Here is a 56438-nt window from a genome sequence, read left to right on the forward strand (position 1 = left end):
ATACCGCAAGGCATGACTATCGATCACATTGATAGAAATCCAGGAAACAATGAAATATCAAACTTGCGACTTGCTGACAAATACTTGCAAGCAAGGAACAGGAAGCCATACAAAAGAGTTGGTATGGCTGGAAAAAGCAAGGGGAATATTCACCTGAGAAAAAGCGGTCGATATGATGCCACGGTAGGCATCAACGGGAAGATATTTTATTCGAGCGGCAGAGATAAGTCAGTCCTGCAAGCGTGGATAAAAGAAATGCTTGATAAGCATCAGGCGCAGCCTGGTAAATAGATTTCAATGATTTGCCTGTAGCTCAGAGGAAAGAGCAACCGCCTTCTAAGCGGTTGGTCGCTGGTTCGAATCCAGCCAGGCGAGCCATCAGCAAAACAAGTCGTCATCTCGGCGGCTTTATCTTGCATCAGGTGCATAACCGAATTCGCGAATACGTTATGCCGTCCGCTCCACGAAACGGAGTGCACAACAGGAAATAGCATTTGTAGGGTTCGGCTCCCTGCCGTGGGGTTGCGCCACATGATGCGAGTCATGAGTGCTCTGTCCGTTGTGGTGAATGCGCAGGCTGATGCGATGGCCGCCAAGGTGTACCTTCTGTAACGCAACCTGATGAGAGTGAAACTAGCAATACGCCGAAGTGTTTCTCATCGAAATGAAGGAAAGCCGGAGATCAGCGCCGGCCACCACAAACAAAACCCACTACCTGGGACCCTTCGGCCATCGAGCCGACATTGCCTTACCCCCATATTGCCCGCCTGTCGCGGGCTTTTTTATTTCAGGCCGCAGACAATCAATTCCAGATGCCCCGTAGCTATCGTGTCTGACGGCCTTTCCCCACTACACAAACAGCACCCCGTTCTTTCTGAGGTGATATGGCTAAACGTATGCAAGATAAAGAAAGCATTGCCGGAGTGTCATGGCTGATAGTCCTTGCTCTGTCATGCTGGGGCGGCCTTGTCCGATACCTTATTGACGTTAAGCAGAACAAAGCCACATGGAGCTGGATCAATGCGCTGGCGCAAATTGCAGTGTCCGGCTTTACCGGTCTCATTGGTGGACTGATCAGCGTTGAGAGCGGGCTGAGCCTTTACATGATTCTGGTTACGTCTGGTATCAGCGGGGCGATGGGCTCTGTAGCGCTGACGTACTTCTGGGAACGCCTGACGGGGATGAAGAATGCAAACCAGTGATAAAGGCATTGCCCTGATCAAGCAGTTCGAAGGCTGCAAACTCACCGCCTACCAGGACAGCGTCGGCGTCTGGACGATAGGCTATGGCTGGACTCTGCCTGTCGACGGGAAACCAATCCGCGCCGGGATGACTATCAAGCAGGAAACGGCAGAGCGATTGCTGAAGACTGGGCTGGTCAGCTACGAAAGCGACGTTTCCCGCCTGGTTAAAGTCGGCCTGACTCAGGGGCAATTTGATGCCCTGGTGTCGTTCACGTACAACCTCGGCGCCCGTTCATTGTCGACATCGACTCTTCTGCGAAAACTTAACGCCGGTGATTACGCTGGCGCTGCCGATGAGTTCCTGCGCTGGAATAAAGCTGGTGGCAAAGTCCTGAATGGGCTGACCCGTCGGCGTGAGGCGGATCGCGCTCTGTTCCTGTCGTGATTGGTGCACTGGTTAAGCGTTACTGGCTGCAACTGATTGTGGTGGCTGTAATAGGCGTGCTGGCGTTCTTCGTCAACCACTACCGCGACAACGCCATCACCTACAAAGACCAGCGCGACAAAGCCACTGAGAAACTCAGCCTGGCTCACGCTACCATCAAAGACATGCAGGTGCGCCAGCGAGATGTCGCTGCACTGGATGCCAAATACACGAAGGAGTTAGCTGATGCGAAAGCTGAAAATGACAGGCTTCGTGCTGATGTTGTCGCTGGTAAGCGTCGGCTGCAAATCGCCGCCACCTGCCCTGGAGTGCCAAAAGCCACCTCCGCCACCGGCGTGGATGATGCAGGAACCCCCGAACTTACTCCAGACGCTCGACGGAATTATTTCGATCACAGAGACGGAATCGCAACCGCTGACAAAATGATTCGCGGCATGCAGGACTACATCAAAGAGCAGTGTCTTAATTAAAGAGGATTTATGAGCGAAGCAAAACCGCAAGATGGTAGCACCGTAAAGGGCTATCGCACGTTAACTCCGGGTGATATTGAACGAATGAACCGCTTCAAAGGTGTCAGTCGTCATTTTTGCAGCCTGCTAGATACAGAGCGTGAAGTTGCATCTGCTGAGGTTGTAGAGCGCGGCAGTCAGGCTGAAACTGAACGTGCAGAATCTCTGCGCTGTCTCGCCATTGCACGCACCAAAATGCAGGAAGCCTGCATGTGGGCCTGTCGTGCTGTAGCGCGTCCAGATGCCGATTGCTAGCCATTACAGAAGCTCTTCACTGAGGGGCTTCGATAATGGATATCACCTACAGCGGATAAATAAAAAATAACCCCTGCAACGGATAATGACGGAGCGAGATATGGCAAAGGCCAAATGGCACAGACTTCCGGCATTCACCATTCCGCTGTTTCAAAGTGCGCATGTCTACCTCGCAACAACCAGAGAACAGTTTCAGCACGCTGATAAATTCCTTGGCGGCAGCGGAGATGAGAGGCCGTTTAACTCTGGAATGGCAAGCAACTATGAAAACACCGATACGGGAGAGCGTTGCTACCTGATTGGAGTATTCGATAACCAGATATCCACGCTCGTTCATGAATGCGCTCACGTATGCTTTTACGTTTGCTCTGATGTCGGCGTGACAACAAGGCCGGAAGATGCCAACGAAACGTACTGCTACATGCTGGATCGCATGTTCAGCCACTTCCTGCCATACCTCAAACAGGAATAAACAATATGGCAAAACCGGACTGGGGCGAGCTTCAGCAACGGTTCCTGTCCGAACATGCCGCAACCGGCGTATCACCAAAAGAATGGTGTGAAGCGCAGGGACTGAACTACGCTACCGCCCGTCGATATATCAAAAAACCTTCTGCGCAAACTGCGCAAAAACCTGCGCAGAAAAAAATGCGCACTGCGCAGAAAGAACAAAGCGCAGAAGAGTTGGTGGACATACAGCTAAGCGCGAAGGTAAAGCGCTTTATTGCTGAATACCTTAAGGACAACAACGCCACCGCCGCCGCTTCACGCGCTGGTTATAGTGACCCAAATTACGGTCGTCAGCTTATAACGAATCCTAACGTTGCGCAGGCCATTGCGCAGCAGCAGAAAGCCTCCATTGCGCGCACGCTTGGCAGTGCCGATGAAGTCCTCGCGCAGATGTGGCAGCTCGCCACCTTCGATGCAAATCAGCTTTCACAGTACCGTCGCGGAGCTTGTCGCTATTGCTGGGGCTTTGGCCACCATTATCAGTGGCGTGATGCCGTGGAGTTTGACGAGGCAGTCGCGAAAATCGAGGGCAAGGAAGGTGCTAAGCAACCGGAAGACCCCGGCGGGTATGGCTATGACCACAACCGAGAGCCTAACCCTGAATGCCCGCGCTGCAATGGCGACGGAGTAGGGCAGCCTTACTTCGCAGACACCCGGAAACTTTCCCCTGATGCTGCTTTGGCTTATTCCGGCGTCAAGCTTGGGAAGAATGGCGTTGAGATAACGGCAATCAGCCGCGAGCGCATGTATGAAGCCGTTATGAAGCGGCTTGGCCTGGCAGATAGCGAATTCGCGCAGCGCCTCCAGCAGATCGAAATCGACCGCCGGCAGCTGGAGGTTGAGAAACTCCGCAAAGAGCTGGCCGGTGATGGTGATGATGACGAACCAACGCCAGTTGCAATCAATATCAACGTAGTGGACGCGAGGGCAGAAGATGGGGATCAGCCCGACACTTAACATTCCTCAGGCGCGTTTCCTCGCGATGCAGCACAAATTCAAAGCCTACGTTGCCGGGTTCGGTTCCGGCAAGACGTGGGTAGGTTGTGGCGGCATCTGTAAGGGGATGTGGGAACACCCGAAAATCAACCAGGGTTATTTCGCGCCGACGTACCCGCAGATTCGTGACATCTTCTACCCCACGATCGAAGAGGTGGCCTTTGACTGGGGGCTGAGCGTCAAAATCAATGAGGGGAACAAAGAGGTTCACTTCTATGAGGGGCGTCGGTATCGCGGGACCACAATCTGCCGCTCGATGGAGAAGCCCGGATCGATAGTCGGTTTTAAAATCGGTAACGCGATGGTGGATGAGCTGGACGTCATGGCGGCTGCTAAAGCGCAGCAGGCCTGGCGAAAAATCATCGCTCGTATGCGTTACAAAGTTGATGGTCTGCGTAACGGTATCGACGTCACGACTACGCCGGAGGGCTTCAAGTTCGTTTACCAGCAATTCGTGAAAGCGGTGCGTGAAAAGCCTGAGCTTTCTGCTCTGTATGGGCTGATTCAGGCCAGTACGTTCGACAACGCGAAGAACCTGCCGCCGGATTACATCCCGTCGCTGATGAACTCCTACCCGCCGGAGCTAATTAAGGCGTACCTTAGGGGGCGTTTTACAAACCTGACCAGCGGCACTATCTATCACCAGTTCGATAGACGTCTGAATAACTGTACCGATGAAGAGCAGGCAGGCGAGCCGCTCTATATCGGCATGGACTTTAACGTTGGCAAAATGGCGGCCATCGTCCACGTGCTTCGCAATGGCGAGCCGCGCGCGGTACGAGAATTGATAAAAGTTTATGACACGCCAGCCATGATAAAGCGTATCCAGGAAGAGTTCTGGCGCTACGAGGACGGGCGCTATGTTGCCACCAGGCAGATTTACGTCTATCCGGATGCTTCCGGCGATTCACGTAAGTCCAATAACGCCAGCGCCACCGATATTGCGCAGCTCAAGCAGGCAGGATTCAGCGTGGTGGTGAACGCCGCCAACCCGCCGGTAAAGGATCGCATTAACTCCATGAATGCCATGTTCTGCAACGGCAACGGTGAGCGCCGCTACAAAGTTAACGTTGCTCGTTGCCCGGTCTATACAGACAGCCTTGAACAGCAGGTATGGGCGGCAAACGGCGAGCCGGATAAATCAGCCGACAACGATCACCCAAACGATGCTGGTGGCTATTTCATCGTGAAGCAATTCCCGATCATCAAGCCCACCGGAAAAGTCACTCAACTACGGATGTAACTCCATGCCTGACATCTCAACACCCAATCTGGACTATGGGAACATGGTCGAGGCGTGGGATATCAACGATGCCCTGATGGGCGGCACGCTCTATATGCGACAACTGGGCGAGGCATATCTCCCGCGCTGGCCGAAAGAAGACAAAGAGGACTACAAAAAACGCCTCGCCGTGGCCACGCTTCTGCCAGCCTACGAAGAGACCATTAAGCAAAACATCGGGCGTGTATTCGCCGAGCCCATTAAGCTTGCCGAGAATGTGCCTGATCAGCTGCGAGAGTATGCGAAAAACTTCGACCTTGAGGGGACGCGCCTGGACGTATGGGCGCAGGCATTCTTCGGTCTGGCGATGCAGTATGGCCTCTCCCACGCGCTGGTGGATTATCCCAGGGTGGACACCGAAAAGGTGAAAACCAAAGCTGAAGAGAAAGCTACCGGCGCGCGCCCCTATGTCACCATGCTCAATCCACGCCAGGTAATTGGCTGGAAGTCGAAAATGGTGGACGGCAAAGTGGTGCTGACTGCGCTGCGTATCAAAGAGGTTGTGGTCGAAGACGGCGACGACTTCGGTCAGACCAAGGTCGAGCAAATACGGTACCTGACACCTGGAAAGGTGGAAATTTACCGCAAGGCCAAAGATGCTGACGGTGCCGCGAACTGGGCGCTATTCGAGGAGTGGCAGACATCCCGCCAGGATATCACTCTGGTCACGCTCTACACCAAGCGCACCGGGTTTATGTGCGGATCACCGCCACTGCTCAACATGGCCCTGCTGAACATCAAGCATTGGCAGAGCCAGAGCGAGCAGGACAACATTCTGCACGTCGCCAGGGTGCCGTTGCTCACGGTGTTCGGTTTGGAAGAGGGGCAAGAGCTGATAATTGGCTCGTCTTCAGCTACGTCGTTCACTGATCGGCAAAAGCAGGGTCTGGAATACGTCGAGCATACAGGCTCCTCCATCGGTGCTGGTAAAGAGTCGCTGGCAGAACTTGTGGAGCAGATGCGCCAGGCTGGCGCGAAGTTGCTGCGTACGGAAAACACTTCTACCAAATCGGTAGACCAGACCTCCGAAGAGAAAATGCAGGAGCAGTCACCGCTCTACACCATGGCTACCAGCCTTGAAGATGCGATCGACAACATCCTGCAAATCATGGCTGAGTACATCGGCGAGAAGGAAGGCGGCAACGTAGATGTCCGCACCGAGCTGGATGTCGAGTCGAAAGAGTTTAACCCGCCTGCGGCGCTGGCTATTCAGTCACTTCGCCAGGGTGGCGACCTCCGCCGTATCGATGCCATTAAGGCGCTGCAAAAGCTCAGTCTGATTGATGCCGATGCAGACCCCGACAAGGTATTGAACGAGTTGCTGGCTGAATCGGCCTCGCTGACAGAGCTGCCGCCGGACGAGGTGTGATATGGCCCGTTCCGTCAATGACAGGCTTCAGGACGAAACCATAGCGCACGGGCTTTATGTGAACCGCTACGGTACTGGCGTCGCCCGGCGCATGGTGTCGTTGCTGAACAGGCTGGATGCTGACCTTGCTGCAAAACTGCTGGTGCTGCTGGACGGCAAGCGTGCCGACACCTACAGCGCTCGCCGCCTGACTTCGCTGCTGGCTGGTGTGCGTGAACTGAACCAACAGGCCTATGAGCCGGTAATTGATGCGCTGGCGCGTGAACTTACGCGCTACGCTGATTATGAGACCGGGTATCAGTTTGACCTGTTCAGCAGCCTCATTCCCGGCCAGGTGCTTAAGCACGTCCCGCTGCAAAGCATTGCTCCAGAGCAGGTCTACGCCTCTGCGGTGGCGCAACCTTTTCAGGGGAGATTGCTGAAAGAGTGGGGCCAGAAGCTTGAAACGGATCGGCTGGATAAAATCACCAACGCTGTGCGCACCGGTTTCCTTCAGGGTGAAACGGTAGATCAGATCGTTAAACGCGTTGCCGGAACGCCGAAACTCAATCGTGAAGATGGGGTGATCAACGCCTCCAGGCGCGACCTGGCGGTGGTGACCCGCACGGCTGTAAATCACATGGCCGCTACTGCGCGTCAGGAGTTCGCACAGGGCAACAGCGATATCGTAAAGGCCAAACAGTGGTCCTCAACGCTGGACACTCATACCAGCCAGTGGTGCATTATCCGCGACCGCAAGCTTTACTCTCTGGACGGCAAACCGCTGGGGCATGAAATTCCCTACCTACGCGGGCCGGGAAAAATCCATTTTCTATGCAGGTCCTGCGAAATCCTGCTCACGAAGTCGTGGGAAGAGATGCAGATAGCCTCTGGCGAGCTGAGCATCGCAACTAGGGCGAGCATGGACGGCCAAATCCCAGCGCATACCAGTTATGCCGACTGGCTTACGCGGCAGTCATACGCGCGACAGGAGCAGGTGCTGGGTGTTACCCGCGCCATGATGCTACGTGACGGCAAAATAACGGTGCCGGAAATGTTCACCGATAAAGGTGAGTTCATGACTCTGGACGAACTGCGCCGCGTGGATGCGTCGGCGTTCGAATAACTGATAAAGGTAAAAACCAATGACTCAACATATTGGCGTGAAGATTATCAATGCTTACCCGATGAACCGTCAGGCTTATAACGATTTTCGCGGCTGGCAGTTGCCAGGTGATGAAAATGGCAGCGATGAAGGCTATCTCGTCGAGTATCTGGATGGCGGAAAGCCAAATACCGAGCGCTTTAATGGGTATGTGAGCTGGAGTCCAAAAGAGGTGTTCGACAAAGCCTACCGACCAGTATCGGGCCTTAGCTTCGGATTGGCTGTCGAGGCTCTGAAATCAGGAAAGCGTGTCACCCGGGCAGGCTGGAACGGCAAGGGCCTGTGGCTTGAGCTGGTCCAGCAGTCGCCATCTGTGGACCTGCCGTACATTCGTTTAATTTATCCGGTGCCATGCAATGGTGCTATGCCATACCCAAATGGCGCTCGCGTGCCTTGGGCACCAAGCCAAACCGACGTCTTAGCTGATGACTGGCAGATTATCTAAACCAGTTACTTATCGTTTTAGCAGGTCGCCTCCGAGCGGCCTTTTTTATGCCTGCCGCTGAGCGGATGCGACGCGGTGACCGGGTCGGATGACCCATTACGTATGGCCGGAAGGCTGGAGCAAAAACAATGAAACTGAAACTTGATGCTAACGGAAATGTGGTCGTTGAAAACGGTATGCCTGTGTACATCCATGATGATGGCAAAGAAATCCCGTTCGATGCGGTCGCAGCGATGACCAAAATCACCTCCCTGAATGGTGAGGCGAAAACTCACCGTGAAGCTAAGGAAGCGGCGGAAGCCAATCTCGCGAAATTCTCTGGCATCACCGACCCGGCCAAGGCGCTCGAAGCCCTGGAAATGATGACCAAAATCGACCAGAAAAAACTGATCGATGCTGGTGCCGTTGACCAGGTAAAGGCGGAGATTACCAAGGTATTCCAACAGCAACTCGAAGAGGCGAACAGCAAGACCCAGCAACTGGAAACTCAACTCTACGACGAGATGATCGGCGGCCGCTTTGGTGGCTCCAAATTCATCTCCGAGAAGATGGCGATCCCGGCTGAGTTCGTGCGTTCGTACTTCGGGCAGAACTTCAAAATCGAAGACGGCAAGGTCGTGGCCTTCGACGGTCAGGGCAATAAGGTGTTCTCTCGCACCAAGCCTGGCGAGCTGGCTAGCTTCGAAGAAGCGCTGGAGTCACTGATCGAGTCGCATCCGCAGAAAGATTACATCCTCAAAGCGTCCGGTAACAGCGGCGGCGGTTCTCACCAGTCGCAGCACCAGACCGGGCAGAAAACCATGAAACGCGGTGCGTTTGATTCCCTGGATAACGCTGGCAAGCAAGCAGCGCTGAAAGACGGCGTCAGCATCGTCGATTAATCGAGCCACGCCCATGTTTTTCTGGTTTTTATGCTGTGAATAGCTCTGGTTGATACTGAGTACATATCAGCTAATTCTCGCAATGTGTGGGAGTCTATAAGTTTCCTGATCTCCCGCACTTGCTCAACAGTTAGCTTGTGATTCCATTGAGCCTCGCCTCTATTTGATGTGCCGTGCAGGACTCTGTCGCCCTGATTTTCCTCTGGGGTTGCCCAGTAAAGGTGTCGTGGATTAACACATCCTTCATGTCCTTTACCACAACTGTGAGCAGATTCATGGCGTTGGGTTGGTGGCTCACCATGGGCAGCGATACACATTGCCCTTGAGGCGGTTATTAGCCGCTCAGTTCCTGATTCATGAATGCGCCCGTAGCCGTCTTTTTTATCTCGGTGGAAAGGCCAGATTAAACATTCATCAGAATCATAATCTTTATGCGTTTCAATAAAGTCTTTTGCAGGTGATGGAGTCTGTTTAACAACCAAAGGGTCTCCAGATCGTTTAACTCGCAGATAGTGCATTGAGCAATATCCACGTTTACCGCCATTAGTACGGTTCGCGCTTCTTTCGCAGTCCTCAACCAAACATTTTTTAAATTCAAAAGGTTTTGCGATCTTTTTGTACGTCATCGCATCACCATAAATTCGGATGCGCTGGTAATGGGCCGAGCAATATCCTTTTTTACCATGCGCCTTTGAATCAGCATCGCGATCACAGCCATCAATCAGACATTTTTTCAATTTTGATTACCATTTATAACAGATGTAATACCTAGCTTATCCTTGGAAGAGGTGCGGCGCAAGCTCTGGATAGAGCAAATATCAATCCATTGAATCATAAGGACAATCTAGTGAATACTCTCACAAATTTAATCCCGACCATCTATACCGCGCTGGACGTAGTGTCCCGCGAGCAAACTGGTTTTATTCCTGCGGTGGCGCGTGACGCGAAAGCAGATGCTGCTGCAAAAGACCAGACCGTACGTGCGCCAGTCGCACCTGCAGCCACCACTGAAGATATTGTCCCTGGTCCTTCAGCGCCTAATTCTGGCGACCAGACCATCGGTGGTGTGGATGTCAAAATCACCAAATCCAAAATGGCCCCGGTGAAATGGAATGGTGAAGAGCAATTGGCTCTGGGCCCGGCTGGTACCTACAACACTATCCTGGCTGACCAGTTCAAGCAGGCTTTCCGTGCGCTGGCGAACGAAGTTGATGCAGACCTCGCTGCGCTGTACCTCAACTCCTCCAGAGCTGTTGGCGCGCCGAAGAATACCCCGTTCAGCATCAAAGACGATCTGACTGATGCTGCGTTGGCGCGTCAAATCCTGACCGATAACGGTGCGCCGACTACCGATTTGCGTATGGTGCTGGGTGGCGAAGCGATGGCATCCATCCGTGGTAAGCAGGCTGTCCTCTTCAAAGCGAACGAAGCGGGAACCGACCAGCTGCTGCGTGAAGGTGTTATCGGTCGCATCATGGGCTTCAACCTCCACGAATCCTTCAGCATCAAGCGTACCGCGAAAAGCGCTGCTGCTGGCTATAAGGTCAATGGCGCAAAGAAAGAGGGCGATATCATCATCGCTATCTCTGCCGGCACCGGAGGTATTGCTGCAGGGACTGCGGTGAAGTTTGCCGGTGATGACAATCAGTATCTGGTCGTTGCGGCTACGTCTTCCACTATCACTATTAGCGCGCCGGGCCTCCGTCAGGATCTGGCAGATCAGGCTGATGTCACCGTGTTGAGCGAATTCGTTCCGAACATGGCGTTTGACCGCGGGGCATTCCTGCTGGCCAGTCGTACCCCGGCGATGCCTGAAGGTGGCGATACTGCTGATGACGTCATGAATGTGACCGACCCGGTATCTGGCATCACCTTCCAGGTGGCGCTGTACCGCCAGTACCGTCAGGTGCGTTATGAAGTGGGTCTGGCGTGGGGTGTGGCTGCTGTGGCGCCACGTCATTCCGCCATCATCATGGGTTAACCCAGGGGCTTCGGCCCCTTTGTTTTTCAGGAGGCCCAATGGCCGGATTAACCAAAGAGCAGCGCGCTCAGCGTGAAGCGGAAAAGCTTGCCGCGCAGAACGGCGCTGAACAAACAGGTATTGAGCTGGTGGCTATGGTGCGAGATACCACGGAGTTCCCCGACGGCCCGCTGAGCGCTGAGGTTCACCCTGACGAAGTGGATAACTGGCTGGCGCTGGACTGGCGTCTGGAGGAGTAATCGTGAGCGACAAAGACATCGAGCAGGAAATTCAGGCCAAAGGGCTGACCGCGCCGCGTGTAACCCATCAGCACATCGAAAGCGTTATCGATGGTGAATATTACTTCACTGCAGAGGATGGTGTGTTGCATAACATCCGCCAACAAGACGAACTGACGCGCCTTACCGGCTACCACGACAGTCTTAAAACGTTGACCTTCTGTGTTCTGCATCTCAAAAACGGCTTCTCTGTTACTGGTGAAAGTGCTTGCGCCAGCCCGGATAATTTCGACGCTGAAATCGGCCGCAAGATTGCCCGCGAAAATGCGGTCAACAAAATCTGGATGCTGGAAGGCTACCTGCTGAAGCAGAAGCTTTCCGAAGCCTGAGCGGAGAGCTGAGATGATTAATGCGGATCCTCATGTTCCTAGCTTCAACAGTTACGCCAGCGTTGCTGACCTGCGTGCGTTCGCGGCGGGGCGCGGGTATACCGTTCCTGCCGATGACGGCGAGTGCGGCATGTTATTGATGCAGGCGATGGACTATCTGGAAGGGCAACAATGGCGAGGTCAGCGCTCCAGCACGTCGCAGCCGCTGTCATGGCCGCGCTCCGGCGTACGCTTCGATGGCGTGGACCTGCCGGATGATGCTATTCCACAGCGCCTGATTGATGCCCAATGCCGCCTGGCTATCGAGTCGCAGGAGATTGATCTCACGCCGTCGGTCTCCGGTGGCGGCGCGGTCATAGCTGAGAGCGTACAGGGGGCCGTCTCTGTGCAGTACGAGCCGGGAACGAATAAGGCCACTCCATCATTCCCCTGGTTCTATTCCTCGCTGCGCGGGCTGGTGGTGGGCGGCAATCAGATCCGTATCGAAAGGGGGTGATATGCCAATCGACTATCGCCGCATGCGCGCCACGGCAACGCGGCTGCTGACGGAGAACGGCAAAGCCTACCAACTGACTCGCGGAGGTACTACCACCCGCGATCAGTTCGGGAAAGAGGTCACCACCCCGGCAATTACCGCGACCGTCACCGGAGTTATCACCGAATACTCCTCCCGAGAAATCGACGGCTCCATGATCGCCACCGGCGATAAGAAGCTGGCGGCCACATTCGAAACGGAAGTGCGCATTGATGACCGCATTGAAATAGACGGCAAAAAGTGGCGTGTGGTGCAGCCGAATCCGGTTAAGCCCGCAGATGTGCTGATTTCCTACAACATCCAACTGAGGGCGTAACGATGGCCGAAACTGTTAATCAGCCGTTTCTGGCTGCTATTCAGCTGTTCGTTGATGGCTCAAAGCAGGATATTGACGAGGCGGTGCGCCGGACGGGCATTAAAATACTCGGGAGGCTGGTGGATATGTCGCCCGTCGGGCAGCCTGAGATCTGGCAAGTCAACCAGACTGCGACGGCGTACAACACTGCGGTGCGGGAACATAACGCAGCCCTGCGTGATGATCCGGCCAACCTGACCAAATCAGGACGGCTTAGACGCGGCCTGCGCGTAAACGACTCGATGGACATCAAAAAGCCAGACGGCTATGTCGGCGGGCGGTTCAAAAACAACTGGTATGTGGGTTTCGACAGCCAGCCGACTCAGTCAAACGATACACCAGATGCTTCCGGCCAGGGCTCAAATTCCCGTGGCATGGCGGTGCTTGAGGTATTCAGAGTGGGCCAGGTCAGCTCGATTTACTTCACCAATAACATGCCTTATGCGGTAGCGCTGGAGAACGGGCATTCAGGTCAGGCACCCGGCGGCATGGTCGGCATCACTGCGCTGGACGCCGCGCAGATGTTCCGCGAAGCAATGAGCGAGGTGCGCAATGGCCGGTGACCAGTCAATGCGTATCGCTGACCTGCTGGAAGGTCGCGTCGCGGTTATCTGCTCCTCGCTCGGGCTGCCAGTGGCCTGGCCGAACATCGCGTTCACTCCCCCCGATAATGCGCCTTACGGGCGTGTTTACGTTCTGCCGGCGCAAACTGTGGGGCAGGATCTGGAAGGCCAGTTGCGTACGTACCAGGGCATTCTTCAGCTCAACATCATCGCTCCTGCTGGTAGTGGCGTGAATCAGGCCAGAGGGTTGGCTAAGTCTGTCGCTGACGCCTTTCCGGAAGGACTGCCGCTGGTGGAAGGTGACCTGACGGTTTACATAAACGGACCGCCGCAGGTGCGCCAGCCGATTCAGGACCGAACGGCGAGCCATAACGGTTCTAGCGGCTCCATCACTTTCACAACTCCCGTCAGCATGCAGTACCGCGCTGATTACTGACCCGCCGTCTGGCGGGTTTTTTATTACCTAAATTCAGGAGAGTGCTATGGCATTCGCAATCCCTAACGGCTCGCGTGTGAACGTGGCCAAGGCCTATCAGGCCCCCATCACCTTTACCGCTGCCTCTAACGCTACTGAATGCGAACTGACTGTTGCATCTGCCGCTGGCATCCTGGCGGGCGACGTAGTGCAGGTGAGCTCCGGCTGGCTAAAACTCGATAATATGGTGCTGCGCGTTAAATCCGTAGCCGGTACCAAAATCGTGCTGGATTCGTTCGATACCTCTGACACCACCAAATTCCCGGCAGGCACTGGCGCGGGCACGCTGCGTAAAATCGACACGTGGATCACGATGCCGCAGGTGATGACACTATCAACTGAAGGTGGTGACCAGCAGACCATCAGCGTGCAGTTCCTGGAAGATGACAAAGCGCGAACCATCCCAACGTTTAAAAACGCGGTGGTTCAGGTTTACACCTTTGCGCATGACCCTCAACTGGCGATCTACAAACGCCTCATTTACCTGGATGACTCCAGCGATACCACCGCGGTCTGGTTCCATAACCCACGCGGCAAGGCGGATCGTTATTACTCTGCCAAGGTTTCCTTCCAGCGCGTGCCGCGTACCGAAATTAACGCCGTTGAGAGCAACGAAGCGCGTATGAACTTCGAATCGGACATGCAAATTTACCCGATCGCCGATTCATCCGTGACGCCGCTGGCGTTCCTGACCGACCTGCCGTCAACCAAGTCGGTTGCCACAGGTGCAGCGCTGGATCTGGCGGTGGTAATGAAGGGCGGCTCAGCACCTTACACCTACGTTTGGAAAAAAGGCAGCACCGCTATTCCGGGCAAAACCGCATCGACGTTCAACATTTCGTCTGTGGCATCCGGTGATGCTGGCGTTTACACCTGTGAAGTCACCGACGCCGCGGGCAAAACCATCACCTCGGCTGCGTGTACTGTCACGATCAGCTAACCAATCAGGCCCGGTACGCCGGGCTTTTTTATGCGCATCGCACGCGCAGCCTAACGATAACTTTCAGTCGTGAGCCTGGGGCATTCCGCTTTATCGGGCGGTCTTCCCGTGCGACAGGCTCACATCTAAAAGGAAACAACCATGAGCAAAGAGCTTTCCGGCGCTGCTGGCTATGTCCTGCATGCGCTTTTCTTCCGTGGCGCGCTGGTGGATGGCGATTTGCCATCAAAGTCTGGCGCTGCCGAATTGCGTGAACTGGGTTATGTGGTGACGCAAGATACGGTAACGCCGTTCGCTGGTGAGCATTATTTCAACTTTCTCACACCTGCAGGGCAAGAGTTCGCAATCAGTTACCTGGTGGAAAGTCGCTTCGGCAAGAAAGCGGATTTTCAGATTGGAGCGGGGGAGACGTTCATTAATAACACCACTCTACAAGGCAATATCCACTTAACTGCCGCCAGCGACCAATGCTTGATGGAACCACTATCAGAGGCTGCATGCGAAAGAATTAGAGCGTTGAACAACACTCATTTAGAGGGTTTCAATGTCGGTATCAATCCGTTATCACATTCGATCAAGCTCTCTGATGAGATGCGAGAAGCTGTTATTGCAGCCGTTCGTGAAAGCGGTCAGTTCGTTGAGAAACCAACTGGCGACGAGCAGCAGTCGGTGGAGTTCAGGGCTGACCGTTTCAAAGTGACAGATGGAGTTAGTGAAAGCAGTGAGCCCACCCACAGGGAGCAAGTCAAGCAGGTGGCTAACGCCACTATTGAAGCGGCGAAAGCATCACTTGCCAGGCAATACGCGGAGATGGCGCAACTGGCATCTACTCAGGCTGCTATTACGGAAAGCATTAACCAAGTGGTGAATGATGCCATTGCTAATGCACTCAGACCTGGTGGTGCTATTCACAATATGTTGCATCGCTGATAAATGCCTTCCACCACATATTAAAGACCAGCTACGGCGGGTTTTTCTTTTCTAAGGAAACGAAATGTCTAAATTTTCACTGATCCCCAACCCTACGTTTTCCGTGACCGCCAGCATCCCGCGCGCTGGCGCCGAAGACGGCAAGCTGACGTTCACTTTCCGCCATAAGACGCTGGAAGAGCTGCGCTCCATGGATGAGAAGCTGCAAAAGGCCGCCGAAGGTAAAAAGGATGCTATCGAGCCGCAGGCCGACTACCTCATGGAAATTGTCGAGGGGTGGGCGCTTCCCGATGATTTCAACCGCGAAAACGTTATTGTCCTTCTGCGAAACTATCCACGCGCGTTCGACAGCATCGGTCTGGCCTACACCAAAGAGCTGATGGGTATCCGCGAAAAAAACTGAGGCAGGTCGCCGCAGCGTTGTACACGCCGGGGCCGACTCTCGCGGAGCTGAGCGCTTTTGGTTTGACGCCTGAGGACGTGGAGGAAGAGGTGGGGATCCTGCCCTCTGTGTGGAAGTCTTTCACCATCTTCTCTTCCATGGCGACCCAGTGGCGAGTCGGCGCGAGCGGGGCGACCGGCCTTGATTACAACGTTCTCCCCTGGATGTTCGAGTTACACGGGGTTGAGGATGCGGCGGCCTGCATGGCTGACCTTCAAATTATGGAAAGCGAAGCTCTCAAGGTAATGCATAAGGAGACGAAATAATGACAGACCAGATCGCCTCGATTACTTTGCGGGCCGATGTTTCTGACCTGAAAACAGCCAGCAACGAACTGGATAAACTCGGCCAGGCGGCGGCCGGTGCCGTAGATAAAGCAGATGATCTGAATAGCGTGTTTCGCGCTGGCGCAGAATCTGCGAAGCAAGGCAGCGAAGGACTCAAGGAGCAGCAGAACGCGCTCAAAGGGCTGCTGGAGAATATCGACCCGGTTACCAAGGCCTTAAACCGCCTGGATGAGCAGCAAGAATCGCTGCGGAAATTCCAGGCCAAAGGTTTCCTGGATACCGATACCTTCCAGGCTTACAACAAAATCCTGGATGACACCCGCCTTAAGCTGACCGACACCGGAGAAGCCGCGGCGCGTGCTCAGGCCGAATTAGCCGCTACTCAGGCGGCAGAGAAGCAGTCCACAGCGTTAAAGAACCTTCTTGGATCCATCGACCCGACAATCCGTGCGTTCAACTCACTGGATGAACAGCACGCACAGCTGGTAGCCCATTTCGAAGCAGGGCGCATTAACGGCACCCAGTTCGAACATTTCAACACCATCCTCAACCAGACGCGTGAGCGCCTCTCTGGTGTCGCTGACGTGCTGCCTGATGCGCTATCCCGACAGGAAGCCGCCGCACGCCGTGCAGGTATTTCCGTGGGACAGTACAGCGCCGCGCTGCGCACTCTGCCGGCGCAGTTCACCGATATCGCGACACAGCTGGCTGGAGGCCAATCCCCTTTCCTGATCTTGCTCCAGCAAGGCGGGCAAATTAAGGATTCTTTTGGTGGATTAGGCCCAATGCTCCAGGCTTTGCGGGACGCATTGTTTGGGTTTGATGGTGATGTTAAGAAAGGTGCGGATGAATCGTCAGCCAGCCTAGATGATGTAACTGAAAGCATTAATGGGGTTGCTGAAGCATCGGAAAACATCAGTAAAGTGGGCGCTGTGGCGGGGTTCCTCAACCCGGTTACGCTTGGCATTGCAGCTCTGACCATTGGTGTGGGCGTGCTTGCAACAGCCTGGTACAAAGGTTCGCAGGAAGCTACTGAGTTTAATCGTCAGCTCATTCTCACGGGGAACTACTCGGCGCAGTATGCAGGTCAGTTGTCGGAAATGGCGCAAAAGATTGGCGGTGCTTCCGGAGAGGTAGGAGATGCGGCGCGAACCCTTGCACAGGTCGTTGGCGCAGGCACGTTTAAAACCAGTCAGCTTGAATCGGTTACTCGCGCTGCGATGGCGATGGAGGAGGCTACCGGGCAATCGGTCGATGCCACGATTAAGAACTTCCAGAAGCTTTATGCCAATCCCACAAAGGCATCGGAGGATCTTAACTCCACGCTGCATTACCTCACTTCCGCGCAGTACGATTACATTGCTTCGCTCGAGCGTCGCGGGGATAAAGAAGGTGCAGCAGAGGCCGCAGCCAAAGCATATAGCCAGGCAGAGCAGAGCCGCAGTCAGCAGATAATCAATAATCTTGGACTGGTCGAGCGTGCAGCCAATAGCGTCAGAAGTTCGCTTAAAGGCATGTGGGATGAACTGCTGAACATTGGCAGGCCAGAAGCACCAGACGACATGCTCAAGCGCATGCAGGCTGATTTGGCGACCAAAGAGAAAGCGCTTTTACCTGAGCGGCAGCGAATGGGTTATGGCTACAGCTACGATACGAGCAGTAGCGACCAGGAGTATGACTCACGACGCAAGGCTCAACTGGCGGCCATCGCAACGCTGAAGGAACAGATCAGCTTAAAGCAAAAAGAAGTCTCCACTCAAAAGGAAATTAATGAGTCTGAAAAGCAGGCAGCCGATGCTGATAATAAGCGTACAAATGCGCTGATTTATCGCAATCGCATCCTTGAACAATCTGCGACCTGGCAGGAAAAGCGAAGCAAGGCCCTGTCTGAACTTTGGAAAAATGTCGCGGCCTCGCCCGGCGACTGGAGTGCGGCGCAACGCCAGCAGGCTGTCGACGCGATTAACAAGCAGTTTCATCCGGATAAAACACCCAAAACTCCAGCTGTTAAGGTGTCTGCTGGTGATCGCTCAACCGACACTTACAATGCTGAGACTTTAGCTCTGCAAGCGCAGCTAAAAACGCTCCAGGAACATCGTGATATCAACGATGTGATTAGCCAGCAGCGTAAGCAACAGTGGGAGCTGGAATCCAAAATAACCATCCTCACACAAATCCAGAATGACCCTAAGGGGCGCGCCCTTACTCTGGATGAAAAGTCATTACTGGCTAATCAGGAAAAGCTGCGCACGCAGGCCCGCATTAATGCTGAGTTAGGCGATCAGGCCGCTCGGCAGCAAAAGCTGAATACACTCGACGATCAGGCAACAAAATTTGCTCAGCAGCAGGCAGCTAAGCAAGCGGAAATTGCTGCGGCAGCTAAAGGATTGTCCGCCCGGGAGGCAGAAAGAGAGGCGACGCGCCAGCGGTTGACTGAATCCTATGCCTTTAACCCTGACGCCCAGAAAAAGGTTCTCGCAGAGCAGGAGGAAACATACCGCAAAGAGGACGAACTCCGAAGTGACTGGCAGGCTGGTGCAAAACGCGGATGGGCTGATTATGTGGATACGGCCACAAACACATATGAGGCAATGCGCAATGCGGCTGGTTCAGCGTTTGGTGGCATTTCCGATATGCTGACAGACCTGGTGACAACCGGTACAGCCAGTTTTAAATCGTTTACCACATCAATGCTCAAAATGATTGCCCAGGTAGTTAATCAGCTACTTGTGGCTTATGCGATTCAGGCAGCGATGGGGTGGATAAGTGGTTCGGCAAAAACTAACCCTCAAGGCGGTGGTATCGGCAGTCCCGATTTTCAAGGTCCCATCCGTAATGCTAAAGGCGGAGTCTATGACTCTCCAGGTCTCAGTAAATATGTGAACGGTGTCTATGATTCCCCGCAATACTTCTCCTTCCAGGGCGCGTCGAAGTTTGCTAAAGGCGGTGTTTTTGCTGAGGCTGGCGCTGAGGCGATTATGCCCCTTACGCGTGACTCTGCTGGACGTCTTGGGGTCAGGGCACAGGGCGGTGGTGGTTCCGGACATCAAATCAACGTTGATATTTATGTCGATAACAAAGGTAATGCGACTGCAAATACCAGCGGGGGTGGTGACGCGGCTGCTCGCGCACTGGCTGAGCGTATGAAGCAATATGTTCAAGAAGGCATCGTCAGAGCAATCAGAGATGATGGAGCGATTGGTGGCCGCTTTGTGAAAAAGTAATATCATCGAGTTGCGTTACATTCTCACATCCCTCAATTATTATGCTAACACCATAATAATTGAGGGGGTGATAGTGGAGCTTTTCATTCTAGCGGCATTTTTGGGGCTGATACCTGCCGCCATTGCTAAGAGTAAGGGGCGTTCATTCGGCGCTTGGTGGCTGTATGGCTGCTTGTTATTTATAGTTGCCATCATACACGTTCTTTTAATAAGCGGTGACGCGCGGGATATTGAGGAAAGGCAGATCTCCGAAAATGACATGAGGAGATGCCCATACTGTGCCGAGCTTGTAAAGAAAGAGGCTATAAAATGCAAACACTGTGGTAGCGATTTGCACAAAACAAAATCGTTACCATCAGAATTTTTGATAGCCTCCCGTTATTATACTGTCGAGGATGGTGTGCCTGAATTAAATCGTGGAGCCGTAGCTGATTTAGCTTGCGAAATTTTGTCTTCCGCCAATGGGCTTGAGGGGGATGGGCTAATCAAAAAGCATGACAACCAGATTCAGTCAATTGCGAAAGGGCTGCCTCCCCAGATGAAGGGTGAGTTTTTGAATTATTACACCGATATTATTCGCGCGAGTTAAAAATCAGCCCCTCCTTGGAGGGGCTTTTTACATCCATAGCAGACATATAGCCCATTCAGGTGGGTTTAATTTATCGCATGATAAAAGTTTGTATCATAATTTTATTTTTTTTTATCTTTTTTATCATTCATGGTTACTGGCGAAGGATAATCAGCTTTCTGTACCACTTGTTGTGCTACCTGGCTTGTCGATATTTTTTTTAGATTCATTAATTCACGTAACTTTGCGCCATCACTATCAATTTTCCATACGAGTTGCTCAATTAACCAATCAATTCGTTGGTTGTTTTTATCAAAGTCATGCATGGTCTTAACTTCGCTTGTAATCAGTTCGTTGTAAACCTTTCCAAACTCGGTATCCATTTGAAGACTAAACCCGCCATCGAGGGCATCTTGCAGTATTTGAACTATTTCTGAGTTCATCGACCTGCCGTTAGCTTTAGCACGCTCTGCAATGGCATCACGCATCCCATCCGGGAATCGGAGCATAAATTTGTCGTAATCACGGACCTGTTTTTCTGTCATAAGCACCTCAAAGTTTTCCAGATGCTATCACATTGACATCATCCGTAAATTGAGTCACAGTGATATCATGTCACCGTGACATGACTAATGGGAATTGATATGGATACGTTATATACAGAGAGAAAAAGTTCCAGCTTTCAATTGCGTTTACCTGAAAACATGAAGGAAGAGATTCGCCGCATGGCGGAAATGGATGGAATTTCTATTAACTCTGCAATTGTGCAGCGCTTGGCTAAAAGCCTGCGTGAGGATCGCGCTAATGGTCAGTAAAAAAGACGAAACCCGGCAGTGTGGGGACACGAACCGGGCTTCTTTGCCAACATACCACCGTAGGAATGATGACATGAACAGTGTACAGAACAATGAATTAACTTTCCAGCAGACAGAGTTTCACCCGGTATCACACGCTGGTGAAACATGGCTCACTTCATCTGAGTTAGCAGCGGCGCTCGGTTACAAAAAGTCAGATGCCGTTACCCAAATATTCAGTAGGTATCACGATGAATTTACGGAACATATGTCAACGACCCTCAAAATGAGTGTCGTTAGAAAGACTGGTGCTGTTGATATTCCGGTTCGCGTTTTTTCGCTTCGTGGCGCTCATCTTGTCGCGATGTTCGCTACCACCCCGAAGGCCAAAGAATTCCGCCGCTGGGTTCTGGACATTCTTGACAGAGAAATTCAGCGCTCGCCAATCGCTAAGCAGTTTACGGACGATGAATTATGCACCCTCGCATATCTTTGGCGTTCAGCTGCGGTGATGTATGAGGCTTGCCGCGAAGTACATCCTCTACTGTTAGTTGCCGAGCATCGACTGGTTCCTCGATTTAGCTCTATTGGCACAAATTACAACCGGGGGATCAATAAGGCTCGCGCCATTCTTAAGCGCGAAACAGATCACATCAAAGAACAACCATGGGGAGATAGTGACTGGAAAAACGTCTTCTCATACGGGAAAGGAATTTTGCAGTGATGCAAATAGAAAAGCCGACAGTTACGAGCTGCCGGCTTCCATTGAAACTTGTCAGAAGGATCCAACTAATGACGTCATTAAATTTAGCAGTTCAAGAGCGAATTGTCGATCCCCAGCCGCTGCCGGTAATTAAATGGAAGGGGTTACGTGTTGTTACTACTGAAACTCTGGCTTCAGGTTATGGCACTGATACTATCCGTATCCAACAAAACCACATTCGAAATGAATCTCGTTTTATTGAGGGGGTCCACTTCTTTACCCTTAAGGGAGCCGATTTAAAGGAGCTTAAGAACAGACTATCTTCAAGCGAGTTAGTTGGTAAACGCGCAAGAATACTCACTCTCTGGACAGAGAAGGGCGCTGCCCGCATGTCTAAGATTGTCGACACTGACGAGGCTTGGTCTTTCTTCGAATGTCTTGAGGACTCGTATTTTCGTCCCGCTGCCTCTGCTGGCATCCCACTTACCTATGAAGCAGCACTGGAAGATCTGCTGTCAAAGGTAAAGGAAAATCGCATCATCACAGAGCAGCGTGACCGGGCGGTAAAAGAAAAACTTTGGATCTCTGAAAAACGAGAAGTTACCGCGATGGCTACTGCTTCAGCAGCTGTGAGAGCCAAAAACAAACTGGCTGAACGGGTAGGGGAAGGTAAGAACTTTGCTGCCATTATCCCGGTAGAGAAAAAACTCGGTCAGAAATTTAAATGGCAGCCGCTTCGTAAATGGTGCCGGGAGAATGATGCAACCCCTCACGACGTAGATGACCCGCGCTTCGGTAGCGTCAAGTCCTGGCCTCGCGCGGCATGGCTTGCAGTGTACGGCGTCGATCTTCGGAAGTTATTCTAAACGCAGTCAAATACAAACCCGCTTCGGCGGGTTTTTTATGGAGTAAATATGGCAGTTGAAACATACAGCTGGCGCTCGCAGCTAGGTGCTGGTGCGATTGAATATAGTCAGGCAGTACGCGCGGCGCAGTTCGGTGATGGCTATGAGCAGGTGGCCGATAACGGGATTAACTCCACGGCTATTCAGATCCCTATGAAGCACACGGGCAACGAGTCGGAAGTGGACAGGATTCGTGATTTTCTCCTCGCTCATACCGTGAAAGCTTTCATCATTACGCCGCCAGGCGAAGAGAAGGGGCTTTACCGCGTCGTAGCCGATTCGATTCGTAAAACGCAGATCAGCAGCAAAGTTGCTGAGTTGACGTTCACCATCAAACGGGCTTACGGAGTGTATGCATAATGGCATTAGTCGATCAGGCGGCGATGCTGGCACCGGGTGGCAGAGTACGCCTGGTTGAAGTTGACGCCTCAGAGTTCAGTGGCGGAATTCACCGTTTCCACTACGCACCTTTCCCCCATACACCGGAAGAGATCGACGCTGCCAATGGTGAAGAAGAAAAGCTTGGACCAAAGCCAATCGTATTCGGTGGCAATACCTACGATTTTTGGCCGTTTCAGGTAGCAGGCCTGGAGCTTTCAACAGACCAGGCGGCGGAGCCCACTCTCAGTGTCTCAAACCTTGACGGCCATATCACTGCGCTGTGCCTGCAATTTAAGGACATGGTTAACGCCAGGGTGAGCATTATCGATACCTATGCGGTTTATCTCGATGCCGTGAATTACCCTGGTAGGGTGAACCCGACCGCCGATTCGTCAATGTTCACACTTCAGACTTTCTGGCTTGACACGAAAACCTCCGAAGACGACGAAGTGGTTTCATGGTCACTCAGTAGCCCCGCTGACTTGCAGGGGCTTGTTATCCCAACCAGACAAATCACCTCGCTCTGCGAATGGGCGCTACGCGGGCAGTACCGGAGCGGCGATGGATGCACCTACAACGGTACTGCGTATTTCGATGCTAAGGGTAACGCGGTGGCTGATCCGGCGCTGGATGCGTGTGGGGGCTGCCTCAGTGATTGCCGTAAACGGTTCGGCGCTGGCCTGGCGGAGCCGAACGCGGCCATCCTCGACTACGGTGGATTTCCTGCTACCACTTTACTGAGCAGGTAATTATAATCTGTCAGCGCGGCTAGACTGGCCAGTCGAAGAGAGTGAACGTAGACACTCCTGCCGCGCACCATCATCTACGCAACCTGCTACGAGGTTTATATGTCACGCATTACTATTTTTCCGGGTGAAAAGTACGGCTATCTTACAATTATTAAAGAAACCAAAGCCCCTAGCCATATAAAAACAAAAGGTCTCAGATACTTTTTGTGCTCTTGTGAATGTGGTGTTGTTAAGAGCATTTCCATGGGGTCACTCCGTAGTGGCGCTGTTGTTTCTTGCGGCTGTTATCATAAGAAAAAAATAACAAAACTGCATAATGGCAAGCCAATCACAGCTTATTCAGGATATTCGTCTTGGACATCTATGCTTGATCGCTGTCGAAATCCTGCTTGCAAGGACTTTCCCCACTATGGCGGGCGGGGTATAACAGTCTGCGATGAATGGAGCAACCCCGTGAATTTTGCTCATGACATGGGTGAGAAGCCTAAAGGGTTCTCAATTGAACGCATAGATAACAATAAAGGCTATTCTCCAGACAATTGTCGATGGGCAAATGCTACAGAGCAAGGTCGCAACAAGCGCAATAATCATAAAGTTGTCGTGAGCGGAGAGTCGGTAACTATGAGCGCAGCATGGCAAACAAATGGCATGAAAGAGTCAACTTTTTACAACAGACTAAACGCCGGTATGAATGCCGAAGATGCGTTAGCGAAACCTGTACGAAACCGAATCCCTTACGTAATTTTGAATGGCGAAAAAATGCAACTTAAAGAGGCCGCGTTACGGACTGGCATTAGCAAATACATTCTCAGGAAAAAGGTTAGGCCCGACCTCTCCATAACCATCTAGATAACCAAACCCGCTTCGGCGGGTTTTTTTACGGACGTGCCAATGAATAAAACCATAATGGCAGCTATCCAGGCGCATGCACTGGATGAATCCCCGCGTGAGTGCTGTGGCTTCGTTATTCAGTCTGGCCGTCGCCAGCGCTACATTCCCGTGCCGAATACGCACGAAAATCCGACAGAGCATTTTCGCATCGACGGCGAGCACTGGGCTAACGCCGAAGATATCGGGACGATTATTCGCGTCATCCACTCCCACCCGGGCGACGGTGCCCGGCCTATTCCGTCCGATCTCGACCGCCAGCAGTGCAATAACTCCGGCGTGATCTGGGGTATTTACTCACCTGACAGCGATGAATACGCCGAGATAATGCCGGAGGCGGTGCCGCTTATCGGACGTCCGTTTATCCTGGGCTCGAATGACTGTTGGGGTCTGATTATGGACTGGCATGCCATCCAGGGCGTCACGCTGAACGATTTTCGCGTCGATTACCCATGGTGGGAAAGCCAGTACCCGGACAATCTCTATTTCGAAAACTGGGAGCGGGAAGGGTTTGTCGAATGCGACCCCGCGCCAGGCTGCATGGTAATCATGCAGGTTGAATCCGCTAAGTGGAACCACGCGGGGATCATCACTGAAGAAGGTGAGCTGCTCCACCACCTTTACGGCCAGCCTTCCTGCATTACCCCATATGCCCGAGGCTATTTCAAAGACCGCACGATGATCTGCGTACGTCACAAAGACCTGCCACAGGAGATTAAGCCATGGCGCGTTTAACCACTATTCGTCTGTATGGCGCACTGGGCGCCCGGTTTGGGCGCGTGCATAAACTGGCAGTGCAGACATCTGCCGAAGCGGTCAAAGCCCTGTGCATCAATTTCGACGGGCTGGAAGACTATCTGATGAATGCCAAAAAAGACGGCATGACCTTTGCGGTGTTTCGCGGTAAGCGCAACATAGGCGTGCAGGACTTCCAGGAGCTGGCAGGCGATAGCGATATTCGCATAGCGCCAGTTATGGAAGGGGCGAAGAAGGCCGGCATGTTCCAGACAATCCTCGGCGCCGTGATGGTTGTTGCTGGTGTTATTACTGGTGTGGCAACCGGCTGGACAGGCGTTGGCCTAACCTTTGGGGCCGGACTTATCATGTCGGGCGCGTCAATGATGGCCGGCGGTATTTACCAGATGCTTTCGCCCCAGCCAAAAGGGTTACAGGGGCGAGACGATCCTGACAATAAACCCTCTTATGCCTTCGGTGGTTCAGTGAATACCCTTGCGATGGGAAACCCGGTCGCGCTTCTCTATGGCGTCCGTGAGATTGGCGGCGCCATCATCAGCGCTGGCATAGTCGCCGAAGACATCTGATAACTCCTTTCTGAATATCAAGCACCCAGTCGGGTGCTTTTTTTATGGATGTAATATGGAAGCGATCACTGGTGCAAAGGGTGGCAGCCAGAAGCAGCACACACCTGTAGAACAGCCTGATTCGGCGCAGTCAATGGCGCGCTGCCGCATGCTGCTGGCGCTCGGGGAAGGTGAGTTTGCTGGTGGTCTGGATGCGACCAGCATTTTCCTGGACGGTACGCCGCTGGGAAACTCAGACGGAACGATGAATTTTGAAAATGTGTCATGGGATTTCCGGCCTGGCACGCAGACCCAGACACCAATACCGGGATTCCCAGCAGTCGAGAATGAAACTACGGTTGGCGTATCGCTGACAAAGGCCACACCATGGACCCGCGCACTGAGTAACACCCAGATTGACGCTGTGCTCGTTCGCATTGGTATTCCTGGTTTGCAGCAGCAGGAAAACGACGGGGATATTGTCGGCACTACCGTAAAGTACCATATCGATCTTGCTGTAGATGGTGGTGCGTTCTCTACGGTCATGACAAGAACCGTGACAGAGAAACTCAGTTCTCTCTATGAACTGACCCATCGCATTAATCTTCCGAAAGCCAGTACAGGCTGGCAGATTCGCGTGGTACGCGACACCGACGACAGCACAAGCCAGATGTTGCAGAATAAAACGCAGGTACAGGCAATCACTGAGGTGATTGATGCGCGCCTGCGTTATCCCCATACGGCGCTGCTGTACGTGTCGTTCAACGCCAAATCGTTCAACAATATCCCGAAGGTTTCCTGTAAACCTAAGGGGCGCATTATCCGCATCCCTTCGAATTACGATCCGATAGCCCGAACTTATAGCGGCACATGGGACGGGACGTTTAAGTGGGGCTGGACGAATAACCCAGCATGGATCTGGTTCGATGTGCTCACTGAGCCGCGTTTCGGACTTGGCCGACGCGTCACGGCGCAGATGCTGGATAAGTGGGAGCTTTACCGTATTGCCCAGCGTTGCGATCAGAAAGTACCTGACGGGAAGGGTGGCGACGGTACCGAGCCGCGTTTCATGTTTGATGTCTACATCCAGTCGCAGGCTGATGCGTGGCAGGTAATTAAAGACATCGCCGCAGGTTTCAATGGCATGACGTTCTGGGGCAACAACATGTTCAATGTTGTCTCTGACATGCCGGCGGACACGTCGAAGCTGCAAATCCTTACCCGCGCTTCGGTGGTGGGCAAGCCGGTTTACTCGAGCGGCAGTGAAAAGACCCGCTTCTCCAGCGCGCTGATTAACTTCAGTGACCCTGACAATCACTATCAGGACCGCACAACAGCGGTGATGTTCCCGGACCTGGTTAAGCAGTTCAAGTTTAAGCAAACGCAGATCACTGCAATCGGCTGTACGCGCGAGAGCGAAGCACAGCGCCGTGGCGGGTGGGCTGTGTACTCCAACTCACTTGACCGGATTATCACGCTACAGACCGGGCTTGATGGCTATGTCTACGTGCCGGGTACCGTGTTTGCATTTGCCGATGAGCGCCTTTCAGGGCGTGTTTACGGCGGGCGTATCACCGGGTACAACGCCGGGCTTAAGTCTGTGACAACCGACAGGGGTACCAGCGCAGTTGCGGGCGATACGCTGATGATCCGCACGCAGGGCGGTACCGTTGAAAGCAGGGTGATCCAGGCCGTAAACGGCACGCAGCTGGTGGTGGCCACGCCTTTCACGGCAGAGCCGTTACCGAACGCCATATTCGTTATTGATGCCGGGCAGTTGCGCCTGCAATACTTCCGCGTTACGAACCTGAGATTTGATGATGAAGAAAACACCTTCACAATCACCGGGGCCGAATATAACGCATCAAAATATGATGCGGTCGATAACAATGCCCGCCTGGACACGCCGCCAATCAGTCTGATACCAACCGGCCTCGTAAACCAGCCGACCAATATCGCGGTAGCGAGCTATGACGCAGTGCACCAGGGGCAGCGAGTGGCTACCCTGACGGCATCCTGGGATGCGCCGGTCGACAAGAACGGCAAACCACAGGCGGATGTCATAGCCTATCGGGTGCAGTGGAAGCGCGGCGACAATGAGTGGGTTAACGTACCGGAGACCGGTCTTCGCAATATCGAAGTTCCTGGCATTTTCGAGGGTGATTATCTGGTCCGTGTACGCGCGATCAACTCCGGCGGTGCGTCGAGTCTCTGGGCAACTTCCGCGCTTACACACCTGAAGGGACGCGCGGGTGATGTACCCAAACCTGTCGGGCTTAAAGCCTCCGAAGACGTCGTATTCGGAATCAACGTCACCTGGGGATTCCCGGCGAATACCGGCGACACCCTGAGCACTGAGCTGCAATACAGCATTGCCGCTGACGGTTCGAATCCGATGCTTTTGGCATCTGTACCGTATCCGCAGAAACTTTATCAGCAGATGGGGCTGAAAGCAGGCCAAGAATTCTGGTATCGCGCCAGGCTGGTTGACCGCATCGGGAATCAGAGCGACTGGACCGACTGGGTGCGCGGGCAGGCCAGCATAGATGTTTCCGATATCACCGATGCAATCCTGGAGGACATCAAAGGCTCTGAAGTATTCAAGGATCTGATCGAGGATGCCGTGGCCAGTAGTGACAAACTTGCTGAACTGACTGATGCGATTAAGGAGAACGCGGATGGTCTGGCAGCTGCGGTAGGCTCGAACAAGCAGACCGCGGAAGCCATTATCGGCAACGCGCTGGCCATCGCTGATGTCGTTGTCCGTCAGACGGCGCAGCAGGGGGTCAACACTGCAACCTTTGAGCAGCTCCGGGAAGTGATTGCCACGGAAACGGAAGCGCGCGTTACTGACGTCACCCGGCTGGAGGCGGAGACAGCAGACAATGCCGCCGGCATTACTGAGGTCAGGCAGGCACTGTCCGATGAAACGCAGGCCAGGGCCTCAGCGGTAGACCAGCTCACAGCCACCACCCAGGTGATTTCTGACAAGGCTGATGCTGCCGGGCAGGCAAGTTCACAGAACAGCGCTGACATCACCAGTTTGCAGCAGGTTGTAACGGACACCACTTCATCAATGGCATCCCGCCTGGATGAGCTGGGGGCCAGGACCGATACAGCAAACGGCGGCATCCAGAACAACGCGATTGCGCTTATCACCAGCACGCTCGCACAGGTTAACCAGCGCAACCTTCTGAGCGTTCAGTATGGTGATAATAAAGCCGGTATTGAGCGAGTCGACAATGTCATGGCAGATGCAAGTAAAGCTGTCGCTGAGTCGCTGCGCACACTGGATTCCAGTACTGGTGGGAACACGGCGAATGTCACTGACTTGTCGAAGACACTTGCTGATTTTACCCAGGCGTCTGCTACGCAAATCAATTCGCTAAAGGTCACGGTTAACGGTCAGTCTGCAGCGATTGTCCAGAACAGCCAGGTATCAGCGGACATCAATAACAACCTGAATGCGATGTACAGCATCAAGGTCGCTGTTGATTCTAATGGTAATCAGTATGCAGCAGGGATGGGGATTGGTGTTCAGAATACGCCATCTGGAATGCAGACGCAGGTTCTCTTCCTGGCTGACCGCTTCGCGGTTATGACCCAGGCAGGCGGCGCCGTGACTCTTCCTTTTGTTATCCAGAACGGACAAGCCATCATCCGTGACACAGTAATTGGTGACGGGACGATCGGTAACGCCAAAATCGGCAGCTATATTCAGTCTTCAACCTGGGACGGAACCGGGAACGTTGGCTGGCACATCAACAAATCTGGCTACGCGACGTTTAACAACGTGACCGTTCGCGGCTCGATTTACGCCACAAACGGTAATTTTTCTTTCAATGGCTCCGGCAACACAACGGTGATTAATGGTAATGGCGTAACCATTAATATTCCGGGTGGAGGTCGCATCGTACTTGGGACATGGTGATAATATGCCGACAGGGTTATTGATAGAGCTGAACGACGGCGGGAAACGTATGGAGATAACGGCGGGGCTGAGATGCCCGTCATTTGGAGCAAGTTTTGACAGTGGATATCAGAAAGCCAAGTACGCGGATATTTCCGGTTATGTATCCGGTTCGCAGGTGTTGTTTATCCCCCACGCGACGGCTTATCTTGATTCAGGTCTGCTTCATAAAATGAACTCGGTCACCATATCGGGAGCGCGAGTCACGCAGAACTCAACGATGAAAGACAACAGTATCAGCGAACGAGAAAGCACGTACACGTTTCCCGGAAGCCTCTGGCAGATATTTCCGACGGGCCAGCGTAGTGGTGTGGGCTTGCTCATAAGCGACAGCACAGATTTCACATCTATAACTAACGCTACTAAGTCAGGCCAGTGTATCTGGAAAGGTACTGTGAATGTTCCAACCGGGGGCTGGGCGGTTCCGACGATAGCAGGTTATGACAAGTCGAAATATATCGTTTTCGGACGCTGTAATAGCGGTAATACGATTGACTTCGACGGCAACACAGTAAGATTCTTCAGTCCTCCGTCAACTAATGATGACGCTCCCACAACCGGCACGATAGACATCGTTATCTTCGCCAGTGGTGTGACGCCGCAGCCGGGAACGGGGCTAAACATCTTCAATGCAGCCGGGGCCTGTACGTTTTCAACTACAAAGCGACCTTTCGTATACCTCAATCAACTCTGGTCACCTTCCACAAGTGCCGTGAGCATCGGCAGCGGCTATGTACCGCTGGGCAGATTTGGTCTGATGATTCATATGGTAAATGGCATGTACGTGTATCGGATGTTCGGAATAAAGATACAGAACGGTAGCGCTTCAGTTCAGGGTGGGAAATACCTTGGACGCGAGCAGTATGCCATATTCGGTAATAACACGATTACTCCGCTCAGCCTTCCCGTCTTGCCTGATATGTACGTCTGAATTAACTTTCTATTCAAATCAACCTCGCTACGGCGGGGTTTTTTATTGCCTGGAGAAAATATGATTTATACTACTGGCACTATCGCCATCAGCGGAAACACCCTTACAGGTACCGGCACAAACTTCACTGCAGCTGGCTCACTTATTCGTAACGGCTGCACTGTCATCGCGCTGACCAGCCCCGCTCAGGTATTCCAGATTACCGCTATCGGCGGGGCAACTAGTCTCACCGTGACACCTGCGGCAAGTCCTGCAATACCGGCCGGAACGAAGTATTCGATTTTGCTGAGCGACAGCCTGAGCGTGGATGGCCTGGCGCAGGACATTGCTGAAACCTTCACGATGTACCAGCGCTACATGAGCGGCTTCGCTGATGTGATGAACGGTACTACAGACGTCACCATCACGATTAACGGTGTAGCCGTCACGGTACCGGGTCAGAAATCGCTGGCGAAGAAAGGGGCAAACAGCGACATCACAAGCCTTTCCGGGCTGACTACCGCGCTCAGCGTTGGCCAGGGTGGCACTGGTGCGAAAAAAGCCGCAGATGCTCGCACAAACCTTGGTTTAGGAAGTTTAAACGATGTTGGTTTCGCAAAGGTAGCTAGTACCGTAGTGGATAGCCGTGGGCTGAGCCATGTTGGCGCAAAACCAGGCGTCAACGATATTTATACTTTCCAACCGGCAGACACCTCGACCGTTGGTAATTATCCTAACGAAATTCGGGGGCAGTGGTTCAGTGATTTATGGCGAATTGGCGGTCTTCGTGGTGGCGGGCAAGAACTAGATTCCTTTTCGATCCGCATTACAGGAGCGACCACTCAATACTGGACCTTCAATCGTTCTAACAGCGCAATAACAACCGTGGCAGGAACGATCACTCCAGTTGCTTCAGATGAACGTGTGAAAAATATCATCAGACTCATTTCTGAGGAGGAAGCGGTTGAATTTATTCTGGGCCTGAGACCGATTCGTTATGCGTTCAAATGGAGTCCCGACCAGGTAAGGGTTGGGTACAGCGCCCAGAACGTGGAGGCCCTGGACGCAGAGCTGATAGCTACCTCGTCACTCACGGTAAATGACGAGGAAGGCGAAAGCACGACTTACGAAGACGGGAAGATTGTTGACCCTGGGGAGATTGGGGCTGCGTATCTTGTTCCCGTCGTTCAGCAACTTCTACGACGCGTAAGTGAGCTAGAAACCAGACTTACTCAGATGGTCAGTGAGGATGGACGGAAAGGTGATGGTAATAATTAATGATATGGCTGGGTGCACGCTTTATAGAAGTTTCCGGAGTGGCGTGCGTAAATGACAAAAGGGCAGCTGCTGAACTGACTGCCCGATATGGTGCTATTTTTGGTGATCACGTACATCATCAACGATGCGCGTTCGGGTGAGCTTGATTACTGCCCGGTGATGTGAGACAGAAATGGGGCGCACAAAAATTTGCATCGGTATGCAAGGCTTTGTGCTGCTTCCCTATGACACCTTCTCATCAAGCCAGTCAGCCCACCACTGCATCATCTCCCGGCGCTTATCCATGTACTGAGCGTGATTGTAAATCCCGCGTATTGATCCGCTGTTAGCGTGCGCCAGTTGCTTCTCAATGGCATCAGCGGGCCATTCGTGTTCATTCATTATTGTGCTGAACTGGTGCCGGAAACCGTGGCCACTTGCCAGACCTTCATATCCTATCTGGCGAATAACAAGCAGCACGGCATTTTCACTGATTGGCTTTGTTTTATCATTACGCCCGGCGAACACGAAGCTTGATATAGGCTGTGTTACCGGCCTCAGCATTTCAAGCAGAGAGACAACCTGATCTGACATTGGAACAAGATGAGGGCGGCGTCCTTTCATCACTTCTTCGGCGATCGTAATCGTCCTGGTTTCAAAGTCGACGTTCGACCATTGCATAGACCGGAGTTCTTTGGTCCTCAGTACCGTGTACTGCAAAACCTGCGTTGCAATCTTCGATACGATGCTTCCTGAGAATCCAGAGAGGGCTTTATTGAATGCTGGTATCTGGTCAGCAGGAAGGAAAGGGTAGTTCTTCTTGCGGTATCCTTTCATTGCATCAGCCAGATCTGGCGCGGGGTTATATTTAGCCCTGCCGGTTACAATGGCGTACCTGAACACTTCTCCGCAGCGCCTCCTTGCCTTATTAGCCCTTTCCATTGCCCCGCGTTCTTCGAACCGGCGGATCACATCCAGTATCTGCATCGGCTCAATATCCTGAATCTCCATACCACCAATCATCGGCAGAATGTCATCGCGGAACATGCGAGACAGCTCATCTCCGTATCCTGCTGACCACACCTGTTTTTTATGCTCGTACCATTCCTGATAAATAGCGCCAAACGAGTTGTCTTTGGTTGAGAGCTTCTTCGCCTTTACCGGGTCGACTCCTGTCGATACATCCTTTCTGGCGATCCATGCCTTATCTCTCGCTTCCTGCAATGACATAAACGGATACTTTCCTACCGTTAATACCTTCTCCTTTCCATCAATCTTGTAGCGCAGCTGCCACACCTTCTTTCCCGATACCGGGACATAAAGGTACAGCCCATTACTGTCGAGCAGCCGGTACGGTTTATCTTTCGGCTTTGCCGCGTCGATCTGCTTGATGGTTAGCATGGGTAAAATTCCGGTGGGTAAAATATTTACTCGTTTTTTACCCGTCAAAGTATGCGGCTGTCAACGGTCTGATGCGAACTATGGCGAACGGGTAATTTATTGGATGCTTGCTGTGTAAGGGATTTTGCGAACTATTGCGGAGGGTGGCGAACTGTAGAAAAGTGTCCCCTGCAGGAATCGAACCTGCAATTAGCCCTTAGGAGGGGCTCGTTATATCCATTTAACTAAGGGGACGAGGCGGCACGAGTATAACGTTATTTACACTTTTCGTTAAGCGCATCGCCGCCTGACTGCTCAAAGAGTCACCATTCAGGTCGATTTTTTTGTCGATTTATCATCATTTTCCCGTGCCTTAAGCTCTGCTTTGCGTTTGTTCGACATGTCGTTACGGATTTGCGCATGGCTTAACAGCGCGAAGATAAACGTCCCGCCGCAGATGTTGCCCGCGAGCGTCGGCAGGGCGAATGGCCAGAAAAAATCGCTCCAGTGAAGTGTGCCATTAAAGACCAGATAGAGAATTTCAACGCTACCCACCACGATATGCGTCGTGTCAGCCAGCGCAATCAGCCAGGTCATCAGGATGATTACCACAATTTTGGCGCTGCCGGCTGAAGGAAACATCCAGACCATCGTGGCGATAATCCAGCCGGAGATGATGGCATTGGAGAATATTTCGACTGGTGTGTTTTTCATCACATCCATGCCAATTTTCACAAACGCATCGCGGGTGGGTTCATCAAATATCGGCATATATTCAAATGCCCAGGCCGCGACGCCTGTACCGATGATATTGCCCAGCAGGACCACGCTCCACAGACGCATCAGTAAACCGAAATTACCGAGGGTAGGGTTTTGCATTACTGGCAGAACGGCGGTAACAGTGTTTTCCGTAAACAGCTGCTGCCGCGCCATGATGACGATAATGAAGCCGAAGGTATAGCCGAGATTCTCAAGTAAAAAACCGCCGGGCACACCTTCCAGTTGAACATGAAAGATCCCTTTTGCGAGCAGAGAAGCCCCCATTGAAAGCCCGGCAGCGATAGCTGACCAGAAAAGGGCCATGGCATCACGTTCCATCTCTTTTTCGCCATCCTGGCGAATATGCTCGTGGATCGCCATCGCGCGGGAGGGGAGGCGATCTTCGTCAATTTCTATCTTCTCGCCGCGGGCTTTCTCTTCGCTCTCAATTTCAATCTTCTCGTTACTTTCATCCACTTTTTCTTCGCCTACTTCTTTCATAATCACTCCCGCAGGTTGATTTTCTTCTAAGCGTAGCGGTTTTTATTGGGCTGCCTGTGGGGAAGCTCTTAAATTGGTGGCAATAGCAACAAAGGCGAGACATCTCTTTCAAACACATTATAAAATTGCCAGCGAAACGAATTCCAAAAGCCAGGCTATGCTGAGATCAGAGTCACGCTGGTTACTGCCCGTAATTGTGCTCATAGACATCGGTAAACGTGCTGTTACAATCGCTTGCACGTTTACAGACGGAGCATTTAAAGGTTCCGTTACGGATGGCAATCAACGATAGCCAAACTGAACAGGGAGATATTTATGAAACTTCGGCTGTCGGCGCTTGCGTTGGGCGCGACGATGCTTGTGGGCTGCGCCAGCTCTGGAGAGCAAACGGGACGCTCCGATCCTCTCGAAGGATTTAACCGCTCAATGTATAGCTTCAACTACAACGTGCTGGACCCGTATGTGGTTCGCCCGGTGGCAGTGGCATGGCGTGATTATGTTCCGCAACCTGCGCGTAATGGGTTAAGTAATTTTACCAGCAACCTCGAAGAGCCTGCAGTTATGGTTAACTTCTTCCTGCAGGGTGACCCGTATCAAGGGATGGTGCACTTTACTCGCTTCTTCCTGAACTCCCTGTTGGGGATGGGTGGCTTCATTGATGTTGCAGGTATGGCCAACCCGAAACTGCAGCGTGAACAGCCGCACCGTTTCGGTAGTACTCTGGGGCATTATGGCGTAGGTTACGGCCCGTATGTCCATCTGCCGTTTTATGGCAGTTTCACCATTCGTGATGATGGCGGTGATATGGTGGATACGCTGTATCCGGTCCTGTCGTGGCTAACCTGGCCGCTGTCTATTGGTAAATGGACGGTGGAAGGGATTGAAACACGCGCGCAACTGCTCGACTCTGATGGTCTGCTGCGCCAGTCTTCTGACCCGTATATTATGGTGCGTGAAGCGTACTTCCAGAATCATGACTTTATTGCCAACGGCGGTAAGCTGAAGCCGGAAGAGAATCCAAACGCGAAGGCTATCGAAAACGAACTAAAAGATATTGATTCGCAGTAAATAAAAAAGGTGAGCGATGCTCACCTTTTTTGATCCCGCGTGATTAGAACGCGTAGTTGAAGTTAGTACCGAACAGCCAGGCTTTACCTTCAGAACGGAACTCGTACGGACCTTCTTTGATGGTCACGGTCTGACCGTGCATGTAAGAGGCACCTACGTCAACAGAAGCATCTTTATTGAACGCATAAGTCGCACCTGCGCTCAGCCAGAAGCGGTCCTGATCCGGGATAGAAATGGAACGGGTCTGAGCCGGAACCGGGCTATCATCAAAGGCGATACCGGTACGGAAGGTCCAGTTAGTATCGTAGTAGTAGGTGGTACCCAGCGCGATACGGTAAGAGTCTTTGAAGCTCTCATCCTTATAGAAAAGCGTCTGGCCATTAGAGCCGGTTGCTTTCAACTCCTGGAACTGACTCCAGCTGGTGTAAGCCATGCTGTAGTGAATTGCCCATTGTGGCGCAACTTTGTTGTAACCTGAAACTTCCCACATTTCTGGCAGGTTAAGCGTCAGAGAACCAGGAATAGTTCTGCCACCGGTTGGATACGGGAAACCCGGGACGGCGGTGCTCATGTTGCTGTTGTAATCTCCGTCGAAGTCGATTTTAACTTCAGAACGGTAGGTCAAACCCCAACGGTTGTTTTTATCCAGCTCATACAGAATACCCGCGTTCCAGCCGTAGCCCCACTCGCTGCCTTTCAGGCGTGCAATCTGGGTATCGGCCGGGATGGCGGCCAGCTGTTGGGCTTTGGCAATGGCGGCTGGGCGTGCTGCTGCAGGCAGGTTTGGTACCTGAGAAAGGATCTGGCCGGCAGCCAGCATACCGGCGTCACCCGCATAGCGCTCGATTTTTGCGTCTGCGTAAACCGCGTCAAAACCAAGACCAAAGCTCCAGTTGTCGTTCAGTCGATAAGCGCCGCTCAGGTTCAGGTTAACGGTAGTCAGGTCAGTTTTACCGCCCATCGTGCCCGCTGCATAGTTATCGCCATATTCGGTCGCCAGACCAAAGTTAGAGGTAACAGATGCCCCCCAACCAAACTGATCGTTAATAGGTGCAACGAAATGTACGTTAGGGACCCAGGCGCTTGGGGCGATATTATCCGCATCCAGGCTCTTACCGGACGGCGATTTACCAGAGATATTAACATCCGGGTCAATATAGACTGCACCGGCAGAGAACGTCGGGCGGTCAAACATCATAATCAGTGCCGGGTTACGACTCGCGTTACCCGCATCATCAGCGATGGCGCCTTCCCCGGAATATGCGCGGCCAAGGCCAGAGGAAGAAAATTCGTTTAACTGAAAGCCCGCTGACCATGCGGAAGTGGATACGAGTGCCACTGCGACTGCCAGCGCAGTCTTGTTGAACAGGGTTTTCTGGCTCATGACCATAACCTCATTGAGTTATTTTTATTCAATAATTGTTACATACCGTAACAGGAGCGCGAAGTGTAGGGTCTGAGGTATGACAGACAAATCAGACCAGTGGCCAGAGTATAGGTCTGACCAGCTAGAATGTTGCAAGTTTGTTTATTAATATTTTCAAACATGTTTCTTGAAACGAGATCTGGTTGGCAAAAATGTGACCATCGCGACTCACCCAAAAGGGTGGTTTTTGTTTTAGATCATTTTTTAGTGTGATATTGGTCACTTATCCGATTTTACGCCATTAACGGCTGGAGAGAGCCTGCGTCGGGGCGTAAAATATCAGCATCGTGTTTATCTCGCGTCCTGCGCGAATACAGAGGAAATTGAGCTATGAGTAAATGCAGTGCTGATGAAACCCCGGTTTGCTGCTGTATGGATGTTGGTACCATCATGGACAACTCCGATTGCACCGCCTCTTACAGCCGTGTATTCACCAACCGTACTGAAGCGGAAGAGACCCTGACCGCGCTGAGCAAGCGCGCGCGTGATGTGGAATCCGAACCGTGCGACATCAAGTCTACCTTCACTGAAGTGGACGGCGGCGTGAAACTGGATATCGACTTTGTGTTCGCCTGCGAAGCAGAAACGCTGATTTTCCAGTTGGGTCTGCGTTAATTCTTTTTGCCCGCTGGCATACCTCTCAAATGCCTCTGCCATGCAGGGGCATTTTCTTTTTCTTCTCTGTGTTTTAGCTCGCACTTTTTCGTTTCCCTGATTGGCTGAATGTAAAAAAATGGTTAAGACTATTATCAGGTCAGACCACTTTATGTTTGCGCAATAAATTTTACAGGGGAGTGTTATGAGTCAGGCATTACCGCTTATTACCCGTCAGGGCGATCGCATTGCCATTGTCAGTGGATTGCGTACGCCATTTGCGCGTCAGGCAACGGCGTTTCATGGCATACCGGCTGTTGACCTGGGCAAAATGGTGGTGGGGGAGATGCTGGCTCGAAGCGAAATTCCGCCAGAGGTCATCGAACAACTGGTTTTCGGTCAGGTCGTGCAGATGCCTGAAGCACCTAATATTGCGCGGGAAATCGTCCTCGGTACCGGAATGAATGTCCATACTGATGCCTACAGCGTCAGCCGTGCGTGTGCGACCAGCTTCCAGGCTGTTGCTAACGTGGCTGAAAGCCTGATGGCGGGCACCATTCGTGCCGGGATTGCCGGCGGAGCGGACTCCTCTTCGGTACTGCCGATCGGGGTCAGCAAAAAGCTGGCGCGTATCCTTGTTGATGCCAACAAAGCCCGCACAACCGGACAGAAGCTCAAACTGTTCTCTCGTTTACGCTTGCGCGACCTGATGCCTGTGCCTCCTGCCGTAGCGGAATATTCCACGGGGCTGCGCATGGGAGATACCGCCGAGCAGATGGCAAAAACCTATGGCATTACCCGCGAGCAGCAGGATGCGCTGGCCCACCGTTCACATCAGCTGGCAGCGAAAGCCTGGTCTGAAGGTAAACTGGATGATGAGGTGATGACCGCTTATATCCCGCCATACCGTGAACCGCTTGCGGAAGATAACAATATCCGCGGCACCTCGACGCTGGCGGATTATGCAAAACTGCGCCCTGCGTTTGACCGCAAACATGGCACGGTAACCGCGGCGAACAGTACGCCACTGACGGACGGCGCTGCTGCGGTGATCCTGATGACCGAGTCCCGCGCGAAAGAGTTGGGTGTTACTCCCCTGGGTTATTTGCGCAGCTACGCTTTTACCGCCATTGATGTCTGGCAGGACATGCTGTTAGGACCAGCCTGGTCCACGCCGCTGGCACTGGATCGCGCAGGGCTGACGCTTGCTGATTTAACCCTGATTGATATGCACGAAGCCTTTGCTGCACAAACCCTGGCAAATGTGCAGTTATTGGCCAGCGAGCGTTTTGCGCGCGATGTGCTGGGCCGCGCCCATGCTACTGGTGAAGTGGATCAAAGCAAATTCAACGTGTTGGGGGGCTCCATCGCTTACGGACATCCGTTTGCCGCCACAGGGGCGAGGATGATCACGCAAACATTACACGAGCTACGTCGTCGTGGCGGCGGGTTTGGCCTTGTTACCGCCTGTGCGGCAGGTGGTCTTGGCGCAGCAATGGTTCTGGAGGCTGAATAATGGATATGCCATCTGCATTTAATCTGACGGTTCGCCTCGATAACGTGGCCGTTATCACTATTGATGTGCCTGATGAAAAGATGAATACCCTGAAGGCTGAATTTGGTGTTCAGGTTCGCGCGATGCTAAAGCAGATCCGTGAAAACAAGGCCATTCGTGGTCTGGTGTTTATCTCTGCTAAGCCGGATAACTTTATTGCCGGTGCCGACATTAACATGATCTCCCGTGCGCAAAGTGCCCTGGAAGCCGAAGAACTGGCGCGTCAGGGGCAGCAGGTGATGGCGGAGATCAACGCGCTGCCGATCCCGGTGGTTGCCGCGATCCACGGCGCATGTCTGGGCGGAGGACTGGAGCTGGCGCTGGCCTGCCATAGCCGTATCTGTACCGATGATACAAAAACCATTCTGGGCCTGCCGGAAGTGCAGTTAGGGCTTCTGCCCGGCTCAGGCGGAACACAGCGTCTGCCACGCCTGGTGGGGGTCAGCACTGCACTCGAAATGATCCTGACAGGTAAGCAACTGCGTGCCCGCCAGGCACTGAAAGCCGGTTTGGTTGATGAGGTGGTTCCTCATTCCATTTTGCTGGAGGCAGCTGTCGAACTGGCTCTGAAAGGACGCCAGACCAAACGTACTCTACCTGTACGCGAGCGCGTTCTGGCCGGGCCGTTGGGACGTGCTTTGCTGTTCAGTATGGTCGGTAAAAAGACTGAACAGAAAACCAAAGGCAACTACCCGGCGGCGAAGCGGATTCTTGAGGTTATTGAAACCGGGTTATCACAGGGCAGCAGTAGCGGTTATGCCGCTGAGGCAAAAGCCTTCGGTGAACTGGCAATGACGCCGCAGTCGCAGGCACTGCGCAGCATTTTCTTTGCCAGCACTGAGGTGAAAAAAGATCCAGGCAGTGAGGCTCAACCTGGTCCACTACGCGCCATTGGCGTACTGGGTGGCGGGCTAATGGGCGGCGGAATATCTTTTGTTACCGCAAGCAAAGGTAAATTGCCCGTACGTATCAAAGACATCGCTGCGAAAGGGATCAACCACGCGCTGCAGTATAGCTGGCAGAACCTTGATCAGAAGGTCAAACGCCGCCATATCAGGGCGAGTGAGCGTGATAAAACCCTGGCGATGATCTCCGGTACGACGGATTACAGCGGTTTTGCGCATCGTGATCTGGTGATTGAAGCCGTGTTTGAAGATCTGTCGCTTAAACAGCAGATGGTGGCTGACGTTGAACAACATTGTGCGGTGCACACCATTTTTGCCTCAAACACATCGTCATTGCCGATTGGCGATATCGCAGCTAAGGCTGCGCGTCCGGAGCAGGTGATTGGTCTGCACTTTTTCAGCCCGGTTGAAAAAATGCCGCTGGTGGAAGTGATCCCGCATGCGACAACCAGCCCGCAAACCGTTGCCACCGTGGTGAAACTGGCCAAAATGCAGGGTAAGACACCGATCGTTGTGGCGGACAAAGCCGGTTTTTACGTTAACCGCATTCTGGCCCCCTATATTAATGAGGCCATGCGGTTGCTGACAGAAGGCGAGAAAATCGAGCACGTCGACGAAGCACTCGTCAAGTTTGGTTTCCCGGTTGGGCCAATCCAACTTTTGGATGAGGTGGGAATAGACACCGGAACTAAAATTATACCTGTGCTGGAAGCAGCTTATGGCGATCGTTTTACCCCGCCTGCAAACATTGTTTCCGCAATTTTGAAGGACGATCGCAAAGGCAGAAAAAATGAACGCGGTTTCTATCTTTACGGCGCGAAAGGGCGTAAAAGCAAGAAACAGGTCGACCCTTCTGTTTATGGGCTTATTTCGACCGCCGGTCAGGGAAAACTGTCTGCCGTTCAGTGTGCTGAACGGTGTGTGATGATGATGCTCAATGAAGCTGCACGTTGCTTTGGTGAGCAGGTTATCAAAAGCGCGCGTGATGGTGACATCGGCGCGGTATTTGGCATTGGTTTCCCGCCGTTCCTTGGCGGCCCGTTCCGTTATATGGATACGCTTGGTGCGGGTGAAGTGGTTGCTATTCTGCAACGTCTGGCCACGCAGTATGGTCCACGGTTTACACCATGTGACGAATTATTGCAGATGGCGGAACAGGGCCAGACATTTTGGCCTGTAAGGGAAACTGTCCTCGTAAGTTGAGGTCAAAGAAGGGTAAATCCTGAAGTGAATGAACCTGTTTTGGCGATTTTGTAAACAGAGATTGACTATACTTACGCCATTGAGGTAAAAAACAGCGTTTCATTCACCGAATGGATCAGGCACAATGCCCGGCCATCGGGTTTTCTACCTCTCAGCATTTATCGCGGGTAGTTAACGCCGGTGATTCTGGTTAACAAAAGCGGTGCAATATGCAAGTTTTTATCATGCGTCACGGCGACGCGGCACTCGATGCCGCCAGTGACTCAGTACGTCCTTTGACTGTCTGTGGCTGCGACGAATCTCGTCTGATGGCGACCTGGCTTAAAGGTCAAAAAGTGGACATCGAACGCGTTCTGGTGAGTCCATTCCTGCGTGCAGAACAGACGCTGGACGTGGTAGGGGAGTGTATGAACCTGCCTGCCAGTGTGGATGTTCTCCCTGAACTCACCCCGTGTGGCGATGTAGGCCTTGTCAGCGCTTATCTTCAGGCGCTGTACAATGAAGGTGTCGCTTCCGCGCTGGTCATTTCCCACCTGCCACTGGTTGGCTATCTGGTATCTGAGCTTTGCCCGGGCGAGACCCCGCCGATGTTCACGACATCCGCCATTGCCAATGTCACTCTCGACGAAACGGGCAGAGGCACCTTCAACTGGCAGATGAGTCCGTGCAACCTGAAGATGGCAAAAGCTATCTGATGTGACGTGTGCTATAGCGGGGAGCAGAGTATGCTTCCCGCTGTTCTGTCAGGGCAATTCTGGCGGCTGCCACTCTTCTACTTCAATCAACACCAGCAATGCGGCATCTCCGCCGTACTCTTTGGGTGCCTGATGAAAAGCCATCACGTGTGGATGTTGAGCAAGCCACAGGGGTGTTTGTTGCTTAAGAATATGTTTGCCGTGGCCGTGCATAACGCAGGCGCAAAAAACATGTTCACGGCGACAGGCCGCGATTAAGGCTCCCAGTTCCTGCTTTGCCTGCATCTGCGTCAAACCATGCAGATCAAGAAACAGCTCAGGTGAATAATCCCCACGGCGTAATTTTTTTAGCTCAAAATGGCTGACGTCTTCACGCACATACTTCGCCGCCCCTTGCGTATTGAGCAGTGGCTGAAATTCATCTGAAAAATAGTGGCTGTTATCGGCCTGCTCCTGCAGCAGCCGTTTGACCGGTACTTCGCTGATTTTTTTACGTTGCGGGCGATGGACAATGGTGTCCTGCGCGATTTTACGCGTCCCGGTCATTAGCTGTCGGAAGAGTGCTTGATCCTCCTCGCTGAGCGATGTTCTCTTTTTCATTTGTCATTCTCATCTCGTATTTCCGATAGTGTACCCGACTAAACGCATTTTTTAACCTCAAGCGGCACGCGTCATTGCTGATTTATCGCCGTCTTCATGGCAAACTAGCCGCCGAAAATTATGCGAGCATGCCCTGGAGGAAAGAGTGGATAAAATTTTTGTCGATGAAGCAGTAAACGAGCTGCATACCATACAGGACATGTTGCGCTGGTCGGTTAGCCGCTTCAGCGCCGCCAATATCTGGTACGGTCACGGTACCGATAACCCGTGGGATGAGGCTGTTCAGCTGGTGCTGCCCTCTCTCTATCTGCCGCTGGATATTCCTGAAGATATGCGCACTGCGCGCCTGACCTCCAGCGAAAAACACCGCATTGTTGAACGTGTGATCCGCCGCGTGAACGAGCGTATTCCGGTCGCCTACCTGACCAACAAAGCCTGGTTCTGCGGCCACGAGTTCTATGTCGATGAACGCGTGCTGGTGCCGCGCTCGCCAATTGGTGAGCTGATCAATAACCACTTTGAAGGTCTGATCGGCCATCAGCCACAACACATTCTGGATATGTGTACCGGTAGCGGCTGTATCGCAATCGCCTGCGCGTATGCTTTCCCGGAAGCGGAAGTGGACGCAGTGGATATTTCCACCGACGCGCTGGCTGTGACCGAGCACAACATTGAAGAACATGGTTTGATTCACCACGTTACGCCAATCCGCTCAGATCTGTTCCGTGATCTGCCAACGCTACAATACGATCTGATCGTTACTAACCCGCCGTATGTTGATGCGGAAGACATGTCCGATCTGCCGAACGAATATCGCCACGAGCCGGAACTGGGTCTGGCTTCGGGTTCTGACGGCCTGAAACTGACGCGTCGCATCCTGGCCTGCGCGCCGGATTATCTGACCGACGACGGTGTTCTGATTTGTGAAGTAGGCAACAGCATGGTACATCTGATAGAGCAGTACCCGGATGTGCCGTTCACCTGGCTTGAGTTCGACAACGGCGGTGACGGCGTCTTTATGCTGACCAAAGCGCAACTGCTCGACGCGCGTGAACACTTCAGTATCTATAAAGATTAATCCAGCGGGCTTCGGCCCGTTTCACAATGCTCAAACACAAACAACAACATCGGAGCCGTGATGGCAGGAAACAGTATTGGACAGTTATTCCGTGTGACCACTTTTGGTGAATCACACGGGCTGGCATTGGGTTGTATCGTTGATGGCGTCCCGCCAGGCATCGAACTGACCGAAGCCGATTTACAGCACGATCTTGACCGTCGTCGTCCGGGCACCTCTCGCTACACCACGCAGCGTCGCGAGCCGGACCAGGTTAAAATTCTCTCCGGCGTCTTTGAAGGCCGCACCACCGGGACCAGCATCGGTCTGCTGATCGAAAACACCGATCAGCGTTCTCAGGACTACGGTGCTATCAAGGACGTGTTCCGTCCAGGCCATGCTGACTACACCTACGAGCAAAAGTACGGCTTCCGTGACTATCGCGGCGGTGGACGTTCTTCCGCGCGTGAAACCGCGATGCGCGTGGCCGCAGGGGCGATTGCCAAGAAATACCTGCAGCAGAAGTTTGGCATCGTGATCCGTGGCTGTCTGACACAGATGGGCGACATTCCGCTGGCAATCAAAGACTGGGAGCAGGTTGAACAGAACCCGTTCTTCTGTGCTGATGTCGATAAGCTGGAGGCGCTGGACGAACTGATGCGCGGCCTGAAAAAAGAGGGCGACTCCATTGGTGCAAAAGTCACCGTGGTGGCGGACGGCGTGCCGCCGGGCTGGGGCGAGCCGGTATTTGACCGTCTCGACGCCGATATCGCCCACGCGCTGATGAGCATTAACGCGGTGAAGGGCGTAGAGATTGGCGACGGTTTTGACGTGGTTCAGCTTCGTGGCAGCCAGAACCGCGACGAAATCACTAAAGCCGGTTTCCAGAGCAACCATGCGGGTGGCATTCTCGGCGGGATCAGCAGCGGGCAGCAGATTGTTGCCAACATCGCACTGAAGCCGACCTCCAGTATCACGGTGCCGGGCCACACGATTAACCGCGATGGCGAAGAAGTTGAGATGATCACCAAAGGACGTCACGATCCGTGCGTGGGGATCCGCGCGGTGCCGATCGCCGAGGCGATGCTGGCGATCGTACTGATGGATCACTTCCTGCGCCAGCGCGCGCAGAATGCGGATGTGACGACCACCATTCCACGCTGGTAAACATGAAAAAAACCGCAATTGCTCTGCTGGCGCTGCTTGCCAGTGGAGCCAGTCAGGCTGCGACGCCATGGCAAAAAATCACCCACCCGGTGTCGGGGAGCGCGCAGTCCATTGGCGCCTTTTCGAACGGCTGTATCGTCGGTGCCCAGGAGCTTCCGCTGCAGTCCGATACCTACCAGGTGATGCGTACCGATCAGCGTCGTTATTTCGGCCACCCGGATCTGGTGTTGTTCATCCAGCGTCTGGGGAACCAGGTGCATAACCTGGGGTTGGGCACGATGTTGATTGGCGATATGGGGATGCCTGCTGGTGGTCGTTTTAACAGTGGGCACGCCAGTCACCAGACCGGACTGGATGTCGATATCTTCCTGCAACTGCCGAAAGCGCGCTGGACGTCTTCCCAACTGTTAAAACCGCAGGCGCTGGATCTGGTGGCAAGCGACGGTAAAAACGTTGTGCCTTCGCTGTGGTCGCAGGATGTCTTCAGTTTGATCAAGCTGGCGGCAAAAGATAACGACGTCACGCGGATTTTCGTCAACCCGGCTATCAAACAGCAGCTCTGCCTGGATGCCGGAACCGATCGTGACTGGCTGCGCAAAGTCCGCCCGTGGTTCCAGCACCGTGCTCACATGCACGTGCGTCTGCGTTGCCCGGCGAACAGCCTGGAATGTGAAGATCAGCCGCTACCGCCGTCGGGCGATGGCTGCGGATATGAACTGCAAAGCTGGTTTGAGCCAGCCAAACCTGGAACCTCTAAGCCTGAGAAGAAGACACCGCCTCCGTTGCCGCCTTCCTGCCAGGCGCTACTGGATGAGCATGTACTTTAATGGATAATTTCGTCGATCTGTTTATGGTGTCGCCGCTGCTGCTGGTGGTGCTGTTCTTTGTGGCCATGCTGGCCGGTTTTATCGATGCTCTTGCGGGCGGCGGTGGGCTGTTAACCGTACCCGCGCTACTGGCGGCGGGCATGAGCCCGGCGCAGGCTCTGGCCACGAATAAGCTGCAGGCTTGCGGCGGTTCACTCTCGGCATCGCTCTATTTTATCCGCCGTAAGGTGGTGAGCCTTGCCGATCAGAAGCTCAATATCCTGATGACCTTTATTGGCTCGACGTCGGGCGCGCTGCTGGTCCAGCACGTGCAGTCCGACATTTTGCGCCAGATCCTGCCGATTCTGGTCATCTGCATCGGGCTTTACTTCTTGCTGATGCCAAAACTCGGTGAAGAAGATCGCCAGCGTCGTCTGTACGGTCTGCCATTTGCTCTGATTGCCGGTGGCTGTGTGGGTTTTTACGACGGTTTCTTCGGCCCGGGGGCCGGTTCATTTTATGCGCTGGCGTTCGTGACGCTGGCCGGCTTTAACCTTGCCAAATCAACCGCCCATGCCAAAGTGCTCAACGCAACCTCAAACCTCGGTGGCCTGTTGCTGTTTATCATCGGCGGCAAGGTTATCTGGGCAACCGGGTTTGTGATGATGGCGGGGCAGTTCATGGGCGCGCGTGCAGGCTCGCGTCTGGTGTTAAGCAAAGGACAAAAACTTATCCGCCCAATGATTGTTATCGTCTCGGCGGTAATGAGCGCCAAACTTCTTTATGACAGCCATGGACAGGAGATCCTCACCTGGTTGGGGATGCACTAATGAACAGTACGCATAAATACGAACAGCTGATTGAGATTTTTGACGGCTGTTTTGCTGACGATTTTAATACCCGTCTGATTAAAGGCGACGACGAACCGATCTATCTTCCCGCTGATGCTGAAGTGCCGTATAACCGCATCGTTTTTGCTCACGGTTTTTACGCCAGCGGATTGCACGAGATTTCGCACTGGTGCATCGCCGGAAAAGCGCGTCGCGAGCTGGTGGACTTCGGCTACTGGTACTGCCCGGACGGACGTGACGCGGCGACGCAGGGGCAGTTTGAAGATGTGGAAGTCAAACCGCAGGCGCTGGAATGGTTATTCTGCGTCGCGGCGGGTTTCCCGTTCAACGTGAGCTGTGACAACCTCGAAGGCGACTTCGAGCCAGACCGTATCGTGTTCCAGCGCCGCGTTCATGCGCAGGTGATGGAATATCTTGAGAAAGGCATTCCGGAACGTCCGGCGCGCCTGATCGAGGCTTTACAGAATTATTACCACACGCCGGTGATCACGGCGGAATGCTTCCCCTGGCCGGAAGATCTTTAACTGAGGAAAGAAGATGATCGCAGAATTTGAATCACGCATTCTGGCGTTAATTGATGACATGGTGGAACACGCCAGTGATGATGAGCTGTTCGCCAGCGGTTATCTGCGTGGTCACCTGACGTTGGCTGTTGCGGAGCTGGAGGCCGGGGACGATCACACTGCCGAGGCCATTCACGATGAAGTGACCCGCAGTCTGGAGAAAGCTATTCAGGCAGGAGAACTCTCTCCTCGCGATCAGTCACTGGTGCTGGGTATGTGGGACAATTTGTTCCAGCAGGCGAAAGCGAAGTAATTGTTTCTAAGCCCTCTCCCGGTGGGAGAGGGCTCCAGACCACACCCTATTTAACCTTCTTCCCCTTCAGCAGTTTCCGCACCCACAGTCGGTTTGGATTGAGCCCTGCAAGCGTAACCCTGTCCAGCGGAATCGGCTCGTCGCTCATTTGCGCGGCTAAAACTTCTGCCAGCAGCGGTGCAGAACACAGCCCGCGAGAACCTAGCCCGCCCAGCATAAACAGCTCCGGATACACCGGTGAGGCCACCGCCGTTTCCTTGCGTTCAGCCAGATCCTGATAGGCCTCAAGCGTCGCGTTGTAGTCCGGAACATTCCCCGCCATAGGCAGATGGTCGCGGGTGGCACAGCGCACGCCGCAGCGCGCTTCACCCTCACTGACATCAACCTCTTTCGCCCACGCTGCATCCGGGAAACAGTCAATCAGTCGCTGGCGGTTTTGCTGCTGATCCGCATCGCTGTAGTGCATATCCGTTTCGCCACGATGGTAGCTGGCACCGATGCAATGATTCCCGTTAGACGGGTTTTTTGGCGTCAGATAACCGTCATAGCACAACACCTGACGCAGCTTGCTCAGTTCTGGCGCGGTCGGGATATGGCTCACCTGGCCGCCGACCGGATAAACCGGCAACGTCTCTGTCTGGACAAACTGACTGATGTGATGCCCGTTTGCCAGCACAACGCTGGCATGACTCGCCTTTTTGCCATCAGCAAAACGGAGATTCCAGTGATCTGTGCGGCTCAGCGATTCAACCTTGTGAGCATAATGTGCCGTCAGCCCGTGTGATTGCGCCAGGGCAATGACCGCCGCGGTCAGTTCTGCCGGGCACAACCAGCCGCCGAGCGGATACTGAATACCTCCACAGCCGGTGTCTACGCCAGCTGTGTCTGCCACCTCTTGCGTACTTACCGCGCGGGCAATCTCGTCAGGCAGACCCAGCGACAGCATCTGCGTGATTTTTTGCTGGCTCTTTTCATCCCAGCCGAGTTGGGTCACGCCGCACCAGTCATGGTCGAATGCCACTGGCAGGGCGTCATACAGATGACGGGCAAAGATAAAGGCTGCCGGGAAAAACTGGCTCAGTGCCGGGTCGTGAGCGCTTAAAAGGGGATAGAGTGCCCCCTGACGGTTGCCGGAAGCCCCCTTTGCTGGCACATCGTCAGCACAGTAGAGTGTGACCTGCCAGCCCCGGTGGAGAAGGGCGAGAGAAAGCAGGGCGCTGGCGATCCCTCCGCCGACTATCGCCACCTCTCGCGATGCGCTGGCGCGACGTGCAAACCAGGGTGCCTGAGCGGGAATGTCCAGCGTCTGATCCATCCTGCCGACCAGCATGTCGCGCTTGCGGCCAAAACCTTTGGTCTTCTGCATGGTAAAGCCCGCGTCCTGCAACCCCCGGCGGACAAACCCTGCCGAGGTAAAGGTGGCGAGCGTTGCGCCAGGGCGGGCCAGCCGCGCCATCGCGGTGAACAGATGCTGACTCCACATATCCGGGTTTTTGGCAGGTGCAAAGCCGTCCAGGAACCATGCATCTACCTTCTGATTCATCGAATCATCGAGCTTATCGGTCAGTTCATTGATGTCGCCAAGCCACAGATCCAGTGTGATTCTTCCGCCGTCCAGCAGTAAACGGTGACAGCCACCGATATGAGGCGGCCACTGTGCCTGAAGTTGCTCTGCCCACGGTGCAAGTTCCGGCCAGTGCTGATGGGCGAGCCGCAGATCATGCGCCGTGAGCGGGAATTTTTCGAAACTGATGAAATGTAATCTTTGTAGCGTAGCCTCAGGGTGAGCAGCGTGAAACTGATCGAACGCCTGCCAGAGGGTCAGAAAATTCAGCCCGGTACCGAAGCCGCTTTCCGCGACCACGAACAGATTCCGTGGATGTACAGGGAAGCGAATGCTGAGCTGGTTTCCGTCGAGGAAAACATAGCGGGTTTCTTCCAGTCCGTTATCATTAGAAAAATAGACGTCATCAAAATCTCGGGAAACAGGTGTACCCTCAGCGTTGAATTCGAGGTTGGCGGGTTGTATAGCATTTTGTTTCACGTAAGTTACTCGTCTGACAGGCAGTGGCACGATCTTAACGATGTGAGCCCATCGGTGCAAATTTCCGCAGAAAATGGCTGATCGGACTTGTTCGGCGTACAAGTGTACGCTATTGTGCGACTCGAAACTTACTATAGTGCGACTTACAGAGGTATTGAATGAAACGTGCAGTGATTACTGGCCTGGGCATTGTCTCCAGCATCGGTAATAACCAGCAGGAAGTCCTGGCATCTCTGCGTGAAGGACGCTCCGGGATCACTTTCTCTGAAGAGTTTAAAGATTCAGGTATGCGCAGCCACGTATGGGGTAATGTCAAACTGGACACCACCGGTTTGATTGACCGCAAAGTGGTTCGTTTCATGAACGATGCCTCTATTTATGCTTATCTCTCCATGCAGGAAGCGATCAAAGATTCCGGCCTGAGCGAAGAGGTTTATCAGAACAACCCGCGCGTGGGTCTGATTGCCGGTTCCGGCGGCTCATCAAAAGCGCAGGTTTTCGGTGCTGACGCAATGCGCAGCCCGCGTGGTCTGAAAGCGGTAGGTCCGTACGTGGTAACCAAAGCCATGGGTTCTGCGGTTTCCGCGTGCCTGGCGACCCCATTCAAAATCCACGGTGTGAACTACTCCATCAGCTCCGCGTGTGCGACGTCCGCACACTGCATCGGTAATGCTGTTGAGCAGATCCAACTGGGTAAACAGGACATCGTATTTGCTGGCGGCGGCGAAGAGCTGGGCTGGGAAATGGCCTGTGAATTCGACGCGATGGGCGCACTGTCCACCAAGTACAATGAAACCCCAGATAAAGCATCCCGTACCTATGATGCACACCGTGACGGTTTCGTTATCGCTGGCGGCGGCGGTATGGTTGTGGTTGAAGAGCTGGAACATGCGCTGGCACGTGGCGCGCACATCTATGCTGAGATCGTGGGCTACGGTGCAACGTCTGACGGCGCTGACATGGTTGCGCCATCTGGCGAAGGCGCGGTACGCTGCATGAAGATGGCGATGCACGGTGTTGATACCCCAATCGACTACCTGAACTCCCACGGTACCTCTACTCCGGTAGGCGACGTGAAAGAGTTGGGTGCAATCCGTGAAGTCTTCGGCGACAACCGCCCGGCTATCTCTGCAACCAAAGCCATGACCGGTCACTCTCTGGGTGCGGCTGGCGTGCAGGAAGCGATCTACTCTCTGCTGATGCTGGAAAATGGCTTTATCGCCCCAAGCATCAACATCGAAGAGATGGACGAGCAGGCTGCTGGCCTGAACATCGTGACCAAACCAATGGATGCGACACTGACCACCGTGATGTCCAACAGCTTCGGTTTCGGCGGTACTAACGCGACGCTGGTTATGCGTAAGCTGAAAGCATAAGTTTTATCTTTGATTCAAGAGGGGAGCCATAAGGCTCCCTTTTTTAATGCATTGACAACCAGCTGATCTTACAGGCAGACTTCACACCTCAACATTATCCTCACGATAATGCGTAAGCGTTTAACGTCAACCAACGCACCTTAATCCTGGTAAACAGGTAGAGGGGGCGTGGCATTTCCCCGCCTTACTCTTCATTTCGGAGTAAAGCATGACTGTAATAACTCAAACAGAAACTACCCCTTCAGCGAACGTTTCGCTGTTCCGTATCGCTTTTGCGGTATTTCTGACCTATATGACCGTTGGCCTTCCGCTGCCGGTGATCCCGCTGTTCGTTCATCAGGAACTGGGCTATGGCAACACCATGGTTGGCATTGCTGTGGGCATTCAGTTTTTAGCCACGGTATTAACCCGAGGTTACGCCGGACGTCTGGCGGATCAACATGGTGCTAAACGTTCCGCACTGCAGGGGATGTTTGCTTGCGGGCTGGCAGGTGGTGCGTGGCTGCTGGCTGCTCTCTTGCCTGTCGACGCAGCATATAAATTTGCGCTGCTGGTGGTGGGCCGCTTAATCCTTGGCTTTGGTGAAAGCCAGCTGCTGACCGGCACCCTGACCTGGGGAATGGGGCTGGTGGGGCCTGCACGCTCCGGCAAGGTGATGTCCTGGAACGGCATGGCTATCTATGGTGCACTGGCCGCAGGCGCACCGCTTGGACTGCTCATTAATAGCCAGTTTGGATTTGCGGCGCTGGCCGCAACCACCATGGTTTTACCCCTGCTGGCGTGGGCGTTTAACGGCTCGGTGCGTAAAGTGCCTGCGCATAAAGGGGAACGACCTTCCTTGTGGAGCGTGGTCGGCCAAATCTGGCAGCCGGGTCTTGGCCTGGCACTGCAGGGCGTGGGATTTGCGGTGATTGGTACGTTCGTCTCGCTGTATTTCATGAGCCGTGGCTGGGCGATGGCGGGCTTTACCCTCACTGCCTTTGGTGGTGCGTTTGTGCTGATGCGGGTGCTGTTTGGCTGGATGCCGGATCGTTTTGGCGGTGTGAAAGTGGCGGTGGCGTCGCTGATGATAGAAACCGTTGGCTTGCTGCTGCTGTGGAACGCGCCAGCCGCGTCTGTTGCACTGATCGGCGCAGCACTCACCGGTTGCGGTTGTTCACTGATCTTCCCGGCGCTCGGCGTTGAAGTTGTGAAGCGTGTTGCCCCACAGGTACGCGGTACAGCATTGGGCGGCTATGCGGCGTTTCAGGATATCTCATATGGTGTCACCGGGCCGCTGGCGGGGCTGTTAGCCACCTCGTTTGGCTATCCGTCTGTGTTCCTGGCCGGAGCGGTTTCTGCGGTGGTTGGGATTATTGTGACGCTGGTGGCGTTTCGCAGGACTTGAGCCGTTGTAGGCCCGGTAAGCGCAGCGCCACCGGGCAAAACCTCAGGCAACCAGCCAGAAAATTGCCAGCGCAATCATCAGCGCAATAAACAACAGTCCCGGACGGGCAGACAGCGTTCTGAACGTCTCCACAACGGGCGCAAACAGCGGGCTGTAGATCGGCTGAATGTTTCTTACCTCTGGGGCGCCACCTTCCCGTTCCGCGCGACGAACGAAGATCTGATTGAGCAGATCCTGCACCTGTGCGGTGGTCAGAACCGTTTGCGGTGTGGCCTGCCAGTTCTGCTGGGCGTAATCCCGCATCGCATCGAATTCGTGCGGCTCAAGCGGTTGTTTCAGCGCTGCCTGCACGGTGTGCAGGGTCGGAGCATTCTGGGTGCTGAGTGTCTGGCGCGCCTGTAGCCAGGTCACCAGATGGGTAAACTGTTTCGCCGGGATCAGCTCGCCGGCTTTCACCCCGGACAACTCCAGCATGGATTGCCAGATAAGCTTCGTCGGTTCGCCGGTGGCAGCGGCAAGCTTTGTCACCATTTGCTTGAGCGTGTTGTGCTCAGCCGGCAGCAGCGGACGCTCGGTCGCCGGGCGTATCTGAGGCTGCGGAATAGACAACTGGTTGGTTTGCAGCAGCGTCAGCACGGTTTTTAGCTGGTCTGGGGTCAGCTGGCCGAGGGCGGTTTGACCATACTGCTGGCGAATGAAATCACTCACCGCCTGGCGGTTATTGCCCTGACCCAGCAGCTCCGTCAACTGAGCGACAATCTGGCGCGTGGTGTGATTCTGCTGTGCAGTGTTAATACGCTGGTTCAGGTTTTGCTCGGCAGCCGGAAAATGACGCGACTGCAGTGGTGCGTCGTTCCTCACGCCTAAATCATGCTTTACCCCTGCCCAGACTTCCGCATTTTGCTGTGAAGTCAGCGCAATCAGGCGCGTGATAAGTCGCTCCAGCACGGTGCGCTGTTGCGTGGATAGCGGTTGTTCACCTGCAACGTTTGGCGTGACAGGGCCTTCACCCGGGGGGCGTGGCGGCGTACCTGAAATGGGCTGCATCGTCAAAAATCCTTAAAGTCAAAACTCAGCGTAAACCTGGCATACGTATATGCCTGGCGGCCAGATTATGGCACACTTGGCAGGTTTTCTTCCTCTCAAACAGGTACTCAGACGTGAAAATCCTCGTTGATGAAAATATGCCTTATGCCCGTGAGCTGTTTAGCCGCCTGGGTAACGTTAAGGCTGTCCCTGGTCGTCCAATCCCGGTTAACGAACTGGATGATGCAGATGCACTGATGGTGCGCTCGGTGACCAAAGTAAATGAGGCGTTGCTCGCCGGTAAAGCGATTAAGTTCGTCGGGACCGCAACGGCAGGGACCGATCATGTGGATGACAAATGGCTTAAGCAGGCGGGGATCGGTTTTTCCGCCGCGCCGGGCTGTAACGCCATTGCTGTAGTGGAATACGTTTTTTCCTCCCTGCTGATGCTTGCTGAGCGTGATGGTTTTGCGCTGCAGGATCGTACCGTAGGGATTGTCGGTGTGGGTAATGTGGGTGGACGTCTGCAAAAACGTCTGGAAGCGTTGGGTATTCGTACTCTGCTGTGCGACCCTCCGCGCAAAGACAACGGTGAGGAAGGGGATTTCCGCCCGCTGGATGAACTGGTTGAACAGTGCGATGTGATCACTTTCCACACGCCGCTGTTTAAAGAAGGGCCGTATAAGTCGCTGCATCTTGCCGACGAAACCCTGATCCGTCGTCTGAAGCCTGGCACTATTCTGATAAATGCCTGCCGCGGTCCGGTGGTGGATAATGCCGCGCTGCTGACATGTCTGAATGATGGACAAGACCTCAGCGTGGTGCTGGACGTCTGGGAGCCAGAACCGGATCTCAACGTTGAGCTGCTTAGCAAGGTGGACGTGGGTACTGCGCATATCGCCGGTTACACCCTCGAGGGGAAAGCGCGCGGCACGACTCAGGTCTTCGAAGCCTACAGTGCTTTTATTGGACATCCGCAGCAGGTCGCGCTGGATACCTTACTGCCTGCACCAGAATTTGGTCGCATTACTCTGCATGGTCCGCTCGATCAGGCAACGCTGAAAAGGCTGGTGCATTTGGTGTATGATGTGCGCCGCGATGATGCGCTACTGCGTAAGGTGGCGGGGATCCCGGGAGAGTTTGACAAGCTGCGCAAAAACTATGTAGAGCGCCGCGAGTGGTCCTCTCTGTATGTGATTTGCGATGACGCAAAGGCTGCAACGCTGCTGCATAAACTGGGTTTTAACGCCGTACATCACCCGGCGCATTAATGTCTTCTTAATGCTCCCTGTCGGATACTCCGACAGGGACGCTTTTTTATTTCTGGAGTAAACCACCATGTCTGAAGGCTGGAACATTGCCATTTTAGGTGCCACGGGTGCCGTGGGCGAAGCCCTGCTCGAAACCCTTGCTGAGCGTCAGTTCCCGGTGGGCGATATCTATGCGCTGGCGCGTACCGATAGCGCGGGTGAGCATCTGCGTTTCAACAGTAAATCCGTGATGGTTCAGGATGCGGCAGCGTTCGACTGGACGCAGGCGCAACTGGCATTTTTCGCCGCTGGCGCTGAAGCCACAGCCGCATACATTGAAGAGGCGACTAACGCGGGCTGTCTGGTGATCGACCTGAGCGGTCTTTTCTCTATGGAGCCAGACGTGCCGCTGGTGGTGCCGGACGTGAACCCGTTTGTGCTGGCTGATTACCGTAACCGCAATATCATCGCGGTACCAAACAGCCTGACCAGCCAGTTGCTGACCGCCCTGAAACCGCTGATCGACGATGGTGGCCTGTCGCGTATTACGGTGACCAGCCTGCTCTCGGTTTCTGCCAATGGCAAAAAAGCCGTCGATGCGCTGGCCGGTCAGAGCGCGAAGCTGTTGAACGGTATCCCGATTGACGAAGACGATTTCTTTGGTCGTCAGCTGGCGTTCAACATGCTGCCATTGCTGCCGGATCGCGAAGGTTCCGTGCGCGAAGAGCGCCGGATCGTCGATGAAGTCCGTAAAATTCTGCAGGACGATGGCCTGATGATCTCCGCGAACGTTGTGCAGTCCCCGGTCTTCTACGGTCACGCGCAGATGGTAGGTTTTGAAGCGCTGCGTCCGCTGGCAGCAGAAGAAGCGCGCGATGCGTTTGGTCGTGGGGAAGACATTGTGCTTTCCGAAGAGAGCGAGTTCCCGACGCAGGTGGGCGACGCAACCGGTAGCGCACATCTTTCCGTTGGCTGTGTGCGTAACGATTACGGTATGCCGGAGCAGGTTCAGTTCTGGTCAGTTGCTGATAACGTTCGCTTTGGCGGTGCGCTGATGGCGGTTAAAATCGCTGAGAAACTGGTACAGGAGTACCTGTACTGATGTCAGACGTGGATCAAAAGCCAGTTCATAAAATTGCCCTCGGCATTGAGTACGATGGCAGTAAATATTATGGCTGGCAGCGTCAAAATGAGGTGCGTAGCGTCCAGGAAAAACTGGAAAAAGCGCTCTCTCAGGTGGCAAATGAACCCATTAACGTCCTGTGTGCAGGACGTACGGACGCGGGTGTTCATGGCACGGGGCAGGTGGTTCACTTTGAAACCACTGCCGTGCGTAAAGATGCCGCCTGGACGCTGGGTGTAAATGCGAATTTACCTGGTGACATTGCCGTTCGTTGGGTGAAAGCTGTGCCGGATGATTTTCACGCGCGTTTTAGCGCCACGGCGCGTCGCTACCGTTATGTCATCTACAATCAGCGTCTGCGTCCGGCGGTGTTAAGCCAGGGCGTGACGCATTTTTATGAACCGCTTGATGCAGAACGTATGCATCGTGCGGCGCAGTGTCTGATTGGTGAAAATGACTTTACCTCGTTTCGTGCGGTGCAGTGTCAGTCCCGCACGCCGTGGCGTAATGTCATGCACATAAACGTCAGCCGTTTTGGCGCGTATGTGGTGGTGGATATCAAAGCCAATGCCTTTGTACATCATATGGTGCGGAATATTGTGGGCAGCCTGATGGAAGTAGGCGCCGGACACCAGCCGGAGAGCTGGATTGCAGAACTGCTTGCAGCGAAGGACAGAACGCTTGCGGCAGCAACGGCGAAAGCGGAAGGGCTGTATCTGGTCTCGGTAGACTACCCGGATCGGTTTGACCTGCCGAAACCGCCAATGGGTCCGCTATTTTTGGCGGACTAAACAAAGGTGCAATTAGGGCTTAAACAATATGGACGTAATTCGTTTTTTAATTGATTTCATCCTGCATATTGATGTTCACCTGGCGGAGCTTGTCGCACAGTATGGCGTCTGGGTTTACGCTATTCTGTTCCTCATTCTGTTCTGTGAAACCGGTCTGGTCGTTACCCCGTTTTTACCTGGGGATTCGCTGTTGTTCGTCGCCGGGGCGTTATCAGCATTACCGACCAATGATTTGAATGTGCATCTGATGGTTGTACTGATGGTGATTGCCGC

The 56438-nt window shown here is 53.6% G+C and carries 61 protein-coding genes and 2 tRNA genes (1 of these 63 running past the window's edge); 54 read left to right on the forward strand and 9 right to left on the reverse strand.

Annotation, left to right across the window (positions count from 1 at the left end; genetic code table 11):
* The 13 genes from V6E55_RS09280 to V6E55_RS09340 form a co-directional block, all read left to right on the forward strand.
* A partial coding sequence (locus V6E55_RS09280; protein WP_316942670.1) for an HNH endonuclease occupies positions 1 to 291 on the forward strand: 291 nt, incomplete at its 5' end.
* Positions 292 to 302: 11 nt separating this feature from the next.
* Positions 303 to 378, forward strand: a tRNA-Arg gene (locus tag V6E55_RS09285).
* Between the two features lie 518 nt (positions 379 to 896).
* Complete coding sequence (locus V6E55_RS09290; protein ID WP_122008274.1) at positions 897 to 1202, forward strand: phage holin family protein; 306 nt, start codon at positions 897 to 899, stop codon at positions 1200 to 1202.
* The gene (locus V6E55_RS09295; RefSeq protein ID WP_316942671.1) at positions 1189 to 1629 is read left to right on the forward strand and encodes a lysozyme; all 441 of its coding nucleotides are present in this window, start codon (positions 1189 to 1191) and stop codon (positions 1627 to 1629) included. Before V6E55_RS09290 ends, V6E55_RS09295 begins: the two co-directional genes overlap by 14 nt.
* On the forward strand, positions 1626 to 2099 hold the full coding sequence (locus V6E55_RS09300) for a lysis protein (protein WP_058660799.1): 474 nt from the start codon (positions 1626 to 1628) through the stop codon (positions 2097 to 2099). The genes V6E55_RS09295 and V6E55_RS09300 overlap by 4 nt, the downstream gene beginning before the upstream one ends.
* 9 nt (positions 2100 to 2108) lie before the next feature.
* Entirely contained in the window at positions 2109 to 2393 is a 285-nt protein-coding gene (locus tag V6E55_RS09305; RefSeq protein ID WP_199991756.1) for an Acb2/Tad1 domain-containing protein, read from the forward strand.
* 100 nt (positions 2394 to 2493) lie between these two features.
* Positions 2494 to 2865: a hypothetical protein gene (locus V6E55_RS09310; RefSeq protein ID WP_316942673.1), complete on the forward strand. Its 372-nt coding sequence runs from the start codon at positions 2494 to 2496 to the stop codon at positions 2863 to 2865.
* Between the two features lie 5 nt (positions 2866 to 2870).
* Complete coding sequence (locus V6E55_RS09315) at positions 2871 to 3860, forward strand: terminase small subunit (protein ID WP_316942674.1); 990 nt, start codon at positions 2871 to 2873, stop codon at positions 3858 to 3860.
* Positions 3838 to 5142, forward strand: a complete 1305-nt coding sequence (locus tag V6E55_RS09320) for a terminase large subunit domain-containing protein (RefSeq protein WP_316942675.1) — start codon at positions 3838 to 3840, stop codon at positions 5140 to 5142. Before V6E55_RS09315 ends, V6E55_RS09320 begins: the two co-directional genes overlap by 23 nt.
* A gap of 4 nt (positions 5143 to 5146) precedes the next feature.
* Entirely contained in the window at positions 5147 to 6550 is a 1404-nt protein-coding gene (locus V6E55_RS09325) for a DUF4055 domain-containing protein (protein ID WP_316942676.1), read from the forward strand.
* Between the two features lies 1 nt (position 6551).
* Positions 6552 to 7655, forward strand: coding sequence for a hypothetical protein (locus V6E55_RS09330; RefSeq protein WP_316942677.1), 1104 nt, complete (start codon positions 6552 to 6554; stop codon positions 7653 to 7655).
* 19 nt (positions 7656 to 7674) lie between these two features.
* Positions 7675 to 8139, forward strand: coding sequence for a DUF2829 domain-containing protein (locus V6E55_RS09335; RefSeq protein WP_310834705.1), 465 nt, complete (start codon positions 7675 to 7677; stop codon positions 8137 to 8139).
* A 128-nt stretch (positions 8140 to 8267) separates the two neighbouring features.
* Complete coding sequence (locus V6E55_RS09340) at positions 8268 to 9020, forward strand: DUF6651 domain-containing protein (RefSeq protein ID WP_316942679.1); 753 nt, start codon at positions 8268 to 8270, stop codon at positions 9018 to 9020.
* Here V6E55_RS09340 and V6E55_RS09345 read toward each other — a convergent pair.
* Positions 9017 to 9757 carry a hypothetical protein gene (locus V6E55_RS09345; RefSeq protein WP_127341149.1) on the reverse strand — a complete coding sequence of 247 codons (741 nt, stop codon included), beginning with the start codon at positions 9755 to 9757 and terminating at the stop codon, positions 9017 to 9019. The genes V6E55_RS09340 and V6E55_RS09345 overlap by 4 nt on opposite strands.
* A gap of 110 nt (positions 9758 to 9867) precedes the next feature.
* Between V6E55_RS09345 and V6E55_RS09350 the strand changes: the two genes are divergently transcribed.
* The 13 genes from V6E55_RS09350 (at position 9868) to V6E55_RS09410 (ending at position 19948) form a co-directional block, all read left to right on the forward strand.
* Positions 9868 to 11001, forward strand: a complete 1134-nt coding sequence (locus V6E55_RS09350; RefSeq protein ID WP_080471902.1) for a P22 phage major capsid protein family protein — start codon at positions 9868 to 9870, stop codon at positions 10999 to 11001.
* Between the two features lie 38 nt (positions 11002 to 11039).
* Positions 11040 to 11240, forward strand: coding sequence for a hypothetical protein (locus tag V6E55_RS09355; RefSeq protein WP_316942680.1), 201 nt, complete (start codon positions 11040 to 11042; stop codon positions 11238 to 11240).
* Positions 11241 to 11242: 2 nt separating this feature from the next.
* Positions 11243 to 11608, forward strand: a complete 366-nt coding sequence (locus V6E55_RS09360; RefSeq protein ID WP_316942681.1) for a Gp49 family protein — start codon at positions 11243 to 11245, stop codon at positions 11606 to 11608.
* A gap of 13 nt (positions 11609 to 11621) precedes the next feature.
* Entirely contained in the window at positions 11622 to 12104 is a 483-nt protein-coding gene (locus V6E55_RS09365; RefSeq protein WP_217188980.1) for a DnaT-like ssDNA-binding protein, read from the forward strand.
* 1 nt (position 12105) lies between these two features.
* Positions 12106 to 12459: a hypothetical protein gene (locus V6E55_RS09370; protein WP_316942682.1), complete on the forward strand. Its 354-nt coding sequence runs from the start codon at positions 12106 to 12108 to the stop codon at positions 12457 to 12459.
* A gap of 2 nt (positions 12460 to 12461) precedes the next feature.
* Positions 12462 to 13061 carry a hypothetical protein gene (locus tag V6E55_RS09375; protein WP_316942683.1) on the forward strand — a complete coding sequence of 200 codons (600 nt, stop codon included), beginning with the start codon at positions 12462 to 12464 and terminating at the stop codon, positions 13059 to 13061.
* Positions 13051 to 13497 (forward strand): DUF4128 domain-containing protein, encoded by a 447-nt coding sequence (locus tag V6E55_RS09380; protein WP_316942684.1) that lies wholly within the window; start codon positions 13051 to 13053, stop codon positions 13495 to 13497. Before V6E55_RS09375 ends, V6E55_RS09380 begins: the two co-directional genes overlap by 11 nt.
* 46 nt (positions 13498 to 13543) lie before the next feature.
* Entirely contained in the window at positions 13544 to 14476 is a 933-nt protein-coding gene (locus tag V6E55_RS09385) for a phage tail tube protein (protein WP_316942685.1), read from the forward strand.
* Between the two features lie 141 nt (positions 14477 to 14617).
* Positions 14618 to 15406, forward strand: a complete 789-nt coding sequence (locus V6E55_RS09390; RefSeq protein ID WP_316942686.1) for a hypothetical protein — start codon at positions 14618 to 14620, stop codon at positions 15404 to 15406.
* Between the two features lie 64 nt (positions 15407 to 15470).
* Positions 15471 to 15809: a phage tail assembly chaperone gene (locus V6E55_RS09395; protein ID WP_193971383.1), complete on the forward strand. Its 339-nt coding sequence runs from the start codon at positions 15471 to 15473 to the stop codon at positions 15807 to 15809.
* 62 nt (positions 15810 to 15871) lie between these two features.
* Positions 15872 to 16114 carry a DUF1799 domain-containing protein gene (locus V6E55_RS09400; RefSeq protein WP_316942744.1) on the forward strand — a complete coding sequence of 81 codons (243 nt, stop codon included), beginning with the start codon at positions 15872 to 15874 and terminating at the stop codon, positions 16112 to 16114.
* Positions 16114 to 19359 carry a phage tail tape measure protein gene (locus tag V6E55_RS09405; RefSeq protein WP_316942687.1) on the forward strand — a complete coding sequence of 1082 codons (3246 nt, stop codon included), beginning with the start codon at positions 16114 to 16116 and terminating at the stop codon, positions 19357 to 19359. The genes V6E55_RS09400 and V6E55_RS09405 overlap by 1 nt, the downstream gene beginning before the upstream one ends.
* Positions 19360 to 19432: 73 nt before the next feature.
* Positions 19433 to 19948, forward strand: a complete 516-nt coding sequence (locus tag V6E55_RS09410) for a zinc ribbon domain-containing protein (RefSeq protein ID WP_410493444.1) — start codon at positions 19433 to 19435, stop codon at positions 19946 to 19948.
* Positions 19949 to 20049: 101 nt separating this feature from the next.
* On the opposite strand, the gene V6E55_RS09415 is transcribed toward V6E55_RS09410, so the two are convergent.
* On the reverse strand, positions 20050 to 20472 hold the full coding sequence (locus V6E55_RS09415) for an Arc family DNA-binding protein (protein ID WP_316942688.1): 423 nt from the start codon (positions 20470 to 20472) through the stop codon (positions 20050 to 20052).
* A 99-nt stretch (positions 20473 to 20571) separates the two neighbouring features.
* Between V6E55_RS09415 and V6E55_RS09420 the strand changes: the two genes are divergently transcribed.
* The 11 genes from V6E55_RS09420 (at position 20572) to V6E55_RS09470 (ending at position 31806) form a co-directional block, all read left to right on the forward strand.
* Positions 20572 to 20742, forward strand: a complete 171-nt coding sequence (locus V6E55_RS09420; RefSeq protein WP_316942689.1) for an Arc family DNA-binding protein — start codon at positions 20572 to 20574, stop codon at positions 20740 to 20742.
* Positions 20732 to 21445, forward strand: a complete 714-nt coding sequence (locus tag V6E55_RS09425; RefSeq protein WP_057056275.1) for a P22AR C-terminal domain-containing protein — start codon at positions 20732 to 20734, stop codon at positions 21443 to 21445. The genes V6E55_RS09420 and V6E55_RS09425 overlap by 11 nt, the downstream gene beginning before the upstream one ends.
* Before the next feature lie 68 nt (positions 21446 to 21513).
* The gene (locus tag V6E55_RS09430; protein WP_316942690.1) at positions 21514 to 22290 is read left to right on the forward strand and encodes an ORF6N domain-containing protein; all 777 of its coding nucleotides are present in this window, start codon (positions 21514 to 21516) and stop codon (positions 22288 to 22290) included.
* 48 nt (positions 22291 to 22338) lie between these two features.
* Positions 22339 to 22689, forward strand: a complete 351-nt coding sequence (locus V6E55_RS09435) for a phage tail protein (RefSeq protein WP_316942691.1) — start codon at positions 22339 to 22341, stop codon at positions 22687 to 22689.
* Positions 22689 to 23459, forward strand: a complete 771-nt coding sequence (locus V6E55_RS09440) for a phage minor tail protein L (RefSeq protein WP_316942692.1) — start codon at positions 22689 to 22691, stop codon at positions 23457 to 23459. Before V6E55_RS09435 ends, V6E55_RS09440 begins: the two co-directional genes overlap by 1 nt.
* Positions 23460 to 23558: 99 nt before the next feature.
* Positions 23559 to 24308, forward strand: a complete 750-nt coding sequence (locus V6E55_RS09445; RefSeq protein WP_125391974.1) for a hypothetical protein — start codon at positions 23559 to 23561, stop codon at positions 24306 to 24308.
* Positions 24309 to 24350: 42 nt separating this feature from the next.
* Complete coding sequence (locus V6E55_RS09450) at positions 24351 to 25082, forward strand: C40 family peptidase (RefSeq protein WP_316942693.1); 732 nt, start codon at positions 24351 to 24353, stop codon at positions 25080 to 25082.
* Positions 25070 to 25669 (forward strand): tail assembly protein, encoded by a 600-nt coding sequence (locus tag V6E55_RS09455; RefSeq protein ID WP_078310092.1) that lies wholly within the window; start codon positions 25070 to 25072, stop codon positions 25667 to 25669. The genes V6E55_RS09450 and V6E55_RS09455 overlap by 13 nt, the downstream gene beginning before the upstream one ends.
* A 55-nt stretch (positions 25670 to 25724) precedes the next feature.
* A complete protein-coding gene (locus tag V6E55_RS09460; protein ID WP_316942696.1) occupies positions 25725 to 29579 on the forward strand; it encodes a phage tail protein in 3855 nt (1284 codons plus the stop codon).
* Positions 29580 to 29583: 4 nt separating this feature from the next.
* Positions 29584 to 30549 carry a DUF6453 family protein gene (locus tag V6E55_RS09465; RefSeq protein WP_316942697.1) on the forward strand — a complete coding sequence of 322 codons (966 nt, stop codon included), beginning with the start codon at positions 29584 to 29586 and terminating at the stop codon, positions 30547 to 30549.
* A 60-nt stretch (positions 30550 to 30609) separates the two neighbouring features.
* Positions 30610 to 31806, forward strand: a complete 1197-nt coding sequence (locus V6E55_RS09470) for a tail fiber domain-containing protein (RefSeq protein WP_316942698.1) — start codon at positions 30610 to 30612, stop codon at positions 31804 to 31806.
* A gap of 222 nt (positions 31807 to 32028) precedes the next feature.
* Here the strand turns inward: V6E55_RS09470 and V6E55_RS09475 are convergent, their stop codons facing one another.
* The 3 genes from V6E55_RS09475 to V6E55_RS09485 form a co-directional block, all read right to left on the reverse strand.
* Positions 32029 to 33186, reverse strand: coding sequence for a tyrosine-type recombinase/integrase (locus tag V6E55_RS09475; protein ID WP_316942700.1), 1158 nt, complete (start codon positions 33184 to 33186; stop codon positions 32029 to 32031).
* Between the two features lie 162 nt (positions 33187 to 33348).
* Positions 33349 to 33420, reverse strand: a tRNA-Arg gene (locus tag V6E55_RS09480).
* Positions 33421 to 33495: 75 nt separating this feature from the next.
* Positions 33496 to 34425: a formate/nitrite transporter family protein gene (locus tag V6E55_RS09485; RefSeq protein ID WP_316942701.1), complete on the reverse strand. Its 930-nt coding sequence runs from the start codon at positions 34423 to 34425 to the stop codon at positions 33496 to 33498.
* A 315-nt stretch (positions 34426 to 34740) separates the two neighbouring features.
* Between V6E55_RS09485 and mlaA the strand changes: the two genes are divergently transcribed.
* The gene (gene mlaA / locus V6E55_RS09490; protein ID WP_114977611.1) at positions 34741 to 35493 is read left to right on the forward strand and encodes a phospholipid-binding lipoprotein MlaA; all 753 of its coding nucleotides are present in this window, start codon (positions 34741 to 34743) and stop codon (positions 35491 to 35493) included.
* Positions 35494 to 35536: 43 nt separating this feature from the next.
* Here the strand turns inward: mlaA and fadL are convergent, their stop codons facing one another.
* Complete coding sequence (fadL, locus tag V6E55_RS09495; protein ID WP_165383573.1) at positions 35537 to 36877, reverse strand: long-chain fatty acid transporter FadL; 1341 nt, start codon at positions 36875 to 36877, stop codon at positions 35537 to 35539.
* A 372-nt stretch (positions 36878 to 37249) separates the two neighbouring features.
* Between fadL and V6E55_RS09500 the strand changes: the two genes are divergently transcribed.
* The 4 genes from V6E55_RS09500 to sixA all read left to right on the forward strand — a co-directional run bounded on the left by V6E55_RS09500 (position 37250) and on the right by sixA (position 41871).
* Positions 37250 to 37534 carry a YfcZ/YiiS family protein gene (locus V6E55_RS09500; RefSeq protein WP_129995264.1) on the forward strand — a complete coding sequence of 95 codons (285 nt, stop codon included), beginning with the start codon at positions 37250 to 37252 and terminating at the stop codon, positions 37532 to 37534.
* 184 nt (positions 37535 to 37718) lie between these two features.
* Positions 37719 to 39029, forward strand: a complete 1311-nt coding sequence (gene fadI, locus V6E55_RS09505; protein ID WP_316942702.1) for an acetyl-CoA C-acyltransferase FadI — start codon at positions 37719 to 37721, stop codon at positions 39027 to 39029.
* Positions 39029 to 41176, forward strand: a complete 2148-nt coding sequence (gene fadJ / locus V6E55_RS09510; RefSeq protein WP_236919669.1) for a fatty acid oxidation complex subunit alpha FadJ — start codon at positions 39029 to 39031, stop codon at positions 41174 to 41176. The genes fadI and fadJ overlap by 1 nt, the downstream gene beginning before the upstream one ends.
* A gap of 209 nt (positions 41177 to 41385) precedes the next feature.
* Entirely contained in the window at positions 41386 to 41871 is a 486-nt protein-coding gene (sixA, locus tag V6E55_RS09515) for a phosphohistidine phosphatase SixA (protein ID WP_028016199.1), read from the forward strand.
* A 48-nt stretch (positions 41872 to 41919) separates the two neighbouring features.
* Here sixA and smrB read toward each other — a convergent pair whose 3' ends face one another.
* Positions 41920 to 42471, reverse strand: a complete 552-nt coding sequence (gene smrB / locus V6E55_RS09520) for an endonuclease SmrB (RefSeq protein ID WP_316942703.1) — start codon at positions 42469 to 42471, stop codon at positions 41920 to 41922.
* Positions 42472 to 42616: 145 nt separating this feature from the next.
* On the opposite strand from smrB, the gene prmB reads away from it, so the two are divergent.
* Genes prmB through V6E55_RS09550 form a run of 6 tightly spaced genes read left to right on the forward strand, consistent with a single transcriptional unit; the run spans position 42617 to position 47168 of the window.
* Positions 42617 to 43549, forward strand: a complete 933-nt coding sequence (prmB, locus tag V6E55_RS09525) for a 50S ribosomal protein L3 N(5)-glutamine methyltransferase (RefSeq protein ID WP_008502612.1) — start codon at positions 42617 to 42619, stop codon at positions 43547 to 43549.
* 60 nt (positions 43550 to 43609) lie between these two features.
* Positions 43610 to 44695, forward strand: coding sequence for a chorismate synthase (gene aroC / locus V6E55_RS09530; RefSeq protein ID WP_114977617.1), 1086 nt, complete (start codon positions 43610 to 43612; stop codon positions 44693 to 44695).
* A gap of 2 nt (positions 44696 to 44697) precedes the next feature.
* Positions 44698 to 45522 carry a penicillin-insensitive murein endopeptidase gene (mepA, locus tag V6E55_RS09535; RefSeq protein WP_114977618.1) on the forward strand — a complete coding sequence of 275 codons (825 nt, stop codon included), beginning with the start codon at positions 44698 to 44700 and terminating at the stop codon, positions 45520 to 45522.
* Positions 45522 to 46331: a sulfite exporter TauE/SafE family protein gene (locus V6E55_RS09540; protein WP_316942704.1), complete on the forward strand. Its 810-nt coding sequence runs from the start codon at positions 45522 to 45524 to the stop codon at positions 46329 to 46331. The genes mepA and V6E55_RS09540 overlap by 1 nt, the downstream gene beginning before the upstream one ends.
* Positions 46331 to 46876 carry an elongation factor P hydroxylase gene (locus V6E55_RS09545; RefSeq protein ID WP_033146101.1) on the forward strand — a complete coding sequence of 182 codons (546 nt, stop codon included), beginning with the start codon at positions 46331 to 46333 and terminating at the stop codon, positions 46874 to 46876. Before V6E55_RS09540 ends, V6E55_RS09545 begins: the two co-directional genes overlap by 1 nt.
* Before the next feature lie 13 nt (positions 46877 to 46889).
* Complete coding sequence (locus V6E55_RS09550; protein WP_114977620.1) at positions 46890 to 47168, forward strand: YfcL family protein; 279 nt, start codon at positions 46890 to 46892, stop codon at positions 47166 to 47168.
* A 46-nt stretch (positions 47169 to 47214) separates the two neighbouring features.
* Here V6E55_RS09550 and mnmC read toward each other — a convergent pair whose 3' ends face one another.
* Positions 47215 to 49212: a bifunctional tRNA (5-methylaminomethyl-2-thiouridine)(34)-methyltransferase MnmD/FAD-dependent 5-carboxymethylaminomethyl-2-thiouridine(34) oxidoreductase MnmC gene (mnmC, locus tag V6E55_RS09555; RefSeq protein ID WP_114977621.1), complete on the reverse strand. Its 1998-nt coding sequence runs from the start codon at positions 49210 to 49212 to the stop codon at positions 47215 to 47217.
* A gap of 158 nt (positions 49213 to 49370) precedes the next feature.
* Here mnmC and fabB point away from each other — a divergent pair, with 158 nt between their 5' ends.
* Positions 49371 to 50588, forward strand: coding sequence for a beta-ketoacyl-ACP synthase I (fabB, locus tag V6E55_RS09560; protein ID WP_316942706.1), 1218 nt, complete (start codon positions 49371 to 49373; stop codon positions 50586 to 50588).
* Positions 50589 to 50796: 208 nt separating this feature from the next.
* The gene (locus V6E55_RS09565; protein ID WP_129995270.1) at positions 50797 to 51975 is read left to right on the forward strand and encodes an MFS transporter; all 1179 of its coding nucleotides are present in this window, start codon (positions 50797 to 50799) and stop codon (positions 51973 to 51975) included.
* Positions 51976 to 52017: 42 nt separating this feature from the next.
* On the opposite strand, the gene flk is transcribed toward V6E55_RS09565, so the two are convergent.
* The gene (gene flk, locus V6E55_RS09570; protein ID WP_316942707.1) at positions 52018 to 53022 is read right to left on the reverse strand and encodes a flagella biosynthesis regulator Flk; all 1005 of its coding nucleotides are present in this window, start codon (positions 53020 to 53022) and stop codon (positions 52018 to 52020) included.
* Between the two features lie 113 nt (positions 53023 to 53135).
* Between flk and pdxB the strand changes: the two genes are divergently transcribed.
* From pdxB to V6E55_RS09590, 4 genes are all read left to right on the forward strand, one after another.
* Complete coding sequence (pdxB, locus tag V6E55_RS09575) at positions 53136 to 54272, forward strand: 4-phosphoerythronate dehydrogenase PdxB (protein ID WP_114977624.1); 1137 nt, start codon at positions 53136 to 53138, stop codon at positions 54270 to 54272.
* A gap of 67 nt (positions 54273 to 54339) precedes the next feature.
* Positions 54340 to 55353 (forward strand): aspartate-semialdehyde dehydrogenase, encoded by a 1014-nt coding sequence (locus tag V6E55_RS09580; RefSeq protein ID WP_114977625.1) that lies wholly within the window; start codon positions 54340 to 54342, stop codon positions 55351 to 55353.
* The gene (gene truA / locus V6E55_RS09585) at positions 55353 to 56165 is read left to right on the forward strand and encodes a tRNA pseudouridine(38-40) synthase TruA (protein ID WP_028016212.1); all 813 of its coding nucleotides are present in this window, start codon (positions 55353 to 55355) and stop codon (positions 56163 to 56165) included. The genes V6E55_RS09580 and truA overlap by 1 nt, the downstream gene beginning before the upstream one ends.
* A gap of 28 nt (positions 56166 to 56193) precedes the next feature.
* Positions 56194 to 56438, forward strand: partial view of a DedA family protein gene (locus V6E55_RS09590; RefSeq protein WP_039263236.1) — the 5' end (the start) only. 415 nt of this gene lie beyond the right edge of the window; the window shows 245 of its 660 coding nt (coding positions 1-245); it begins with the start codon at positions 56194 to 56196; its stop codon lies off the right edge, out of view.

Origin of the sequence: Enterobacter sp. 342 (assembly GCF_036663495.1) — a bacterium.
Taxonomy (GTDB): Bacteria; Pseudomonadota; Gammaproteobacteria; order Enterobacterales; family Enterobacteriaceae; genus Enterobacter.

What these genes read in the sequence shown, in the direction of transcription:
- V6E55_RS09445 (WP_125391974.1), top strand. Translation starts at nt 23,559, where the DNA reads ATGTCACGCATTACTATTTTTCCGGGTGAAAAGTACGGCTATCTTACA.
- V6E55_RS09365 (WP_217188980.1), top strand. Translation starts at nt 11,622, where the DNA reads ATGATTAATGCGGATCCTCATGTTCCTAGCTTCAACAGTTACGCCAGC.
- V6E55_RS09455 (WP_078310092.1), top strand. Translation starts at nt 25,070, where the DNA reads ATGGCGCGTTTAACCACTATTCGTCTGTATGGCGCACTGGGCGCCCGG.
- fabB (WP_316942706.1), top strand. Translation starts at nt 49,371, where the DNA reads ATGAAACGTGCAGTGATTACTGGCCTGGGCATTGTCTCCAGCATCGGT.
- V6E55_RS09320 (WP_316942675.1), top strand. Translation starts at nt 3,838, where the DNA reads ATGGGGATCAGCCCGACACTTAACATTCCTCAGGCGCGTTTCCTCGCG.
- V6E55_RS09545 (WP_033146101.1), top strand. Translation starts at nt 46,331, where the DNA reads ATGAACAGTACGCATAAATACGAACAGCTGATTGAGATTTTTGACGGC.
- V6E55_RS09325 (WP_316942676.1), top strand. Translation starts at nt 5,147, where the DNA reads ATGCCTGACATCTCAACACCCAATCTGGACTATGGGAACATGGTCGAG.
- V6E55_RS09395 (WP_193971383.1), top strand. Translation starts at nt 15,471, where the DNA reads ATGTCTAAATTTTCACTGATCCCCAACCCTACGTTTTCCGTGACCGCC.
- V6E55_RS09580 (WP_114977625.1), top strand. Translation starts at nt 54,340, where the DNA reads ATGTCTGAAGGCTGGAACATTGCCATTTTAGGTGCCACGGGTGCCGTG.
- V6E55_RS09380 (WP_316942684.1), top strand. Translation starts at nt 13,051, where the DNA reads ATGGCCGGTGACCAGTCAATGCGTATCGCTGACCTGCTGGAAGGTCGC.
- fadI (WP_316942702.1), top strand. Translation starts at nt 37,719, where the DNA reads ATGAGTCAGGCATTACCGCTTATTACCCGTCAGGGCGATCGCATTGCC.
- V6E55_RS09420 (WP_316942689.1), top strand. Translation starts at nt 20,572, where the DNA reads ATGGATACGTTATATACAGAGAGAAAAAGTTCCAGCTTTCAATTGCGT.
- V6E55_RS09405 (WP_316942687.1), top strand. Translation starts at nt 16,114, where the DNA reads ATGACAGACCAGATCGCCTCGATTACTTTGCGGGCCGATGTTTCTGAC.
- V6E55_RS09390 (WP_316942686.1), top strand. Translation starts at nt 14,618, where the DNA reads ATGAGCAAAGAGCTTTCCGGCGCTGCTGGCTATGTCCTGCATGCGCTT.
- V6E55_RS09290 (WP_122008274.1), top strand. Translation starts at nt 897, where the DNA reads ATGCAAGATAAAGAAAGCATTGCCGGAGTGTCATGGCTGATAGTCCTT.
- V6E55_RS09310 (WP_316942673.1), top strand. Translation starts at nt 2,494, where the DNA reads ATGGCAAAGGCCAAATGGCACAGACTTCCGGCATTCACCATTCCGCTG.
- V6E55_RS09475 (WP_316942700.1), bottom strand. Translation starts at nt 33,186, where the DNA reads ATGCTAACCATCAAGCAGATCGACGCGGCAAAGCCGAAAGATAAACCG.
- flk (WP_316942707.1), bottom strand. Translation starts at nt 53,022, where the DNA reads ATGCAGCCCATTTCAGGTACGCCGCCACGCCCCCCGGGTGAAGGCCCT.
- V6E55_RS09565 (WP_129995270.1), top strand. Translation starts at nt 50,797, where the DNA reads ATGACTGTAATAACTCAAACAGAAACTACCCCTTCAGCGAACGTTTCG.
- mepA (WP_114977618.1), top strand. Translation starts at nt 44,698, where the DNA reads ATGAAAAAAACCGCAATTGCTCTGCTGGCGCTGCTTGCCAGTGGAGCC.
- V6E55_RS09485 (WP_316942701.1), bottom strand. Translation starts at nt 34,425, where the DNA reads ATGAAAGAAGTAGGCGAAGAAAAAGTGGATGAAAGTAACGAGAAGATT.
- V6E55_RS09335 (WP_310834705.1), top strand. Translation starts at nt 7,675, where the DNA reads ATGACTCAACATATTGGCGTGAAGATTATCAATGCTTACCCGATGAAC.
- V6E55_RS09370 (WP_316942682.1), top strand. Translation starts at nt 12,106, where the DNA reads ATGCCAATCGACTATCGCCGCATGCGCGCCACGGCAACGCGGCTGCTG.
- V6E55_RS09435 (WP_316942691.1), top strand. Translation starts at nt 22,339, where the DNA reads ATGGCAGTTGAAACATACAGCTGGCGCTCGCAGCTAGGTGCTGGTGCG.
- fadJ (WP_236919669.1), top strand. Translation starts at nt 39,029, where the DNA reads ATGGATATGCCATCTGCATTTAATCTGACGGTTCGCCTCGATAACGTG.
- V6E55_RS09315 (WP_316942674.1), top strand. Translation starts at nt 2,871, where the DNA reads ATGGCAAAACCGGACTGGGGCGAGCTTCAGCAACGGTTCCTGTCCGAA.
- V6E55_RS09430 (WP_316942690.1), top strand. Translation starts at nt 21,514, where the DNA reads ATGACGTCATTAAATTTAGCAGTTCAAGAGCGAATTGTCGATCCCCAG.
- V6E55_RS09415 (WP_316942688.1), bottom strand. Translation starts at nt 20,472, where the DNA reads ATGACAGAAAAACAGGTCCGTGATTACGACAAATTTATGCTCCGATTC.
- V6E55_RS09425 (WP_057056275.1), top strand. Translation starts at nt 20,732, where the DNA reads ATGGTCAGTAAAAAAGACGAAACCCGGCAGTGTGGGGACACGAACCGG.
- truA (WP_028016212.1), top strand. Translation starts at nt 55,353, where the DNA reads ATGTCAGACGTGGATCAAAAGCCAGTTCATAAAATTGCCCTCGGCATT.
- V6E55_RS09355 (WP_316942680.1), top strand. Translation starts at nt 11,040, where the DNA reads ATGGCCGGATTAACCAAAGAGCAGCGCGCTCAGCGTGAAGCGGAAAAG.
- V6E55_RS09500 (WP_129995264.1), top strand. Translation starts at nt 37,250, where the DNA reads ATGAGTAAATGCAGTGCTGATGAAACCCCGGTTTGCTGCTGTATGGAT.
- V6E55_RS09550 (WP_114977620.1), top strand. Translation starts at nt 46,890, where the DNA reads ATGATCGCAGAATTTGAATCACGCATTCTGGCGTTAATTGATGACATG.
- sixA (WP_028016199.1), top strand. Translation starts at nt 41,386, where the DNA reads ATGCAAGTTTTTATCATGCGTCACGGCGACGCGGCACTCGATGCCGCC.
- V6E55_RS09385 (WP_316942685.1), top strand. Translation starts at nt 13,544, where the DNA reads ATGGCATTCGCAATCCCTAACGGCTCGCGTGTGAACGTGGCCAAGGCC.
- V6E55_RS09340 (WP_316942679.1), top strand. Translation starts at nt 8,268, where the DNA reads ATGAAACTGAAACTTGATGCTAACGGAAATGTGGTCGTTGAAAACGGT.
- mlaA (WP_114977611.1), top strand. Translation starts at nt 34,741, where the DNA reads ATGAAACTTCGGCTGTCGGCGCTTGCGTTGGGCGCGACGATGCTTGTG.
- smrB (WP_316942703.1), bottom strand. Translation starts at nt 42,471, where the DNA reads ATGAAAAAGAGAACATCGCTCAGCGAGGAGGATCAAGCACTCTTCCGA.
- V6E55_RS09465 (WP_316942697.1), top strand. Translation starts at nt 29,584, where the DNA reads ATGCCGACAGGGTTATTGATAGAGCTGAACGACGGCGGGAAACGTATG.
- V6E55_RS09540 (WP_316942704.1), top strand. Translation starts at nt 45,522, where the DNA reads ATGGATAATTTCGTCGATCTGTTTATGGTGTCGCCGCTGCTGCTGGTG.
- V6E55_RS09295 (WP_316942671.1), top strand. Translation starts at nt 1,189, where the DNA reads ATGCAAACCAGTGATAAAGGCATTGCCCTGATCAAGCAGTTCGAAGGC.
- V6E55_RS09450 (WP_316942693.1), top strand. Translation starts at nt 24,351, where the DNA reads ATGAATAAAACCATAATGGCAGCTATCCAGGCGCATGCACTGGATGAA.
- V6E55_RS09330 (WP_316942677.1), top strand. Translation starts at nt 6,552, where the DNA reads ATGGCCCGTTCCGTCAATGACAGGCTTCAGGACGAAACCATAGCGCAC.
- V6E55_RS09470 (WP_316942698.1), top strand. Translation starts at nt 30,610, where the DNA reads ATGATTTATACTACTGGCACTATCGCCATCAGCGGAAACACCCTTACA.
- V6E55_RS09305 (WP_199991756.1), top strand. Translation starts at nt 2,109, where the DNA reads ATGAGCGAAGCAAAACCGCAAGATGGTAGCACCGTAAAGGGCTATCGC.
- V6E55_RS09460 (WP_316942696.1), top strand. Translation starts at nt 25,725, where the DNA reads ATGGAAGCGATCACTGGTGCAAAGGGTGGCAGCCAGAAGCAGCACACA.
- aroC (WP_114977617.1), top strand. Translation starts at nt 43,610, where the DNA reads ATGGCAGGAAACAGTATTGGACAGTTATTCCGTGTGACCACTTTTGGT.
- V6E55_RS09440 (WP_316942692.1), top strand. Translation starts at nt 22,689, where the DNA reads ATGGCATTAGTCGATCAGGCGGCGATGCTGGCACCGGGTGGCAGAGTA.
- fadL (WP_165383573.1), bottom strand. Translation starts at nt 36,877, where the DNA reads ATGAGCCAGAAAACCCTGTTCAACAAGACTGCGCTGGCAGTCGCAGTG.
- V6E55_RS09375 (WP_316942683.1), top strand. Translation starts at nt 12,462, where the DNA reads ATGGCCGAAACTGTTAATCAGCCGTTTCTGGCTGCTATTCAGCTGTTC.